This window comes from Streptomyces sp. NPDC127038 (genome assembly GCF_042725875.1).
In the GTDB taxonomy this organism is placed as follows: domain Bacteria; phylum Actinomycetota; class Actinomycetes; order Streptomycetales; family Streptomycetaceae; genus Streptomyces.
Genome location: NZ_JBHXDQ010000028.1, coordinates 55985 through 97393 on the forward strand (window position 1 = coordinate 55985; position 41409 = coordinate 97393).

General features: G+C 69.0%; 38 protein-coding genes and 3 pseudogenes (1 of these 41 running past the window's edge). 26 read left to right on the plus strand and 15 right to left on the minus strand.

Annotation, left to right across the window (positions count from 1 at the left end; genetic code table 11):
- Positions 1 to 632: the 3' portion of a glycosyltransferase gene (locus tag ACFWI4_RS20630; RefSeq protein WP_387198145.1), read on the plus strand. Its footprint begins 712 nt before the window's first position; only the last 632 of its 1344 coding nucleotides appear in the window; the start codon falls outside the window, past its left edge; the stop codon is at positions 630 to 632.
- A 20-nt stretch (positions 633 to 652) separates the two neighbouring features.
- Here the strand turns inward: ACFWI4_RS20630 and ACFWI4_RS20635 are convergent, their stop codons facing one another.
- Positions 653 to 1429 carry a YqjF family protein gene (locus ACFWI4_RS20635; protein ID WP_387198148.1) on the minus strand — a complete coding sequence of 259 codons (777 nt, stop codon included), beginning with the start codon at positions 1427 to 1429 and terminating at the stop codon, positions 653 to 655.
- A 22-nt stretch (positions 1430 to 1451) separates the two neighbouring features.
- Positions 1452 to 2153, minus strand: coding sequence for an SDR family NAD(P)-dependent oxidoreductase (locus ACFWI4_RS20640; RefSeq protein ID WP_387198151.1), 702 nt, complete (start codon positions 2151 to 2153; stop codon positions 1452 to 1454).
- Positions 2154 to 2491: 338 nt separating this feature from the next.
- Between ACFWI4_RS20640 and ACFWI4_RS20645 the strand changes: the two genes are divergently transcribed.
- The 3 genes from ACFWI4_RS20645 to ACFWI4_RS20655 all read left to right on the plus strand — a co-directional run bounded on the left by ACFWI4_RS20645 (position 2492) and on the right by ACFWI4_RS20655 (position 4172).
- Positions 2492 to 2725 (plus strand): hypothetical protein, encoded by a 234-nt coding sequence (locus ACFWI4_RS20645; protein WP_385407567.1) that lies wholly within the window; start codon positions 2492 to 2494, stop codon positions 2723 to 2725.
- A gap of 85 nt (positions 2726 to 2810) precedes the next feature.
- Positions 2811 to 3740: a hypothetical protein gene (locus ACFWI4_RS20650; protein ID WP_387198154.1), complete on the plus strand. Its 930-nt coding sequence runs from the start codon at positions 2811 to 2813 to the stop codon at positions 3738 to 3740.
- 138 nt (positions 3741 to 3878) lie between these two features.
- Positions 3879 to 4172 carry a hypothetical protein gene (locus ACFWI4_RS20655; RefSeq protein WP_387198157.1) on the plus strand — a complete coding sequence of 98 codons (294 nt, stop codon included), beginning with the start codon at positions 3879 to 3881 and terminating at the stop codon, positions 4170 to 4172.
- A gap of 121 nt (positions 4173 to 4293) precedes the next feature.
- On the opposite strand, the gene ACFWI4_RS20660 is transcribed toward ACFWI4_RS20655, so the two are convergent.
- Positions 4294 to 4779, minus strand: a complete 486-nt coding sequence (locus tag ACFWI4_RS20660) for a DUF427 domain-containing protein (protein ID WP_387198160.1) — start codon at positions 4777 to 4779, stop codon at positions 4294 to 4296.
- 227 nt (positions 4780 to 5006) lie between these two features.
- On the opposite strand from ACFWI4_RS20660, the gene ACFWI4_RS20665 reads away from it, so the two are divergent.
- From ACFWI4_RS20665 to ACFWI4_RS20680, 4 genes and pseudogenes are all read left to right on the plus strand, one after another.
- A complete protein-coding gene (locus tag ACFWI4_RS20665; RefSeq protein ID WP_387198163.1) occupies positions 5007 to 5849 on the plus strand; it encodes a restriction endonuclease in 843 nt (280 codons plus the stop codon).
- A gap of 241 nt (positions 5850 to 6090) precedes the next feature.
- Positions 6091 to 6312: pseudogene (locus ACFWI4_RS20670) on the plus strand (transposase); the annotation flags it as partial.
- Positions 6313 to 6337: 25 nt separating this feature from the next.
- Positions 6338 to 6559 (plus strand): hypothetical protein, encoded by a 222-nt coding sequence (locus tag ACFWI4_RS20675; protein WP_387198253.1) that lies wholly within the window; start codon positions 6338 to 6340, stop codon positions 6557 to 6559.
- Positions 6544 to 6786 carry a zinc ribbon domain-containing protein gene (locus tag ACFWI4_RS20680; protein ID WP_387198250.1) on the plus strand — a complete coding sequence of 81 codons (243 nt, stop codon included), beginning with the start codon at positions 6544 to 6546 and terminating at the stop codon, positions 6784 to 6786. The genes ACFWI4_RS20675 and ACFWI4_RS20680 overlap by 16 nt, the downstream gene beginning before the upstream one ends.
- Before the next feature lie 167 nt (positions 6787 to 6953).
- Here ACFWI4_RS20680 and ACFWI4_RS20685 read toward each other — a convergent pair whose 3' ends face one another.
- Positions 6954 to 7583, minus strand: coding sequence for a DUF3887 domain-containing protein (locus ACFWI4_RS20685; protein WP_385407580.1), 630 nt, complete (start codon positions 7581 to 7583; stop codon positions 6954 to 6956).
- Between the two features lie 257 nt (positions 7584 to 7840).
- On the opposite strand from ACFWI4_RS20685, the gene ACFWI4_RS20690 reads away from it, so the two are divergent.
- The 9 genes from ACFWI4_RS20690 to ACFWI4_RS20730 all read left to right on the plus strand — a co-directional run bounded on the left by ACFWI4_RS20690 (position 7841) and on the right by ACFWI4_RS20730 (position 15650).
- Complete coding sequence (locus ACFWI4_RS20690) at positions 7841 to 8050, plus strand: hypothetical protein (RefSeq protein WP_387198166.1); 210 nt, start codon at positions 7841 to 7843, stop codon at positions 8048 to 8050.
- A gap of 294 nt (positions 8051 to 8344) precedes the next feature.
- Positions 8345 to 9148, plus strand: coding sequence for an alpha/beta fold hydrolase (locus ACFWI4_RS20695; RefSeq protein ID WP_387198169.1), 804 nt, complete (start codon positions 8345 to 8347; stop codon positions 9146 to 9148).
- Entirely contained in the window at positions 9145 to 10419 is a 1275-nt protein-coding gene (locus ACFWI4_RS20700) for a PP2C family protein-serine/threonine phosphatase (protein ID WP_387198172.1), read from the plus strand. Before ACFWI4_RS20695 ends, ACFWI4_RS20700 begins: the two co-directional genes overlap by 4 nt.
- Before the next feature lies 1 nt (position 10420).
- Entirely contained in the window at positions 10421 to 10774 is a 354-nt protein-coding gene (locus tag ACFWI4_RS20705) for an STAS domain-containing protein (RefSeq protein WP_385407587.1), read from the plus strand.
- A 621-nt stretch (positions 10775 to 11395) separates the two neighbouring features.
- Entirely contained in the window at positions 11396 to 13018 is a 1623-nt protein-coding gene (locus ACFWI4_RS20710; RefSeq protein WP_387198175.1) for a PP2C family protein-serine/threonine phosphatase, read from the plus strand.
- The gene (locus ACFWI4_RS20715; RefSeq protein ID WP_387198178.1) at positions 13015 to 14100 is read left to right on the plus strand and encodes a B12-binding domain-containing protein; all 1086 of its coding nucleotides are present in this window, start codon (positions 13015 to 13017) and stop codon (positions 14098 to 14100) included. Before ACFWI4_RS20710 ends, ACFWI4_RS20715 begins: the two co-directional genes overlap by 4 nt.
- Positions 14097 to 14570, plus strand: coding sequence for an STAS domain-containing protein (locus ACFWI4_RS20720; RefSeq protein WP_387198181.1), 474 nt, complete (start codon positions 14097 to 14099; stop codon positions 14568 to 14570). Before ACFWI4_RS20715 ends, ACFWI4_RS20720 begins: the two co-directional genes overlap by 4 nt.
- 60 nt (positions 14571 to 14630) lie before the next feature.
- Complete coding sequence (locus ACFWI4_RS20725) at positions 14631 to 15155, plus strand: MarR family winged helix-turn-helix transcriptional regulator (RefSeq protein ID WP_387198184.1); 525 nt, start codon at positions 14631 to 14633, stop codon at positions 15153 to 15155.
- A 246-nt stretch (positions 15156 to 15401) separates the two neighbouring features.
- Complete coding sequence (locus tag ACFWI4_RS20730) at positions 15402 to 15650, plus strand: winged helix-turn-helix domain-containing protein (RefSeq protein ID WP_387198187.1); 249 nt, start codon at positions 15402 to 15404, stop codon at positions 15648 to 15650.
- 310 nt (positions 15651 to 15960) lie between these two features.
- On the opposite strand, the pseudogene ACFWI4_RS20735 reads toward ACFWI4_RS20730, so the two are convergent.
- Positions 15961 to 16245 (minus strand): annotated as a pseudogene (locus ACFWI4_RS20735) (DUF2637 domain-containing protein); the annotation flags it as partial.
- A 159-nt stretch (positions 16246 to 16404) separates the two neighbouring features.
- Positions 16405 to 17472 (minus strand): Tat pathway signal sequence domain protein, encoded by a 1068-nt coding sequence (locus tag ACFWI4_RS20740; protein ID WP_387198190.1) that lies wholly within the window; start codon positions 17470 to 17472, stop codon positions 16405 to 16407.
- 447 nt (positions 17473 to 17919) lie between these two features.
- On the opposite strand from ACFWI4_RS20740, the gene ACFWI4_RS20745 reads away from it, so the two are divergent.
- Together ACFWI4_RS20745 and ACFWI4_RS20750 are read left to right on the plus strand one after the other, a co-directional pair.
- Positions 17920 to 24819 (plus strand): RHS repeat-associated core domain-containing protein, encoded by a 6900-nt coding sequence (locus tag ACFWI4_RS20745; RefSeq protein ID WP_387198193.1) that lies wholly within the window; start codon positions 17920 to 17922, stop codon positions 24817 to 24819.
- A complete protein-coding gene (locus tag ACFWI4_RS20750; RefSeq protein WP_387198196.1) occupies positions 24804 to 25754 on the plus strand; it encodes a hypothetical protein in 951 nt (316 codons plus the stop codon). The genes ACFWI4_RS20745 and ACFWI4_RS20750 overlap by 16 nt, the downstream gene beginning before the upstream one ends.
- A 708-nt stretch (positions 25755 to 26462) precedes the next feature.
- On the opposite strand, the gene ACFWI4_RS20755 is transcribed toward ACFWI4_RS20750, so the two are convergent.
- Both ACFWI4_RS20755 and ACFWI4_RS20760 read right to left on the minus strand, forming a co-directional pair.
- Entirely contained in the window at positions 26463 to 27059 is a 597-nt protein-coding gene (locus ACFWI4_RS20755) for an NADPH-dependent F420 reductase (RefSeq protein WP_387198199.1), read from the minus strand.
- A 76-nt stretch (positions 27060 to 27135) separates the two neighbouring features.
- Complete coding sequence (locus ACFWI4_RS20760) at positions 27136 to 27969, minus strand: inositol monophosphatase family protein (protein ID WP_387198203.1); 834 nt, start codon at positions 27967 to 27969, stop codon at positions 27136 to 27138.
- 135 nt (positions 27970 to 28104) lie between these two features.
- Here ACFWI4_RS20760 and ACFWI4_RS20765 point away from each other — a divergent pair, with 135 nt between their 5' ends.
- Positions 28105 to 29028 carry a LysR family transcriptional regulator gene (locus tag ACFWI4_RS20765; protein ID WP_387198206.1) on the plus strand — a complete coding sequence of 308 codons (924 nt, stop codon included), beginning with the start codon at positions 28105 to 28107 and terminating at the stop codon, positions 29026 to 29028.
- Positions 29029 to 29191: 163 nt separating this feature from the next.
- Here ACFWI4_RS20765 and ACFWI4_RS20770 read toward each other — a convergent pair whose 3' ends face one another.
- Positions 29192 to 29872 carry an alpha/beta fold hydrolase gene (locus tag ACFWI4_RS20770; protein ID WP_387198209.1) on the minus strand — a complete coding sequence of 227 codons (681 nt, stop codon included), beginning with the start codon at positions 29870 to 29872 and terminating at the stop codon, positions 29192 to 29194.
- A 403-nt stretch (positions 29873 to 30275) separates the two neighbouring features.
- Positions 30276 to 30671 (minus strand): hypothetical protein, encoded by a 396-nt coding sequence (locus ACFWI4_RS20775; RefSeq protein ID WP_387198211.1) that lies wholly within the window; start codon positions 30669 to 30671, stop codon positions 30276 to 30278.
- 210 nt (positions 30672 to 30881) lie between these two features.
- Here ACFWI4_RS20775 and ACFWI4_RS20780 point away from each other — a divergent pair, with 210 nt between their 5' ends.
- On the plus strand, positions 30882 to 31259 hold the full coding sequence (locus ACFWI4_RS20780) for a VOC family protein (protein WP_387198215.1): 378 nt from the start codon (positions 30882 to 30884) through the stop codon (positions 31257 to 31259).
- 36 nt (positions 31260 to 31295) lie between these two features.
- On the opposite strand, the pseudogene ACFWI4_RS20785 reads toward ACFWI4_RS20780, so the two are convergent.
- Positions 31296 to 32226: pseudogene (locus ACFWI4_RS20785) on the minus strand (IS5 family transposase).
- 112 nt (positions 32227 to 32338) lie between these two features.
- The gene (locus ACFWI4_RS20790) at positions 32339 to 33391 is read right to left on the minus strand and encodes an Lrp/AsnC family transcriptional regulator (RefSeq protein WP_387198218.1); all 1053 of its coding nucleotides are present in this window, start codon (positions 33389 to 33391) and stop codon (positions 32339 to 32341) included.
- Positions 33392 to 33653: 262 nt separating this feature from the next.
- On the opposite strand from ACFWI4_RS20790, the gene ACFWI4_RS20795 reads away from it, so the two are divergent.
- Positions 33654 to 33953 carry a hypothetical protein gene (locus ACFWI4_RS20795; protein WP_387198221.1) on the plus strand — a complete coding sequence of 100 codons (300 nt, stop codon included), beginning with the start codon at positions 33654 to 33656 and terminating at the stop codon, positions 33951 to 33953.
- A gap of 142 nt (positions 33954 to 34095) precedes the next feature.
- Here the strand turns inward: ACFWI4_RS20795 and ACFWI4_RS20800 are convergent, their stop codons facing one another.
- Complete coding sequence (locus tag ACFWI4_RS20800) at positions 34096 to 35034, minus strand: alpha/beta hydrolase (protein ID WP_387198224.1); 939 nt, start codon at positions 35032 to 35034, stop codon at positions 34096 to 34098.
- Positions 35035 to 35887: 853 nt separating this feature from the next.
- Positions 35888 to 36235 (minus strand): VOC family protein, encoded by a 348-nt coding sequence (locus ACFWI4_RS20805; RefSeq protein WP_387198227.1) that lies wholly within the window; start codon positions 36233 to 36235, stop codon positions 35888 to 35890.
- Positions 36236 to 36783: 548 nt separating this feature from the next.
- Here ACFWI4_RS20805 and ACFWI4_RS20810 point away from each other — a divergent pair.
- The 3 genes from ACFWI4_RS20810 to ACFWI4_RS20820 all read left to right on the plus strand — a co-directional run bounded on the left by ACFWI4_RS20810 (position 36784) and on the right by ACFWI4_RS20820 (position 38897).
- Positions 36784 to 37068 (plus strand): hypothetical protein, encoded by a 285-nt coding sequence (locus tag ACFWI4_RS20810; protein ID WP_387198229.1) that lies wholly within the window; start codon positions 36784 to 36786, stop codon positions 37066 to 37068.
- Positions 37065 to 37463 carry a hypothetical protein gene (locus tag ACFWI4_RS20815; RefSeq protein ID WP_387198232.1) on the plus strand — a complete coding sequence of 133 codons (399 nt, stop codon included), beginning with the start codon at positions 37065 to 37067 and terminating at the stop codon, positions 37461 to 37463. The genes ACFWI4_RS20810 and ACFWI4_RS20815 overlap by 4 nt, the downstream gene beginning before the upstream one ends.
- A 435-nt stretch (positions 37464 to 37898) precedes the next feature.
- The gene (locus ACFWI4_RS20820) at positions 37899 to 38897 is read left to right on the plus strand and encodes a YdcF family protein (protein ID WP_387198235.1); all 999 of its coding nucleotides are present in this window, start codon (positions 37899 to 37901) and stop codon (positions 38895 to 38897) included.
- Positions 38898 to 39283: 386 nt separating this feature from the next.
- Here the strand turns inward: ACFWI4_RS20820 and ACFWI4_RS20825 are convergent, their stop codons facing one another.
- On the minus strand, positions 39284 to 40468 hold the full coding sequence (locus ACFWI4_RS20825; RefSeq protein WP_387198238.1) for an Ig-like domain repeat protein: 1185 nt from the start codon (positions 40466 to 40468) through the stop codon (positions 39284 to 39286).
- A gap of 624 nt (positions 40469 to 41092) precedes the next feature.
- Here ACFWI4_RS20825 and ACFWI4_RS20830 point away from each other — a divergent pair.
- Positions 41093 to 41409, plus strand: a 317-nt coding sequence (locus ACFWI4_RS20830; RefSeq protein WP_387198241.1) for a carbonic anhydrase, incomplete at its 3' end; no start/stop codon positions are given.

The window sequence follows — 41409 nt, forward strand, 5'->3', positions numbered from 1 at the left end:
CCCGTCCGGCGCCGGGCCCGGTGTCCCTCTTCGCCGGTCACACCGTGACGCCTTCCCCGCGCCTGGACGAGGCATGGCGCGAGCGCCTCGAGTCGCTCCGGGGGGAGGGCCGGCGGATTGTCCTCGTGGCTCTCGGCACCTTCCTGTCCGCTCGGGACGACGTGCTGCGCACCGTCGTGCACGGCGTGCTGGACCACATGCACGACGCCGCTGTCGTCGTCGCGGCGGGCGGGCGGTCCCACCGACTCGCGGACCTGGCCGGAGAGCGGGCCGTGGTGATGCCGTCGGTGCCCCAGCAGGCGTTGCTCGAACACGTCGACCTGATGGTCCACCACGGCGGCAACAACTCCTTCACGGAGTGCGTCCGCGCGGGCGTCCCGGCCCTGGTGCTGCCCTTCTCCAGCGATCAGTTCTCCGTCGCGCGCGACGCGGAGCGCTCGGGCGCGGGTGTGGTCGCCGACCCGAACGCCGCAGGGCCGGCCGAGATCGGCGCCGCCCTGGAGGCGTTGTCGGTCACGGCTGGCCCACGGACCGCCGAGCTGGCCGGTCAGGTCCGTGAGCACGGGCCCCTTTGGGGAGCCGCGGGCCTGCTCGCGGCCATGCGGGAGCGGGCACCGGCACGGCACGCGTGACGGCCTCAGGCGCAGACGCGTCAGGTGCCGGGCAGCGACACCGGTGTTCCGAACCGCACCGGCACACCAGGCGCGTACAACACGCTGGCCGGTGCCTCCGTGGGCCGGGGCAGGCCTGCGGCGGCGATGAGGGAGTCGTCCCAGTCGAGCAGGGAGCAGTGGCGGAAGGACCACTCGGGGTGGGTGTTGGGGAGGTAGTAGGAGCGTCCGAAGGCATGTCCGTGCAGTCCCCAGCGGTTCGTGAGGAACTCCTCGACGGGGTCCGGCGTCACGGGGGTGCCGGTCACCTCCAGCCACACGCGGGCCCCGGCGTTCGGTGTTCCGCGGCGGCTGGTCCGGTACAGCAGGCGGTTGTCGAACCAGTGGCTGTGGATGCGGGACCACCGGTACGGGAGCCGGAAGGACGCGTCGGCGGCCAGGACGGGCACCAGGCGGTCGCATTCCAGCGAGCGGAACACCACTCCGCGGCGCCCCAGCGCGTCCCGGCTGTAGAGACGGACGTTGACCTCGTCGAAGGACCCGAGATACGGGATCGCCGGGGTATCGCCGAAGGCGAGATCGCGCATACGGAAGAAGACCAGGCCGACGTACGTGTGGCCGTTGTGGAGGTCGGGGACGGTTCCAGGGGGCAGAAGCCCGGCCACCTGGAACGGGTCCACAGGCCAGTGCAGGAACACCAGGTCGCGCCAGTTCTGCCGGAAGAGGGTCCGCCGCACTTCCCGCGGCGCGCGAGGCGTCACCGGCTCCACGGGGTGCATGGGCCGGTGGTACCGGCGGGGGGATCCGCTGTCGGGCACGGTTGCTCCTCGGCCGCCCGTCCTACCGCTCGACGTCGAGCGGGGCGTCACGGCCAGGCTTCACCAGCCGGGCGCCGGCCGAGAGCGCGGCGACGATCGCGTCCACCGCCTCGGGGACGGGCAGCCCCGGCGGAAGCACGGGAGGCGTTCCGAGAACGGCTCGGCCGGCGAATCCCGTCTCCACGTGGGGCAGACGGATCTCCAGTACCGCGACCCCGGACGTCCGCTGCTCGCGCCGGACCCCCTGGAGCCACGCGGCCAGGGCCGCCTTCGACGCGCAGTAGTCGGCCATGCCCGCCGAGGGCGAGTCGGCGACAACGCCCGTGATCGCCGCGATCACGCCGCCCGGCTCGATGACGGGAAGGGCAGCTCGCAAAAACGCCAGGGGAGCCAGCGTGTTGACGGTGAACAGGTGCTCGGCCACGGCGTCGTTCACCGACTCGGCCGGTCCGAAGGCGGCGACGCCGACGCAGACGACGACCGCGTCCAGCCCGCCGAGTTCCCCGGCGGCCCAGGTCACCGTGCGTGCGCACTGCTCGAGGTCGTACGCGTCGAAAGCGCGGGCGGGGGCGTCGCCGCAGGCCCGGGACACGCGGGCGAGGCCTTCGCGGTCGCGGCCCGCAACGGCCACGGCGGCTCCCTGCTCGTGCAGCCGCAGAGCCAGGGCGGCGCCGAGGACTCCCGTTGCGCCGGGAACCAGGATCCCCGCACGGCTGATGACCATGACCACACCTCCCGTACCCCGGGGGCCCCGGGGCATCGGACGACTCGCCTTCCTCTTCGGCAGGTGATCGATCCCTGGATGCGGCAGCGGACCGGCCGGGCACCACAGCCGCCGGCCCGCCCCCGTCATCTCCCGTCTCGCGGAGACCAGTTCACGGCAAGCGCGCAAAACCGCGCAGCGGCGTGCCTGCTCCTTCGCGATGATGCCGGGCTTCGCCGCGAAGGAAGAGTGCGTGCGGTCAGCCTCTGCATTCCCCTGCATCCGCGGACGCCATGACACCGGAAACGTGGTGAAAGCACCCCAAAACGCTTCACTGGTCCATGACGAGAGGGAAAGCAATGATCGTGAAGAAGCTGCACGATGCGGGCGTCCAGAGCGAACACGCCTACGCCGCGGCCTTCGGCTCCATCGGCCTTTCACTCGTCTCCTGGCTGGCGTCCAACAAGCAGGAGAACCTGGAGCGGGCCGACCGCTGGGGCATCTTCGTGGGGGAGTGGGCGCCCACCTTCTTCGCCCTCGGGCTGGCACTGGCCAACTACGAGCAGAGCGAATTCGCGGGAGCCGACCGCTGAACGCCAGGCCGCATCGGGCACGCCCCCCGGTTCGGCCTGCACCCGCGATCTGCCCAAGCACGCCTCCCCGACCGAGAAGACGCTGATGCACGACATGGTGACCATGGAGACGAGCCCGGTGACGGAGCTCGGCAGTGGGATCGAGGACGTTCCGGCCGGGCGACACGTGGGGCCGGGCGGGCCGCCGACCTGGCGCGAGCTGGGACTGCAGTCGATGTCGGCGACGCTGGTCGAATCGCTGAGCCGACGGGGAAGCCGCTTCTTCGAAGCACGGTGCCAGTGGCCCCGATGGCACGCACTGAACGAGCGTGCCCTCGCGGTGACGCATCATCCCCTGCTCATGGCCGAGTCCGCCCGTCAGCTCGCCGCCGCCCTGGAGTCGCGGTATCTCAACGGAGCGGATGACAACAGACTCCAGCCTGTCTCGGTGAGCCTGGGAGTGGACCCGAGAACACAACCGGTCGAGCGCGGTGCCGCGTCGGACGTCCTGGTACACGTCACGGTCAGCGATCTCGTCGTACGAGTGGGTGCTGTCGCCGCGTACCGTCTGACGGCCGAGTTCTTCCACGCCGGCACGCGCTTCGGCGCCTGCGGCATGACGCTGGCCCACCCTTCACGCCCTCCACTGGAGGTGGCCTCCACGCCGTCTCCGGGCCTGCTGCGTCCCGCACCGGCCGCCGTGGGAGCGTCCGCCGAACCGGACGTGCTTCTCGCCCGCGGAGCACAAGGGCGACTCGTGATCGCCCCCTGCGACCCCGGGCACCCGGTGCTCCTCCCGGGCCGCCCCGCCCTGCTGCCGGCGCTCGCCGTCATGGAAGCCGGACGGCAGGCGACGCTGCTCTACCGAGGGGCCCTGCCGTCCGCCGTGGCCGGCATCGCCGTACGACTCGACGCACCGGTGCCAAGCCGCGGGGCGGTCGTGGAGGTCGCGGCCGAGGGCGGCGCCTCGCGCTTCCTCGTCAAGGCCGGGGAACGGACTGCCGCCATGGGCACGGTCACCTTGTCGCGACCTTGAACGCAGCAACGCCGATCCGCACGGTCGCGGGCATGCAGGACCCCGCCGGTGTTCGGCCCGCGGCGCTCCGACGGACCTTCGTCGGAGCTGCCCGTCCGGGCTGCGGCCATGCTGCGGCCATCCGGGTGTGCTGAAGCCGTGTCAGACGACCGGCCGACAGCCGATTGGCGATGCTGGGCGGAAATCAACACGCTGTCCAGCGACGAGGAGTACGGCATGCCGATGGACTCGGTGGCCAGATTTCTGGCGGCTCTGAACCCGCAGGACCGGCAGACGGTCGATGCCGAACCCCCCGAGGAGCAGGAGCGCCTTGCTGCTGCCTGGGAAAGCGAACTGGAGGCAGACGCCGAACTGGACACGCTCGACGAGTTGTCGCCGGTTGCGGCGGAAGCAGAGGCGGCCCGTCGTGTTCTGGACCGCAGAGACGGTTGACCGCAGAGACGGTTGACCCCATGTCGCACCCGTGCCACCGCGGTCACAGCCGGGTGGCCGATCGCGGACATGGCCGGCTGTGCGGCGTGCGGCCCGGTGGGGCGGCCGGCGTCGACTCTCCCTACCACCCCTGGGTATGGGGCGCGCCCTTGAAGGGGCCTTGTACGTCCGAGGTGATCCAGCCGCCATAGAAGTCCCCGTCCTGGGCCCGCGCCTCTTCGCCGTCGACGAGGCAGCGGTCGACGCGGCTGACGTAGAAGGCGAAACAGTCCCTGAGGGCCGTGTACGCGGGTTCGGGGTCGCTGTAGCTCCAGGCGGCACGACCGCGCACTTCGTGGCCGACGATCAGGTCCCAGTAGCGGGCGGTGCCCTTCCACTCACACCAGGAGCGGCCGTTGGCCGGGAACAGCAGATCGGACCTGACATCTTCCGGCGGGATGTAGAACGCCGGGGGATGGCTGGTCTCGAGCACCCGCAAGGCCCGCCGGGTCTCGGCGATCACATGGCCACCGCATTCGACCCTGACGAGGCGGTCGTCCCGTAGTACAGCGGGGGGCCGCGGATAATCCCATACGGACTCGGTCACGCGATCGATGGATTCGGGCATGCCGCCTCCTCGCCCTGAGTGCACACGCCTCGGTCGGTGCGTTCGTCACTTCTTCTCCCCGTCACGCGATCCCGGATGAGATGTCCTGGAATCGATCCCGAAAGGCAGAGAGCCCGCGCCCGCCGTCGAGCCGGAAGCGGCATGCACGACGGAACCCGATAGAACGGCCGCTGCCTGGGAAGACGCGAATTGATCTTCGTTGACGTCCCAGGGGAGGAAACATCACCATGGCCGTTCCCGCACGCGCCCGGCGTACCGCGCGCCGCTCCCGCCGGTTCGAACTCCGGGCGACGGCCCTCTACTTCGCCCTCCTCGCGGTCATCCTCGCTCTGGTGGGCGCGGCCGCCCGCACCGCGGCCGCGGCCGCGGTGCACCGTCCTGCCTGGGCCGTGGCGCTCGCCCTTGTGGGCGTCGGCGCCTTCATGGCCGGCCGCCGCGGCAAGCGCCGCATATCGGCGGCGAGGATCGCACGCCGCGCGGCCCTGGCCCTGGACGACGCCACGCAGACGGCGGTCGAAGCGCTCGACGCGGCGTCACCGGCTCCCGCCGTCAGCCTGGTCCCCGCAGGGGCCGGGGCCTACGGCGGCTGCCTCGGGACGGATCCCACCATCCCGCTTCCCGAGACCGTGCCCGAGGCGCCCGTGGCCATGGTGGAGATCGCCTACGAGGCCCTGGACCCGGACGAGTTCGAAGAGGCGGTGGCCGAACTGTGCCGGCGCGACGGCTGTCTCGACGTGGAGGTCGTGGGCGGGGCCGGGGACCTGGGCGCCGACGTCGTGGCGAGGACGCCCGACGGGCGCTCGGTCGTCATCCAGTGCAAGCGGTACTGCGACGGCAACCGGGTCGGCTCGCAGGACCTGCAGCGCTTCGGCGGCACCTGCTTCACCGTTCACGGCGCCAATGTCGCCGTCGTGGTCACCACCAGCGACTTCACCGCCCCCGCGCTCGACTACGCGGAGCAGTGCGGCATCGTGTGCGTCGACGGTCCGCAGCTCCACCGCTGGCAGGAGGATGCGGGACCGAGGCCGTGGGAGGCGCAGCCGTCGGCGGCCGGAGACGGGTTCGCGTAGGTGGTTCGACCCCAAGCCTGCCGAGTGCGAAGGAACTGCCCCTGCGGCCCACGGCGTTCTGCGAGCGGGACACCCGCACAGCAGCCACGGGATTTCGCTCATGATGTCTCGATTGGCTGTGGCTCGTCGGTCTGGCATGGGGATGGCTGAGTGACTGGTGCCGGATGGGTTGTGGGAGATCTTCCTGGCCGTGGCGCCGGAGCTGCCGGTGCGCGCGCAGGGCGGGGGCGGCTGCGTTGCGATGACCGTGCGGTGCTCGCGGCGATCGTCTGCCCAGACCGACAGCGTGGTCGGCATCGACCTCGGCATCGCCTCGTTCCTCACCACCTCGCACGGCGAGCACATCGCCAACCCGCGCCACGCCCGCAAGGCCGCCGCCGAGCTGGAGACCGCACAGCGGGCACTGTCCCGGTACCCGCGCCGCAAGGCGAAGGACCGCACCAAAAAACCATCAGCGGGCCGTAGAGCGCGTCGCCGCTGTGCACGGCATGGTGCGCCGCCAGCGGCTCGACCACGCGCACAAGACCGCTCTGGACCTCGTACGCCGACACGGTTTCATCGCGCACGAAGACCTCAAGATCCGCAACATGGCCAGGGCGCCCGCGCCGAGGCCCGACCCCGACCAGGCAGGCGCGTTCCTGCCCAACGGTGGCGCCGCCAAGGCCGGACTCAACAGGTCGATCAACGACGCCGGATGGGGGTGTTCCTGACGATCCTGCACGACAAGGCTGAAAGCGCCGGACGGGAAGTGATCGCCGTGGACCCCCGCAACACCTCACGCGAGTGCCCCGAATGCGGGCACACCGCCAAGGCGAACCGGCCCACACAGGAAAAGTTCCACTGCGTCGCCTGCGCCCACACCGCGCACGCCGACACAGTAGGAGCCATCAACGTTCTCCGGGCCGGGCTGGTCCGCCGCGACGCCAACCCGGCTTAGCGAGAAGCCCCCTCGATCACGAGGGGGAGGAGTCACGGGTAGTAGCGGAGGATGGAGAGATGCCCTGGTGGTCGCAGCGGATCGTGCCGTCGTCGTAGGCGGGCGTGGCCATGCTCATCCGCCTTTCCGGACGGTCCACCGGTTGCCCCGGGAGGCGGCGGGGTGGCTCACGGGGTTTCGGGCGCGAGGATGAACAGGCCCGCGACCTTTTCGTCCGTGTCGAATGCGACGCGGGCCTTCATGTCGCCGGCCTCATAGCGCAGCGGGACGTCGACGACCGTGTGGTCGCCGATGCGGCGAACGAACGGCTCGCCCTCGCCGAAGCCCTCGAACGCGCCGACCAGACCGGCAACCGTGGCCAGCCCGTCGAGGCGGACCTCGTCGGTGAACGCTGCCAGCACCTCGGCATTGAACGACCGGCGGGCCTCGTCCATACGGCCGTCGAGGACGGCGGCCGCGATCTCGGTGGCCCGGGCAGCGGCGTCGGTCATCCGCACGGTCTTGTCCATGGGTTCTCCCGTTCTCGGGTCGATGGGTTTGCCGAACCGCTGGAACGCGGCCTGGCGGGTGACTCCGAGCAGGTCCCCGATCTCCTGCCAGGTGTGGCCGGCATCCCGGCACTGCTGTACGCACAGCTTGAGCACCTGCTCCGCCAGGCCGTCGACGTCCTCGGCGAGTCGGACGAGGTCGAGATAGGCCGGCTGGGCCACGGGGCTGCCGGCCGATCCCGCCAGGGCGGCGGCCTGCGCGGCGAGGCGAGCAGCCAGGCCCGCGAGAGACATCGGCGAATCAGTCACGTGTCAAGAATGCCTTTACATGGCCCACTCGTCAAGGAATCCTTTACATCGCCCGGAGCGGCCTCCGCTCGGCGACACCGTGCAGCCGCATCGTCATCGCCGTCGCACTCCACACCGTTCGGCGTACCGCGTGCCGCTCCCGCCGGTTCGAACTCCGGGCGACGGCCCTCTACTTCGCCCTCCTCGCGGTCATCCTCGCTCTGGCGGCCGCGCCCACCTGGGTCGTGGCGCTCGCCCTTGTGGGCGTCGGTGCCGTCATGGCTGGCCGCCGTGGGAAGCGCCGCATATCGGCGGCGAGGATCGCGCGCCGCGCGGCTCTGGCCCTGGACGACGCCACGCAGACGGCGGTCGAAGCGCTCGACTACGCGGAGCAGTGCGGCATCGTGTGCGTCGATGGTCCGCAGCTCCACCGCTGGCAGGAGGATGCGGGACGGAGGCCGTGGGAGGCGCAGCCGTCGGCGGCTTGAGGCAGGTCGCGCCGGCGGCTCGGTCTCAGAGCCTGCCGGTCCGAGGGGCTGATGGCCAACGCCGCGATCAGTGCCGCCCTGCCGGCGGGCGCACCCTGCTGTTCCGGCGGAGCCGGGCCGCTTCCCGCCCGTGACGACCCGCTCCGGGTGCCGCTCGCGTCCCTCGCAGCGTATGGGCGTCAGGGGGCTGGGGTCCGAGCGTTGCTGCCGTGGCCGGTACAGCCGCAGTACCAGGAGTGCGGCCAGGGGGCAGGCCCGTGCTTCAGGTGGTGAGGGTGGTGCGAGACTTGCGGCATGGACACCCGTGGCAGGAACAACGTCACCGTCACCGGCCGTACGGACGGGCCGGTGCTCCTGCTGGCGCACGGGTTCGGCTGTGACCAGAACATGTGGCGCCTGGTGGTCCCCGCGCTGGCCGCGGACTTTCGGGTGGTGATGTTCGACTACGTGGGCTCCGGCCGTTCTGATCCTTCGGCCTGGAGCGAGCAGCGCTACAGCTCGCTGGAGGGCTATGCCCTTGATGTGCTGGAGATCTGCGAGGAACTGGACCTGCGGAATGTGATCTTCGTAGGGCATTCGGTCAGTGCCATGGTCGGGGTGCTCGCGGCGGCCAGGGCGCCCCAGCGGTTCTCCCGCCTGGTGATGGTGGCTCCCTCGCCCCGCTACATCGACGAGGACGGGTACCGGGGCGGTTTCAGCGCGGACGACATCAATGAGCTGCTGGATTCGCTGGAGTCGAACTATCTGGGCTGGTCCGCCGCGATGGCCCCGGTGATCATGGGTAACGCGGACCGGCCGGAGCTCGGCCAGGAACTGACCGCGTCGTTCTGCGCGACCGACCCGGACATGGCCCGGGTCTTCGCCCGAACGACGTTCCTGTCCGACAGCCGCGCCGATCTCAAGACGGTCGCGGTGCCGACGCTGGTGCTGGAGTGCAGGCAGGACATGATCGCCCCGCGCGAGGTCGGCTCATACGTCAATAAGGCCATCCCCGGCAGCCGGCTGGTCACGCTGGATGCGACGGGGCACTGCCCGCAGCTGAGCGCACCGCGGGCCACCGTTCAAGCGATCACCGACTTCATCGGCGCTGCCGAATGATGTGCCGCACCGGCCATGACCCGGGCGAGGAGCCGGACGTGGGTGCCGCGGACGCGGCGTTCATCTCGATGCTGGAGGACAGTGCCGAGGAGCTGTACGAGCAGGCACCGTGCGGCTACCTGTCGACACTGATGGACGGAACCATCGCGAAGGTCAACACCACGTTGCTGGACTGGCTTGGCCTGTCCCGGGCTCAGGTGGTGGGCCGGATGAGGTTCGCCGATCTGCTCACAGTGGGCGGGAAGCTCTACCACGAGACGCATTTCGCCCCGTTGTTGCAGATGAAGGGCGAGGTCAGCGGCATCGCCCTGGACCTCAAAGCTGCCGGAAAACAGCGGATGCCGGTGTTGGTCACATCGAAGGTGAAGACCAGCGACGACGGCGAGCCGCTGCTGATCCGCACGACCGTCTTCGACGCCCGCGACCGCCGCGCCTACGAGACTGAGCTGCTGCGCGGCCGCCAGGCGGCGGAGGAAGCACGTCGGCAGGCGGAGGCCGACCGGGCACGGCTCCAGGAAGCCCTCGCCGTCCTTCAGCAGAACCTGCTGCCCGCCGAGCTGCCCAAGGTCCCGGGCCTGGAGGCCGCCTCCTACTACCACACCGCCTCCCCGGACCTGCTCGGCGGAGACTTCTACGACCTGTTCCCCCTCGACGCGGACCGATGGGCGTTCTTCCTCGGCGACGTCTGCGGCAAAGGCCCCCAGGCCGCTGCGGTCACCTCACTGACCCGCTACACGCTGCGGGCCGCCGCCCTGCACGACCCGGACCCCGTCACCGTGCTGAGCACCCTGAATACCGTGCTGCACGAGCGGTACACCAGCGGCGACACCCGCTACTGCACCGCCATATTCGGCGTCCTCAACCCTGCCGACGACCACGTCAGCGTGCACTTGGCCTCCGGAGGTCACCCCTCCGCACTGATCCAGCACGCGGATGGCACCGCGGACTATCTGCCGACCCCCGGCGGCATGCTCGTCGGCGTCCTGCCCGGCGCACAGTTCGAAACCGCGCGCACCCGGCTCTTTCCCGGCGACACCCTGCTGCTCTACACCGACGGCCTGACCGAGGCCCGTACCGGGCCCGATCGCGAGCTGTACGGCGAGGACGCCCTGCGCGCCTTCATCGCCGCCCAGCCCGCTGCGGGACCGCAGGTCCTGATCACTGCACTGACAGGGCTCCTCACCGGGTTCGGTGACGGCCTCGACGACGACACGGCGCTGCTTGCCCTCGGCGTGCCCGCCCCGCTTCCCACCCCGCGAGTGAAGACCTGAGATGAGCCCGCTGACGATCACCTCCCGAGACACCGCCACCGGTCCCGTACTGGAGATCACCGGCGACCTCGACTACGAGACCGCCCCGGATCTCCGCAAGTCCCTCGACAATCTCACCCTGACCGGCGGGCAACTGCTGGTCCTGGATCTGGCCGGCCTGGAATTCTGCGACTCCAGCGGCATCACCACTCTGCTGGCCGCCCGCAACCTGGCCGCCGAACTAGGCGGAGACATGGCTCTGGCCGCGGTCCCCGCCAACACCGCCCGCATCCTGTCCATCATCGGTCTGGACCGGGTCTTCACCATCCACCCGGACGCCGCAACGGCCACCACCCCCCGCTCTGCGGGGGGGTGATCCGGCCCCGGGGCTCGCTGACGATCAACTGGAGGATCTCCGCCGCGGTGCTCGCCACCGGAATGCACGTAGCCGTCTCTCAGCTCTGTCGGAAAGGCCGTCGCGGTAGGGCGGGCCTGGGCGATGCGGGAGCCGTCACCCCTCCGTGTACCCCGCACCCGGTGGAGCTGACCTCTTCGGGAAGTGCGAGCCCGCTTCGCCTTCCTGGTGGGCCCGGCTCAAGGCTCGTACGCCGAGGGCCGGGGAGTGGAGGAGAACTGGCCGGCCGCCCGTCTTTGTGAACCTTTTCATCCTCTCCCCAGAGTCTTCACCCACGCTGTCGGGGACCCGGGCGGGTGAAGCGCTGCTCTGGCGCATCGGAAGCCGCGCGGGGCTCTGGCCTGCGTCTTTCGTCAGGTGAGGTGGTTGTCTCTGCCGGGAGCGGGAGCGATATTGCCGCAGGTGCCGGAGCCGCGGGCGAGTGAGGTGCCCGTTCGGAGGCGCTCAAGAACGAGGGTGAGTTGCCAGTGATGGTCCTCGTGGAGGATGGTTGCCGCAGGGCAACTTTCTTCGACCAGATGAGGTGAGGGGTTCGCGTAGCGGGCCTTCGTATTGGTGACTTCCACCCAGCAGGAACAAGCCGTGAGCACAGATGCTCCGGCTTATGTGCCATGGACGTCCGTGCCCTACCCGGTCCTTATCGCGGATCCCGCCGGTGCGGTACTCCACGTCAACGCCCAGGCCAGCGGACTCTTCCCCGGGATCCGCTCCGGTGCTGCCCTGGCCGGGAGCGTGCCGACCTGGCTCGCGGACGCACACGCACGCCAGGTCGCAGACGGCCCGAGCGACAACGTCCTGGTGTCGGGTCCGGTGGGGGAGAGGACCTTTGAGGCTCATCCCACCGTGCAGGACGACGGGGACGTCGCGTGGTGGTTCGTGGACGATACCGATCACCGGCTGGCCCGTGAAGCGCTGCGGATGGAGCGCGAGCGGACCGCTTTCCTCGCCGAAGCCTCCAACACCTTGCTCTCGTCACTGAATCTGGAGCGGTGCATGGACGTGACCGCCCGACTGGCCGCCGAGCATCTCGCGGACGCCGCGCTGGTCATCGCGCCCCGCAGCGCCCACCGACTGCCGGTCGTGGTCTGCCTGCGCGGCGGCGGGGCGCAGCGCTTCCAGTGGAACGTCGACCCCGAGGAAGTCCCTGGCCTGGGGGAGGCTCTCCAGGGCTTCCCCCCGGTGCCGTCGCGATGGGTCGACCCCGCCTCGGCCCCGGCCTGGCTCGTCCCCGACGGATTCGGCACAGTCGGTTCGATAGTCGTCACGCCGCTGCCCGGGCACGGCGTGCCCGCCGGAGCCCTGATCCTGCTGCGACGCAGCGGGGAGACCGCGTTCAGTGAGGCGGAGGAGGTCTTCGCCCGTCTGTTCGCCGCCCGCGCCGGCGCCGCGATGTCCGCGGCACGCCTCTACGCCGAGCAGTCCTCCCTCTCCCGGACCCTGATGCAGGACCTGCTCCCGCCGGTCCTGCACCAGATCTCGGGAGTGGACTTCGCGGGCGGCTACCGGCCATCGAAGGACCACGAGCGCATCGGTGGCGACTTCTACGACGTCCATCCCGCCGCCACCGACGGCGAGGCGTCCTTCGCGGTCCTGGGCGATGTCTGCGGCAAGGGCCTCGAAGCCGCCGTCCTGACCGGAAAGATCCGCAACACGCTTCAGGCTCTGCTGCCCATGGCCGATGACCACCAGCGCGTGATCGACCTGCTCAACGGCGCGCTCATCAACTCCCGCCACACCCGATTCGCCACCCTCGTCATGGCCTCCGCTGTACGCAAGGCTGGCTCCGTGCGCCTTCAGGTGACCAGCGCCGGACATCCACCGGCCCTGATCGTGCGAAGCGACGGCACCGTGGAGGAAGGCAGCTCCCGCGGCACTCTCGTCGGGGTCTTCCCCACGGCCCGCGCGACGACCGCTCAGGAGACGCTGGCTCCCGGTGAGTTCTGCGTGCTGTTCACCGACGGCATCACCGAGGCCAAGGGCGGCCCCTTCGGCGACGAGATGTTCGGCGAGGACCGGCTGAAGGACGCGCTGGCCCGGTGCGCGGGGATGCCCGCGGAGGCGATCGTGGAACACGTGCAGATGCTCGCATCCCAGTGGGTGGGATCCGCGACGCACGACGACATGGCCGTCATGGTCATCGCCGCTCCGCGTTCCCACCACCTCAGCGCGGTGGACGGCCATACTCGGGGCAGGTTCACCGCATGACCCCTACCGTCACCGTCTCCCTGGAGCACCGGATCGACCAGCTGTGGGAGGCGGTCTCGCTCGGCGACGAGCAGGCCGCCACTCGTGCGGTCTTCGGCGCGCTGGAAGACGGTACGCCGGCGGAAAACGTGCTCCAGGACGTGATCGCGCCCGTTCAGCGCAAGGTCGGCGAAGAGTGGGCCGCCAACCGCCTCACCGTCGCAAGGGAACACGCTGCCACCGCGATCAGCGACAGGGTCGTCGCCGCACTCTCCTCTCACCACGCCGCCCACGCCGCAGGCGGCCGGGGCAGGGTGATCGTGGCCTGTGTGGACGGGGAATGGCACGGCCTGCCCGCCCGCCTCCTGGCCGAAGTCCTCAAATTGCGCGGCTGGACGGCCGACTACCTCGGTGCTCAGGTCCCCACCGACCACCTGATCACGCACATCCACCAGACCGGGCCCGAAATGGTGGCGCTCTCCGGCTCGATCGCCACCCGCCTGCCGACCGCACACGCCACGATCACCGCGGTCCAGGCCACCGGCACCCCCGTCCTGGTCGGCGGGGCCGCCTTCGGTCAGCACGGCCAGTACGCGCGCCTCCTCGGCGCCGACGCCTGGGCCCCGGACGCGAGGACCGCTGCGGACCGGCTCGACCAGGGACCGCTGCCCTGCCCCGCACCGGCGCACCAGCCCATCGACGACCTGCCGCACCTGGCCGACCAGGAATACACCATGGTCGCCCGCACCCACACCCGCCTGGTGCGCGAGGTCATGGGCGCACTGGAAGAACGCTTCCCCGCCATGCGCGACTACACCACCCGGCAACGCCAGCACACGGCCGAGGACATTGCGCACATCGTGGACTTCCTGGCCGCCGCCCTCTACACCGGCGACCCGCAACTCTTCACCGACTTCCTCACCTGGACGGCCGGAATCCTCAACGCCCGCAGCGTCCCCGCCCGTTCCCTCACTATGGCCCTGGACATCCTGAGCGAGCAGCTCAAGGACTTCCCCCGGGCCGCTCTCATGCTCACCCAGGCCACCGACTGCCTCACCGGGACAAGGTCCGTGATCGCCTCCGACTCCAGGAACACCGCATGACACCTCCCTTTGGACTCGACCCCACCCATTTCCGCCTGACCGCCGCACCCGGCCCGGACGAGGACGTCCTGATCATGAAGGTGCACGGGTTCCTCGACTACGGATACGCCGACTGCTTCCTGGCTGCCGCGACCGAGCACCTCGAAGGCACGCCAGGCCTGCGCGCCCTGCACCTGGACTGCAGCGACCTGGACGGCCTCGACTCCATGGGCCTGGCCATGCTGCTGATGCTCCACCGCCGCACCACCGCCGCGCACGTCACCCTCTACCTGGACGCCCGGCCCCCGTCCCTCGACCGGATGCTGGACATCACCGGCACCCTGGACCACCTCGCCCCCCAGCACGCTGCCACGACGAGCGGTCACGCCGAGCCCCACCGCATGGCATATCGTCATACGTCAGAAGACGACACACCCCTCGACCGCGCCGGCCAAGGGCACCGGTCCTCCGGATCGGACTCCAGCGGCTGACGTCCCAACCCTGCGTGTGCCAGCGGCATCAGGGACCAGGCACCTCGGATGGGAACCCGCATGACCGAGCGCACCCGCCCCACCCTCGATCCCCTTCGTACCGCGGCCCGCCAGGCCGGCAGCATTGCCGAACTCCTCGACGTCATGTGGGAACAGGACCGCGACGCCCCACCCCCCTACATCCCCGTCTCCCAGCTCCGCGTGATGTACATCGTCGACCGCGAGAACGGGCTGCGCATGCGGGCCCTCAACCGGCTCCTGGGCGCTGCGCCGCCCTCGGTCAGCCGCCTGGTCGACCGCCTCCAGGCCCTCGGCTTCGTCGAACGCCGGCCCTGCCCGGACAGCCGCCGCGAAATCACGCTCTCCCTGACCGAGACAGGCCGCAAGCACCTGGCCCGAATCCGTGAACGGCGCGACCAACTCCTCGTCCAAGCCCTCGCCGGTATGCCGAGCCAGCAGCGCACCGCACTGACCGAAGCCCTCGCCGGATTGCAGCAGGCCCTGGTCGACCAGCCCATGCTCCGCCTTGCTCCAGAAGACGCCCCACCCGTCTCCCTGGCGCGAGACACAGCCCGATCCGCCTGACATTCGTACACGCCATTACAGCAGACCAGTTGTGGCCAAACGCTGGCAGGCCGAGCCGTATCGCCCCACGTTCGCGGCGAGTTCGGCCGACGTGGAACACCCAGCGGTGCTCTCCAGACATACGCTGTGCTGTCTCACCTCGTGTCGCGGCTGGGGGAGCGAAGTGGCGTACGAACGGCGGCTGTTCCAGGGCAGTGATGGCGAGCGCCCGCAGCCGACCGGCCCGGTGGGACGACCTGGAGGCGCGTGAACGCGCGCTCCGGCTGCGCAAGCGGCAGGCCCGCGGGCGCAGCCGGCGTCGAGTACACCCTGGCCGGGATGGACCTGCTGCTGCACCGCATCGGCTGGAGCCTGCAGGTGCCCTCCCGCAAGGCCACCAAGCGGGACGGGGCGAAGATCGCCGCTTTGAGGGACGAGCAGTGGCCCGTCATAAAGAGGCGACAGCGGACCTGTGCGCCTGGCTCTGCTTCGAGGAGGAAGCCGGCCAGGGGCTGAGGCCGCCCAAAGGCCGAACCTGGGGCCGACCAGGCCACACCTCCGTTGCGAGTCATCGCCGCGTGCACCCAAGGCGTCTCGATGGCGGCCCTGATCTGCACTAGGCCGGGCCGCCGGTCCCGGCTGAATCTACCGCGTCCACCTCGACCGCGGTCCTGCGAAGGGGCGGCTCAAGGGCTTCACCGAGACGGACTACGCCCGCCTGCTGGATGCCGCACACCAACAGCTCGGCGGCCCCGTCGTCCTGGTCCGGGACAACTCGAACACGTACGTCAGCCGTTGCGGGAACGGTGCTTTCGAGACGTAGTCCGCCCAGGTCTGGCGCCGCGTCCTCGACCGTGACCATGAACAGCACCGGGATGACCGCGTGTATCGCCAAGCCCAGCGGGTCCGGCCAGGCCGCCGCGCGGTTGAAGGCGACCGTCGCTGCGGTCAGCAGCCAAGCTCTCTGGCGCGGCATCGAGAACGGGATGCGGATCCAAGTCAGCAGCAGGTCCATGGCGAGCACTACGCCGATACCCGCGTCGATGCCGATCGGGACGACGTAACCGAAGTTCTTGAAGACTTGGGACGCCGTCAGTGCCTTCGGCTCCGCCCGTGGCGGAACTGTATCGGCAGGCCACGCGACACGACTCGCTCCCTCTCTGGGCTGCGGCATTCTAACGCGTGGGTGTGGTGACCGATGCGCCGTGGGAGAGGGGTCTTCCTCTCGGGTTCGTCGCAGGAGTAAGAAGGCGGGGCCCGCGGTGACCTGTCAGACGAGGAGGTCCTTGTAGTAGAAGCTGGCCTTCTTGTCGGTCTGGGTCAGGGACTCCTCTGAGCCGAAGCCGAGGTGAAGGCGGCAGACCGTGGGTGCGGCGGTGTCGGGGATCTGGATGGCGAGGCCTTCGGGCTCGCGGTAGAAGAGGCTCTGGCCCGCGTTGCTCAGACGTCGTTCGAAGACGATGCCGGTGTTCCAGTCGATCGAGGTGACGTAGGTGTTGCTGGTGCTGGTCTGGTTGCCGCTGCTGTCGTACGTGTAGGCGGTGCCGTCGATGGTGTACAGGTACTGGCCCATGGACGCGTAGCCCTGGAACGTCGGCCCGGTGAGAACGGCGGGCTGGGCGATGGTGGCCAGCGGGGTGAAGGTGCCGGCCTTGAACGTCGCCAGGTCGTAGAGACTGAACTTCCAGGTGGTGCCGTTGATGCGGTAGCGGTGCGCGATGCGGCTGGTGACGGGGTCGATCGTGACCGTGTTGTGGTCCGAACCGGCCACCGGGGTGTAGCGGGTGACCTGGGACGAATCCGGCTGGAGGACGGCGCCGTTGGCGAACTTGAAACGGGCGATCTTGGTGCCGTACCCGTTGTTCTCGCTGTCGGGCACCGAGTCGCTCTCGGTCCACAGATAGGCGCCGTTGCCGGAGGGCTCCACGCCGATGGACACGCCGTGCCCGAAGCCCTTGAGGTACATACGGCCGATGACGTAGCCCTGCCAGTCCAGGCGGGTGACGCACAGGTCACCGTTCTTGGCCCGGTCGGTCCCTGAAACGCCCGCGGCCTCTCCGGGGAGCACGCGCCCTCCCTGGACCAGCTGGACCGTGTACAGGTGCTTGTTGGTGTTGTCGAACGCGAAGGACTGCAGGACCCGGGTCTCGTTGAGCAGGATCTCGCGGAACCATTCGTCGGAGCCGTCGGTGAGGTCGAAGCGCTTGGAAGTGGTCACGGCCGCGGAAGCGGTACCGGCCTGGGTGAGTACGACCGAACCCACGAGAGCTGTCGCCGTGATTCCCCCGGCCCGCTTGAGCAACTGCCGTCGGCTCAGGCCGGTTGTCTCGCGCTTCATGTCTCTTCACGGACCTTTCATCGCGCCTGGCACGGGGAGTTGATAGGCGGGCAAGCTGTGTGTGGGGCAGGATTGAACCACTTAACCCACCGTCAGGCCAACTCGTTTGCCCTGCTCACAGGCCTGATCCCGACCGCGCAAGGAAACGTGACGCTTGTCACTCATGTAAAGAAGGCGTGAGGAACTGGTTTTTGTCGATCAGTCCGATTTGAAGGGCTGTCAGATAGCGAACTCCGCCCCTTAACGTGCTTCTTTGGCCTGGCTTTCGCCGGCTGTCGCTCGGACGACAGCTCGACGCCATGGCCCGTTTTCTTTGCACATGTGCCGGGACATGATCCCGGCCGTCATTGGGTGGGGATGGACTTCGTGCGACTCGCGCACAGACAAGGGAAGAGCGCCCCCTGGGCGTTGGCCATGGCGCTGGCGGCGTCACTGTTGGCTGCGCCCGTGGCCCAGGCTGCCGGCGCCGCCACGGCTGCCGGTGCGGGGCGCAAGCCGCCGGTGAACGTGCCGGTGCAGGCAGCGGGCGATGTGCCGCGTGATGACGGTGCGGAGCCCACACAGACCAAACCCGTGCGGCCGGTGTGGCCCAAGGCGGCAACCGCCCGTCTCACCCTGTCCCGCCTGAAGCCGGGCGTGAAGCTGCCGGTGACGCCGACCGGCAGCACGGGCCCGGCCGCGGCCACCGTCCGTGTCGGTCGCGCCCCCGCCAGCGCCCTCGTCCAGCAGCGCTCCTCCCTCCTGACCTCGGCCCCCGAGGCCGTCGACGTCAAGGTGCTGGACCGCACACAGCTCAAGCGGGCAGGCGCCGCCGGCCTGGCCGTCCAGGTCACCCGGCACGACGGACGCGGCACACCCGGTCCGGTCGACGTCACCATCGACTACTCCAAGTTCAAGTACGCCTACGGCGGCAACTACGCCTCCCGTCTGCGGCTGGTCGCTATGCCCGCCTGCGCCCTGACGACGCCGGCGGCGAAGGGCTGCTCGTCCGCCAAGCCCCGGTCCGTCCCGATCGCCAACAACGTGGCCGCGGGCACGATCACCGCGACGGTGCAGGCGGACGGCGACCCGAAGGCCGGAGTCTCGGCCGTCCAGCCCAACCAGCAGGGGCTGACCTCGTTCCAGTCGGCCATGACGGCCACGGCGAGTTCCGCGACGGTCTACGCCGTGACCTCCACCTCGTCGTCGGACGCCGGCGACTACCGTGCTTCTTCCCTCAAGCCGTCGGGGTCGTGGAACGTCGCTCAGGGCTCCGGCGCCTTCACCTACAACCTGCCCATGCAGGCGCCCAGCCCGCCGGCGGGCAATGCGCCGTCGCTGGCGCTGTCGTACAACTCGCAGTCCGTGGACGCGATGACCTCCGCCCAGAACACCCAGGCCAACTCGGCCGGACTCGGCTGGGACTTGAGCGGCATCGGGTTCATCGAGCGCAAGTACCGCAGTTGTCAGAGTGACGGTACGGGGACGGGCTGGGTCGGTGACCTGTGCTGGGCATCGCCGAACTACAGCAAGGAACACGACGGCGCCGTCTATGTCATCAATTTCAACGGTGTGACGTCGAACCTGGTGCAGGACAACGACGGCACGGGTTGGTATCACGTGCAGGACGATCCGGGCTGGCGGGTGCAGCACCTGACCGGCGGCCACGGAGCGGACGACGAGTACTGGGTGGTCTCCACCCAGGACGGAGCGCGCTACTACTTCGGCTGGGGCCGTTCCGAGCGTACGGATCCGGATGCGAACTGGGACAAGTACACGCACTCGGTGCTGACCGTCCCGGTGTTCGGCAACGACCCGGGCGAGCCCGGCTACGACAACGGCGTCGGTGTCAGCACCCAGGCCTACCGCTGGGGCCTGGACCGCGTGGTCGATGCCAATGAGGTGGAGAGCTCCTACTTCTACGAGAAGGAGCAGAACCACTACCGCTCGGTCCTGCTCGGCGACCAGGCCCGCGTCTACGACTCCGCCGCCTACCCGGTGCGGATCGAGTACGGCTGGGCCTCCCAGATCCCCGGCGCACAGCTGCCCGCCAAGGTCGACCTGAACTATGTCGGGCGTTGCGTGGAGCGGATGTCCGAAATGGATCCGCTGAAGAACGAAAAGACCATGAAGGACTGCCCGGGGATCTCTGACCACCCGGACTCCTACCCGGACGTGCCAACCGACCTGATGTGTGACGGCACGGCCGCTGACAACGGCTGCAAGACGATCACCGGCGAGACGTACTCGCCGACGTTCTTCGAGACGCAGATGCTGTGGGACGTCAAGACCTTCGTCCGGGACAACGACGGCTCGGCGTGGGACCCGGCGATGCAGTACCAGATGAAGTACGGGCTGCCCAACCCTGCGGGCGTGGTCGACAACACGCTGTGGCTGGACTACGTCCAGCGCCGCGGTTACGGCGACGGTGATGACATCACGCTGCCCACCATCAACTTCAACGGTGAGTACCGGGACAACCAGCTCGGCGGAGGTGTCCTGAATTTCCGTCGGGTCACCCAGATCCACGGTGACCTCGGCGCCTTCACCAACGTCACCTACCGCGACTACGCGTCCCAGGACGCCTGCGACATCAACAACCCGCCCAGCGAGTCCGACAACACCCAGGCCTGCTTCAAGCAGAAGTGGGTGCCCGAAGGCTCCACCACGGAGAAGACGGGCTGGTTCAAGAAGTACGTGGTGAGCCAGGTCAGCGTCGACCCCGGCCCCGGCGCGGGCGCGAACAATGACGGCGACCCGGTGATGACCACCACCTACGACTACGTGGGCAAGCCGGCCTGGGCGTTCCCCAACGACCCGCTCACCAAGGACGCCGACGAGTCCTGGACCGAATGGCGCGGCTACCAGCAGGTCGAGGTCCACACCGGAACCAAGTCGAACGCGGCCTCCACGTACTACTGGCTGTACCGCGGCATGGATGGCGACCGCACCGACAAGAACGACCCTTCGAAGACCCGCTCCGTGACCGTCGACGACGGTGACAGCACCACCGCGGCCGTCACCGACTCCGCATGGCTCAACGGCAGGGTCCTCGAATCCAGCGACCGTGACGGCGCGGGCCAGTCACACAAGCGGGTCTGGCACGAGTACTGGGTCTACGACACCGCCCAGTACGCGGGGTTGCCCGACGCCCGCTTCGTGCGCGACTCCAAGACGACCACGCAGGAGCTGACCTCCAGCGGCTGGCGCGAACACACCGTCAAGGCCGAGTACGACGAAACCGAGCCGGCCAGCACCAAGTACGGCCTGCCGATGCGCACCAACGACTGGGGCCTGTCCGACACCGACGACAACCGGTGCACCACCTACGGCCGGGCGTACAACACGGACTACTTCCCCGACTCGCAGGTACAGCGCTGGATGGTGCTGCCCGACGAGACGAGGCACTACGCGGCCGACTGCGCGGCTCGCGCCGCGACGAACCAGGACTCCTACAGCTTCACCCTCTACGACAACGCCACGTCGGTCGACACCAACAAGCCCACCGACGGCCACGCGACCACGATACGAGCCTTCACCGACGCCGACCACGCACGCACGATCAGCGCGAAGTTCGACCAGGCCGGCCGCACGATCTCCGCGACCGACGGCAACGGCAACACCACCACCACGGTCTACCAGCCGACCACGTCATGGCCGATCAACGGCGTCAAGGTCACCTCACCCGACCCGGATGCCAATGGACCGGCCACGCCTCAGTCCACCACCACCTGGTACTCACGTCTGTGGGGATCGGCCTACCGGGTCCAGGACGCCAACAACCAGACGACGCGCATCGTGCTGGACGCCGTGGGCCGCACGTCCGAGGTCTTCAAGCCGTCACAGATCGCGGCGTACCCCGACGGCACTCCCTCGCTCAAGTACCACTACATCATCACTGCCGCCGCCAACAGCGACGGCGTCCCCGACCTCGTCTCCACCGTCCCTCCGACGGTCACCACGGAGACGTTGCAGTCAGCGGGAACGGTTCTGACGGGATACGAGTATCTGGACGGCCTCGGCCGGAGCCGCGAGAGCCAGGTCCCTGCGGCCACCGGTACAGGCCGGGCCGTGGTCTCCACCCGATACGACACATCCGGCAACGTCACCGGCTCCAGCTCCAGCTTCTACAACTCGGAAAAAGCCGGCACCGGCATGGTCCTGCCGACCGTGGACAGCCTCCCCTCCTACAGTGACCTGGCCATCGACTACGCGGGCCGCACCACCGAGTCCCGGATCCTGGCGAAGGGCGAGCCACAGGCCCAAGAGCAGACGATCACCAACTACCACGGCGACTACACCACCACCATGCCCGCGGTCGGTGAGCGCACGAACACCTACACCGACGTCTTCGGGCAGGTCAGCAAGGTCGTCGAGTTCGGACCGTCGACCTACACGACGTCCTACGAGTACACCCGGAGCGGACAGCTCTCGAAGCTGACGGACGCGAAGGGCAACATCAGCACCTACACGTACAACTGGCTCGGCGAGCGTACCGGCGGCAGGGACCCCGACGCCGACCCGAGCCAACCGAACGGCAGTGGCGCCACCACCTACGACGACAACGGCAACATCGCCTCCACCAAGGACGCCAACGGCAGCGTCCTGACCTACACCTACGACCACCTCAACCGGCCGCTGACCGTCCAGAGCGGGTCGACCGTGCTGGCCGGCCACACGTACGACACCGCACAGGGCGGCATCGGGCAGCCGGCCACATCGACCTCGTATGTGGGCAGCTACGCGTACACCAGCTCGGTCAACAAGTACGACGCTGACGGCAACCCCACCGAGTCCCAGGTCTCCGTTCCCGCCGACGGCAGCGGGCTCGAAGGGACGTACAAAACATCGGCCACCTTCAACGCGATCGGCGGCCAGACCAGCCTCACCTACCCGGCCGCCGGCGGCCTGCCGCAGGAGACGGTGACCACCGCCTACGACTCCTTCGGCAACCCGGAGAGCCTTACGAGCGACCTGAACAACACCGTGTACGTCGACTCCACCGGATTCGATGAGCTCGGACGCCTGATCAACCGCACCTACGGCACCACGGCCACAACCGGCACCACCGCCCGCCGTTCCTACGCCTACGACGACACCAACGGCACCGGCTGGCTGAAGAACATCACCACCACCACCAGCACCAGCACGAACCCCGTCCAGAACGACGACTACCTCCGGGACAACGCCGGCCAGACGACCGACCTGGCCGACCGCGTCACGGGGCAGCGCGAGTGCTTCACCTACGACGAGCTCAACCGGATCTCGCGCGCCTGGACGTCCGCGTCATCGGCCGGATGCGTCGGACCCTTCGCACCCGACCTCGCGAACGGCAAGGACGCCTACCAGCTGGACTACTCCTACGACGGCATCGGCAACCTGCAGAAGGTCATCAACACCACGGCCTCAGGCAGCAGCATCCGCGACTACGTCTACCCCGGCTACTCCGCGGACCAGTCGACCTACACCCCCGGCGCCGCCCAGCCGCACGCCGTCACCAAGGTGCTGACCCCCGCAGGAACCGACAGCTACAACTACGACACGGCCGGAAGGATGATGAACCGCACCGTGGCCGGTGCGACCACCAACTTCACCTGGAACGCCCTCGACCAGATCGTCGGGACCACCGGTGCGACGACCACCAGCTACGTCTACGACGCCGCAGGCACGCTCCTCATTCGCAAGGGGACCAAGGAGAACGTCCTTTACCTCGGCGGCGAGGAGATACACAAGAACAAGAGCGGCTCGGACGGCCCCAAGGCAACCCGCTACTACGGGGACACCGCGATGCGGGTCGCCACCGGATCCAACGCCAGCACGCTCACCTGGCTGACATCCAACGACCAGGCTTCCACCCAGCTCACCATCGACGCAGCCACGGGCACCGCTGCCCGGCGCCGCTACCTGCCCTTCGGCGAGCAGCGCGCCACGGACCTTCCTGCGAGCACGGACCGAGGCTTCCTCGGCAAGTCCGAGGACGACGACACCGGACTGTCCGTTCTCGGCGCCCGCATGTACGACCCGAAACTCGGCAGATTCCTCAGCCCCGACCCCGTCAGCACGCCCTACGCCCCGCAGAACCTCAACGCCTACTCGTACGCCTCGAACAATCCCATCGCCTCCAGCGACCCCTCCGGGCTGTGCCAGCGAGACATCTGCGGCGACGGCTACCCGGTCGCCGGCGACGGAGCGCATGCCGGCTACACGGGCCAGCATCCCGGAGAGCTGCCCTGCACGAGCTGCAACAGCGGCAACGGAGGCGGCAACCCGAACAACGTGGTCGCGGATCCCACCGACATATTCGTGGGCATTTCCGTCCCCCTGAACTGGAAGGGCCGAGACGAGTTCATTCGCCAGTTCTACGACCGTCTGAATGGTGCCACTGGCGGCGGGAGGGTGTACGACTACCTCACCGACGGCTCGGAGGCGGGAAAGCAGCAGCTGGGGTACTGGGCCCTGGACGTCTGCTACGCGATGAGGTCCTGCACCGGAAAAATGATGCAGGACTACCGCGACATGCAGATGGGATTCGGCGAGAGAATCGAAGCCTTGGGCAACGACGGCAGCACTGCCGGACGATTGTCCGAAGCGGGTATGGGGGGTTCCGTCGGCAAGGGGGCGGCAGGCGAAGCGCTTTCCAGCGGATGCAGCTTCACTCCGGATACACAGGTCCTCCTGAAGGATGGGAAGACCAAGGAAATCGACGATGTCGATCCCGGAGACCAGGTCGAGGCGGCGGATCCGAAAACAGGGAAGCACAAGGGCCCGAGAGAAGTCACTGCCACCCACATCAACCACGACGCGGACCTCATCGATCTCACGGTCCGCGACAAGAACGGTAACCTCAGCACCCTCCACACGACATCACGCCACCCGTTCTGGGACGACAGCGAGCACGCCTGGATTCCTGCGGGAGACCTGACTGTCGACCACCGGCTCAAGACGCCGACCAACGGACATCTGACGATCGCCCAGGTCGAAGTGGTGCCGGGCGCGGCAGACATGTACAACCTGACCGTCGATGGCCTGCATACGTACTATGTGCTGGCGGGCGAGACGCCGGTACTCGTTCACAACAGGCGCTGCGAAGGGCCGATTCTAACCAGGGCTCAGTCCGACCAGGTTCTTGATCGCCTTGGTTACACGCAGAGAAAGGAAAAGTCGGCAGGTCGAGGGGCGGCGAAGATTTGGGAAAATAGGAAGGCTCCGGCGTCCGAGAGGTTTGTGACTCAAGATATGACTGGACACGGGGGTGGCCTTTTCAAGGCTGGTCCCACTATTGAGTCGCTCCAGACCCCCAAGAGTACGCTCCGGAGCGGTTCCTACGACCTAGACAAAAACGGTGGACTGGAGTGGATTCGTCCATGACCCTTTGTTTCCTCGTCTCCAAATATGACGAGTCCAGGCGTAGTGGTCGAATTGCCGACTGGAGTTCCTTTGAAGATGTCGGCAAGTCTTTCAATGGCGAAGTGCTGACCTCTGCCGAGTATCGACGAGTGGAGGATTTGTACGTCTCAGCCGTGGAGTCCCTGGCCGACGCGATGCAGGTGGATGGATTCAAGTTGAGAAACCTAGTTCTCAACGAGCCTCCGCCGCCTTGGCTTGGTGCCGCTTACGAAGGTCGCGCTGTTGAGCGGCACACTGCCCTCGGACTGCTTAGGCGGATGCTCAGGCATGGTTTGATTTCTTGCACTTTGGAAAGCGGAGATGTCCTTCGAGTGTCGGTCGAGACTGACTTCTACATCTCGGTAGAGATCCAACCGGATGCGGTGCACTGTATGGAGAGGGTGAAACGTCTAGGGCTGCATTCGGTTTCTGTGGCTTGCGACGAAGAAGTGTGCGACGCAACAACGATGGTCTCCCGTCAAGTAGACGGAGAATTTTGGGAGGAGGTGGCGCATAGAATGCGAGGCGCAACTGCAATCCTCGAGCGTTGGGCGGAAGGGCGCTATGGCTACCGCTGGCATCCAATTTTTGATGGGGATTTCTCGGCGATTGCCAAGTCTGTTCGACCGAACTCCACGGTTACGGCATATCTTGACATGAATCTTCAGTGGGTGTCTCGGCGAAATCTCGTGCCTGCAATTACTTCGGCTGCAATGACCGAAGCGTTGCCGGTTGTGATTTTCTCGCGGCCGACTGGTGGAGTCGCGCCTGAAATTCTGGTGTTTAAGGAAGGAGACGATCTGCCAACCGAGGCAGAGGTGCCTCCCGGCGATGATTTCGGATTCTTCCTTTGGCCCGATGATTCGACCTCTATTCAGGCGGTAGTACGGGGTGATGAATGTAAATTCCTCCAGTAATCCAACTCGCCCACGTGCTGTGTGCTAGCGGGCGAGGTGCCGGTGCTCGCTTATAACGTCAACTGTGACGTTGTTGGCCAAGGGGTTTGCGGACAACCGAGAGAATCGGCGAAACTCTTGAAGGGTCGTCCGGGACGAGACAGTCCCGTTGGTTGTTCTGTGAGACATCGAAATACCTTCGGCGCCACCGCTGGAACGAAGTTCGCACGGCTGGGGTGACCGATTAGTCGGCGCCGACAGCGATCTCCTTTGAGATGAGTCGACCGGCCTGAAGAGCCCCACCGATTTGTGTTTCTTCGGTGGGGCTCTTCAATGGTTGACGGCGGGTGCTCCACCGCTCCGTGGTGACCGCTTCGGGAACGGGGTCAGGCGGCCGTCGGTTCCCGGGGTGGCTTCATGGCAGGTGAAGGGCTGCTGCGGCCGCACCAGCGTCAGGGTCACTCGGGGGACGGCTGGTGTCCGCGGGGCGAGGAAGCCTGCCACGGTGCTCGGGGGTCCCCGCGAGCCGACGCACTCACTTGCCACTGAAGTACGCCGCCATGTCCGACGCGCAGTCTCCGCCGGCCCCCTCCTTGCCGCCACCCTGTCCCTGCTTCCGCCCCCGAAGCCGGGCGGCCAGGCTCACCACGCCCCGCCCTGCGACGCCCGCGCCGGGTCTGCCGAACGAGCCGTGTGAAGGGAGCGGCCGGTGGCGGCGTCCTCCTCCGCTCAGCGGGCGATCGAGACGGCGAAGGGCGCGAAGCCGCCGGACCGGATCACATGAGGCACGAACAGGACCGCGGCCTCGGTGGCCCGCGCGGTCTCGATCCCGCCGAGGTCCGTGATCCATTCCCGCTGCCAGCCGAGATCCTCCAGAAGCCCACGAACGACCCGCTTGGCCTCCGGGTCCTCACCCGAGAGGAACGCGGTGGGGGACTGGGCGAGTACGGCAGGCGCCGTCATCACCGTGTAGAGCATGGTGTTGAGCGTCTTGACGACGCGCGTGGCGGGGAGCGCCTCCTGGAGCTGTTCCCCGAGGCTGGAGCCGGGGTGGAGCAGCCCGGCGGGCAGTCCGTCCTCTCCGTCGACGGTGGCGTTGGAGACGTCCACGAGGATCTTGCCCTCCAACTCCCCCCGTAGAGCGAGGAGTCGTTCCAGGGAGCCGGCGCCCGGCGTGGCGTTGACGACGATCTGTGCTGTCCGGGCGGCGTCGGCGGCAGCGCCCGGCGAGCGGTCCGCCACGCGCACCTCGTGCCCGGCCCGGGCAAGGGCTGCGGACAGGCTGCCGCCGACGCGGCCGTTTCCGAGTACGGCGATCATGGCCATGCTGATCTGGTCCTTCCGGTGCTGTCGTTCTTGAGGGTGCTGTTGTTCTTGGAGGTGCGGCTGCTCTTGGAGGCGGTCAGCGCGAGAGCGTGGCGACCGCGGCGGCGTGCACACCGGGTGCGGCGGCCAGCAGGCTCTCGCTCTGCGGCGTCCAGGGCCGGCCCTCGGCGTCGGAGACACGTCCGCCGGCCTCGGTGACGAGCAGTGCGCCGGGCAGCAGGTCCGCCCGGGCCCCGGCGAACTGCCAGAAGGCGTCGATCCGGCCGGCGGCCACGTTCAGCAGATGCAGGGTCGCGGGCACGGACGTCCGCACCACGAGCGCGTCCAGCAGCATCGCGGTGATCGAGGAGCCGATACGGCGCACGATCGCTACGTCCTCGTCCGGCCGGGCCTGGCTCGTGGCCACGAGGCTCAGTCCGAGGTCCGTGGTCTCCGAGACGCGCAGCGGCCGTCCGTCGAGGTGGGCGCCGCCGCCCGCGAGCGCGGTGTAGGTCTCGCCGGTCAGCGGCAGATGGACCGCGGTGAGCACCGGCCGGTTGTCGCGCACGAGCGTGGCGGTCACCGCCCAATCCGGCAGCCCGTGCAGGTGGTTGACGTTGCCTTCAGCCGGATCCACGACCCACCACTCGCCGGCCGGCAGTGCCCCGCCGTCGAGCTCTTCCTCCACCCAGCCGGCCTCCGGGCGCAGCAGCGTGAGGCGTGGGCGCAGGACTTCGAGGGCCGCGTCGTCGTTGGCGGCGAGCGCGCCCATCAGCTCCTCGCGCGTCCGGTGGCGGACCACACCGCCGAACCGCTCCCGCAGCACCGAGCCCGCCGCACCCACGGCGATCGCGGTCTGCGCGAGGAGTTCGGCGTCGGACACGGAACCGGTGGCCGCGGCGCTTGCGGTGCTCTGGATCGATGCGGACATGGCGGTACTCCCAATTCTCAGCAGGGGATGAGGCCGAGGGCGCGAATGGCGTTGATCTCTGCGTCCCACACCTCGAAGGTATGAGCAGTGGGCATTAACCTCAAGTGCATGTAAAGCACGGCTAGAGTGACTCCCATGCAACTGGATTTGAACCTGCTCGCCGCACTCGACGCGCTCCTGGAGGAAGGCAGCGTGACCGGCGCGGCCGACCGCCTGCACGTGACCGCCCCGGCGATGAGCCGAAGCCTCGGCCGGATCCGGAGAACGACGGGCGATCAGATCCTGGTGCGCACCGGGCGAACCATGACCCCGACGCCGTACGCGATCGCCGTCCGGGAACAGGTCCACGACCTGCTCCAGCAGGTCCAGAGCGTGCTGGCCCCGAGCCGCGAACTCGATCTCGCGACCCTGGAACGCACCTTCACCCTCCGCTGGCACGACTCCCTCGTCGCCCTCGGCGGCCCCGCGCTCCTCGCGGACGTACGCAGGCAGGCACCAGGCGTACGGTTGCGCTTCATCGCGGAATCGAGCATCGACACCCCCGAACTGCGGCGCGGCGAAGTCGACCTCGAGGCGAACGCGAACCGCCCCACCCAACCCGAGATCCACGCCGAGCAGGTGGCCGAGACCCGCCAGGTCGTCGTCATGCGGCAAGGACACCCGCTCGCCCGTACCGAAACCGTCACCGCCGCGCGCTACGCCGAGGCCGAGCACATCACCATCTCGCGGCGCGGAAGGTTCGACAACGCGCTCGACGAGGCCCTGGCCCGGCTCGGCCTCACCCGACGGGTGGTGGCGACCGCGCCCACCGAACGAGCCGGGTTCGAGTTCGTGCGCGCGTCCGACCTCCTGGTCACGGCCCCCGAATCCACCACACTGTCAGCCGCCGCGGATCTCGGTCTGACCCTGCTACCCCTGCCGTTCGAACTGCCCCCGGCCCCGGTGTACCTGTCGTGGCACCAGCGCTACGACACCGACCCCGCACACGTCTGGCTACGCGACCTGGCACGGACCGCCCTGGCCGGCCCGAGCAGCGGCCGGAACCGGACGACGCACTGACCGCACGGCACCAGGAGCTGTTGCTGTTGCTGGTTGACGCGGGTCGGGATGGCTACACCCACTTCACCACCCACCCCGGCCGTTCACCGCAGCGCCCCCACCCTCCGCCCGGGGCCCCGAAACCGCGGCCGTAAGCGAAGGGCGGGGGCGCTGTGCTGTCGCCTCAGAGGGACTTCGCGGCCTCACGGATGACGTCGAGGACGAACTCGGGCTGCGACAGCATGGGTACGTGGCTGCTGTCGACGGGACGGGCGTGCGCGCCCATGCGGTCGACGGCGGCCCGCTGCAGCTCCGGGTTCACGGTCTCGTCTTGGTTGCCGATGACGTACCAGCTGGGCTTCGTGCGCCAGGCGGTGCCGGGCATCTGCTGCTCGAAGATGTCGGCGATCGGCACGGCCCCCGTCGCCAGTACGAGCTTCTGCTCGGCCTCGGGCAGGTCGCCGCAGAAGTGGCTGATGCCCGACTCCTTGAGGTACACGCGGTTGTCGGCAACCTCGATGTGCCCGAACACCGGCGTCTTGTCGAACTTGTCCTGCTGTTGCTGCGAGGTCTCGGTCTCGTCCGGGGCGAGGGCGCAGAGGTAGACCAGAGCTCCGACGCGGTCGTGCGTGCCGGCCTTGGTGATGAGAGTGCCGCCGTACGAGTGGCCCACCAGCACGACAGGGCCGGGCACGTGGTTGATGCCGCGGGTGACGCACGCGACGTCGCCCTCGAGCGAGTCCAGGCCGTGCTGCGACGCCCAGACGGTGTGGCCTTCGGCCTGGAGCGTGGGAATGAGCTTGCTGAAGCACGAGCCGTCGGCCCACAGGCCGTGCGCGAAAACGATGCTGGGTTTGTCCGCCATGATTTTCTCCTTCCGGAGCAACCGGTAACCGGAAAATGCGGTGCACTGACTGATTACTGTGATGACCTCACGTTCTTCCGAGCCTGAATCACTCGGTCTTCGGCGGCAGAACCTGTTGTCGTCGATCGAAATGCGCAAGGTCCAAGAACCATCATTACCTCGCTGCCGGGACCGATCTCTCACCTGTTTGCGTGATGGCGCGGAAACGTCGAGGGCCGCACGCGAGTTGCGGAATCGAACGGTTCGGCTGAGCGGGGAGGCGATGCCTTCGGTACTACGCCGCACCGGGACCCTGTCTCGGCGGGTTCGGGTGCACCGCAGCCGTCGGCAGAGCCGATGACGGACGCTTCCGCCGCCTCACCGTGCACGTTCCCCGGCCTGCGCGCAGCGTCTGTTCGAGCTGTCAGTTGGCGGGTCTGTTCGCGTGAACCAGCCACCGCCAGCGCCGGCGCTCGGTGACAAGGGTGCCGATGGCGAGCAGGGTGACGGGGAGCGCCGCCCAGACGGGCCAGGCCAGCCACGAGGAGATCACTGCTGCGGCGAGTTGGAGCAGTACGAGCAGGATCGTGGCCCAGCCCGGCACCGCGATGATCACGTTGGCCTTGTCCCCTCGGGTGGAGAAGAGCGTGGGAAGTCCTATCAAGACCACGACGGACGCGGCGGCGAGCAGCCATGAGTAGCCGGCCAGGGCCCAGGGGGTGGCCACCCAGGCGATGAACTCCGTCGCGAAGCGCAGGGCGGACGCGGCGCGGTCATCCGGTCGTCCCGAGATCGTTTCTCCACCAGCAACGTCGGCCACCTGCGGACGATCTCACGGCACCCGCCCGGCCGTCAGGGGGTTGAGGAACATTCATAAGTGCACAGCCCGAGGAAGCCCCCGCTTCGCCACCCGCGCCGACCACGTACCGATGGCTGGGTGCCGGCCTTCGAGCGGAACTGGGCTAGGGTCTGTCGCTGCGATCTTGAATATCGAGGGTCGGGGCTGTCGGCCGGCGCCTAGGATCAGCCCGTGATCGCTGACGTGCAGTGTGTCGTGCTGGACTGTTCCGAGCCGACGGAACTCGCCGAGTTCTACCAGGCGTTGCTCGGTGGAGCTGTCAATCAGGAGGATCGGCGATGGGCCCTGGGTGACGGTTGGGCGACCTTGCACACGCCGTCCGGACTCGTCCTGGCCTTCCAGCGGGTAGCTGACTACATGCCGCCGCAGTGGCCCGACCCGACCCGGCCTCAGCAGTTCCATCTTGACTTCGGTGTCGCGGACCTGGACCGGGCCCAGAAGCAGGTGCTGGCCTCGGGGGCGAGGGTGCTGGACGAGGGTTCCGACGAACGGAGCTGGCGCGTCTATGCCGATCCGGCAGGGCATCCGTTCTGCCTTGTGCGGCACTGAGGGCAGGGAACCAGCTGCGGTCGCGCCAGGGCGCGATCATGAGCGGCGCCAGACGAGGAGGGCGGCGGCGGTCACGGTGCCGAGGTAGATATACCCGCGCTTGTCATACCGGGTGGCCACGGCTCTGAACTGTTTGAGCTTTCCGATGGCTCGTTCCACCGTGTTGCGATCTTTGTACCTTGCTTTGTCAAAGCCCGGAGGCCGCCCGCCGCGGGAACCGCGGCGCAGGCGGGTGGCCTTGTGGTCCTTCTTCTCCGGGATCACGTGCCGGATACCGCGCTTGCGGAGGTAGGCGCGGATCTTCGGTTGCTGCATGCCTTGTCGGCGCCCACGCTGTCCGGGGTGCGGCGGGGGCGGCCGAGCCCCGCGCGGGGAACGCGGATTTTATCCATGACCGGCTCGAACTGGGTGCAGTCCGCCCGTTGCCCGGGTGTGATGAGCAGGGACAAGGGGCGGCAGCGGCCCTCCACAGCGACGTGAACCTTGGTGGTCAGTCCGCCGCGGGAGCGGCCGAGGGCCTCCCTTGGCGCATCGCCTCCTCCAACAGGAGCCGCAGGTTCACGTACGCGCGCAGGTGAACTGATCTTCGAGGCGCGCCCTTTGAAGAACCGGGTGGCACAGGCGGCGGGTTCGTGGGTGCTTCGGCGGCGTGCTGGTGGACGCGTACGACGGTGGAGTCGGCGTTGATGTTCCAGTCGATATCGCCCTCGGCGTCCGCTTGGACGTGCTGGAGGAGTGTGTCCCAGGTGCCGTCGGCTGACCACAGCATGTGCCGCTTGTGGACGGTTTTCCACGGGCCGAAGCGCTCGGGATGTTCCCGCCACTGCACCCAGGTGCCGAGCCGGTGAATGATTCCGTTGATCACCTGCCGGTGGTCCCGCCACCGGCCGCACCGGTTGTTGCTCACCGGGAGCAGCGGCTCCAGCACTGCCCACTCGGCGTCAGTCAGATCCCCCCTGCTGGGCATGATCAGAACAAGGCGCTACCTGATCGAAGAGACACGGCCTAGTGCCGCATCAGACAGCGTTCGCCCCGTGCGTCGCACCGATGGGGCGGGTGGAGTTGCTTCCGGCCCGTTGTCAGTTGTGGCTCTTCGATGAGGCGTTCACCCGGCCCTGGCCGCCCGGTACCGGCTGGACCGGCGCGGGGGTGCGTTTGGCGACGCGGCTGACGATGGCCGTCTCGACGTGGGTGATGCCCAGGCCGGCCAGGTCGCGGGAGAGGAAGCCGTAGAGGGCTGTCAAGTCCGGGAAGTACGCGGCCGCGTGCAGGTTCGAGGGTCCCGACGTCGCGAACGCGCCGTGCACCGAGGGGTGGTCGGCCAGCGCCTGCCCGGCGGCGGCCAGATGGTCGGGGGCCACGTGCAGCAGGAGCTTGGCCTCGATCGGCAGCCCGAGACGGCGCGGATCGACCAAGACCTGGGTGATCAGGCGGCCCTGGGCGGCCAGTTGGGAGAGGCGGCGGCGCACCGTGCTCTCCGGGTGACCGGTGTGGGCGGCCAGGGCCGCCGCCGTCAGGCGCGCGTCGGGTGTGAGGGCGTCGATGAGGGACTGTTCCAGGGCATCGGTGTCGACGCCGTAGGGGCCCGGGGAACCGGAAGCGGTCGCCTCGGGAGCCGGCTCGGCCGGGGTCAGCGCCGCGCGTTCGGGCGCGGTCAGCACCTGGTGACGCCACTCGGAGGTGAGGCGGAAGACGTGCAGGATCGTGGCGCTCTCCAGGGACGTCACCGCCTGGGTGGAGGGCAGTTGGCGGAAGACCAGCGGGTCGCGTGAACCCGGCTCGGTGCGGGCGACCGCGAAGATCTCGTCACCCGAGGTGGTGACGTCGATGAACGGGATGTCCTCGCGCGCCGCGAGCGCGGCCACGATCGTGTCGAGTTTTCCCCGCAGGACCCGGATGCGTAGGAACAGGGCTCCGGCCGAGCCGCCGTTGCGCGGTCGCGCGACCGGCGAGATCACCACGCGCACGGTGCCGTCGGCGCCGAGCGCGTGCAGCCGCCGGCGCACGGTGGCAGGGCTGAACCCCAGCACGGAGGCCGCCCGCTCCGCGGTGAGACGGCCCTCGCACTGCAACGCGGCCACCAGCCGCTGATCCGTGAGGCTCAGTACAGAATCCGCCGATACACGCGCCATGAACGCAACCTTCGCTCATAACGGCAGGACGCGACACCCGCCCCGGGGACCGCACCCCAAAAATGGAGAGCACCCACCAAGTCGCCGCGACGTAGCGTCACAAATACATCGAGGGAACGGAAGTTCCGGTGACGCCGGACGTCCGCGGAGCCGAGCCGCGGGTCACCCACGGGACGTGTACGGACCTCGTGTTCGACCGCAGCCCGAGCGCCTGGAGGCTTGATCGGCATGGACGAGGATTCGCACCCACACAGGAGTCACGATGAAGATCTCTCGGCTGGCCACAGCAACCGTTGAGGCCGGCGTCGCCGCCGCCATCGCTGTCGTGCCGGCAGCCGCCGCGGTCAACCAGTACCAGGCCCGCATCACGGCGGTCACCCCGGCCAACTTCCACAATGACGGTGTGCCGGCGGTTACCCCGGCGAACTTCCACAGCGACGGTGTGCCGAGGGTCAGCCCGGCGAACTTCCACGCCGACGGTGTGCCGAGGGTCGGCCCGGCGAACTTCCACACCGACGGCACTACGGCCGTCGCCCCGGCCAACTGGACATCGAGCGTCTGAGGCCGCCGCAGAAGACGCTCCGCAGAGCCTTCCTGGCCACCGTCTTGCTCCCCTCGGCAAGGAGGTGTCAGTCCGGCTCCAGACGCGCCGTCGTCGGTGACGAACATCCCCGCGAGCCGACCCCGCCCTCCGTCACCACCGACTACGACACGGACCCGAACGCTTCACGGTCCCGGTCGCGGGGCTCCAGATGCCTGTTCAGGAAAGAGATCTCCGCCGCGACGGCCTGCTCGTGCGACTCGAGGAACGGAGCGTAATGACTGCCCGTCAGGTGAACCACTTCGGACCGAGGAGCGTTCAGGGCGGCCCGGATGGCGGGGCCGGGAAGCACACTCTGGTCCTGGTCGCAGACGACGACCAGCAGGGGGCACCGGATACGGGAGGCCTGGCGGCCCGGCCGGTACGTGCCGATCTGCAGGGCGATCCGTGCGGCGACTGTCTGGTCCCAGTTCGCGTGGCGGCGGTCGGGATCGAGGGCCCGGTCGCCGTCCATGGCGTCGGGCGTGGTGAGCGAGGCGACCGCGCCGCGTGGTCCTGCGGCCGGGACCAACAGCGGCGGCCGGCCGACGAGGCCCCCGAGCACGTCCGCGACGCCCCGGCCGAACAGACGCAGAGCCGCCAGGGGCGTCATGGACCGCAGCGCGTGGGGAGCGACTGCGGGGCCGTCGACCAGCGGGGTCTGCGCGATCGCGCAGACCAGTCGCGGCTGGTCCGCCGCAACACGGAAGATATGGCCGCCTGCGAGCGAGAAGCCCCAGACCGAGACCATGTCCGGGTCGACGTCCGGCAGACCGCTTGCGTACTGGATCGCGGCGTGCCAGTCGGCGACCTGCTCGTCGAAGCGGACGATCTGCCGCGGTGCGCCTCCGCTCTCCCCGAAGCGCCGGTGGTCGAAGGCCAGGACCGCGAAACCGGCGTCGTTGAAGCGCGCGGCGAACAGGTCCGAGGCCGGCTCTTTGGTCACCGAGGTTCCGCCGGCCATGATCACGCAGCCGCCGTTCGACCCCGGATAGTGCCAGGCGGCACACGAGGTGTCACCGCTGGCGAAGCGTACTTTCTCCCGTTGCTTGAAAGCGGGCACTTGAACCTCCGTGGTGAATCGTCGTTCCAGGAGTGCTCTGAAAGCGGCAGGTCTGCGGCGTCGTCGCATCACAGGCCCTTCCCGCGCTGCCGGTGACGGCCTTGCAGAGGCCCGCGGTCAGCCGATCAGGACGGGCGCGGTGGATGCTCTCCATTCTTGGGGTGCGATCCCCGGGACGGGTGTCGCGCCTCGACGGAATGAGCGAAGGTTGCCTTCAGGGCGCGTGTATCGGCGGATTCCGTACTGAGCCTTATGGCCCAGCGGCTGGTAGTCGCGCTGCAGCGCGAGGGCCGTCTCACCGCGGAGCGGGCGGCTCACGTACTCACGTCCTGGGGCTCGGCCCCGCCACCGTGCGCCGCCGGCTGCACGCGCTCGGCGCCGACGGCACCGTGCGTGCGGCGATCTCGCCGGTCGCGCGACCGCGCAACGGCGGCTCGGCCGGGGCCCTGTTCCTGCGCATCCGGGTCCTGCGGCAAAGCAGCCGAGCCCGGCCTGCCGCTCCCCGGTGTCCCGGTCTCGGCCTTGATCTGTAGGCCCGCAACCGGCGACGCTGCCGAAGACCCTGAGGCTGCCGTCGGTGCCTGGTGGTCCGGGAGCCGGCTGGCCCAGGCACGTACGGCGCCGGAGACGGCCGCGGCAGCGATGTGGGGGAGGGCCGGCAGGAGTTGGTGGCGGCGGGTGCGGCGGGTGGGGGGCGAGGTGTTCGGCATGAGGACTCCGTGACCTTGGCCGGCCGCGTGGTGGGCATGCACCGGCTCGGCCCGTCCCGCGCATCACCTCGTCAGCGCCGTGCCGTCGGCCCCGCTCACGGCCTGCGGCGGGCCGGAAGCCGGCTCGCGGTGGGGAAGGGCCGTCAGCGGTGGCCCAGCACGTTGACCACCCGTCCGCTGGGGTCACGTACGAAGAACCGCCGCACTCCCCACTCCTCGTCCTGCAAGGGGTAGACGATCTCCGCGTCGCTCGCCCGCATGGCCGCATAGGCCGCGTCCACGTCGTCCACCTCGACACTCATATCGGGGGCAACGGGAGCGGTCTTGTCGCTGGTCATGACGCTGATCTGTGCAGCGGGGCTGGACGGGGACGCGAGCGTCATGATCCAACCGTGGTTCATGACCTCCTCGAAGCCCAGCAGGCCGTAGAACTCCCGGCTCTCCTGCGCGGCCTCCGACTGGATGTTGGGCACCACACGGCGAACGGCCATCGACCACTCCAAACGAGGACCAAAGTGTCTCTGTCTCCCCAGGAGTACTACGGCACATCCACCACCGCACGCACTTTCGGCGCACGCCGCCCTGGAAGCCGCCGCCGAGACCCGCGCCGCGGCGTGCTCCTGCCCGGCCTGAACGCGACACGGAAGGCCGACGCCGAGCGCGGTCACCCGCCAGTCTCGTTTGCTCGGGCCGTGTCACAAGGAGGTCCAGGCCCCACTTGATCGGCCCGACAAGGCGCTCATGCCCCCGAGGCGTAACGAACTTCGTCCGCGAGAGCGAGGGCAGTACGCGGACAACACGCAGAAGGGGAGCACCGTGCCCAAGATGACCAGCGGCCCGGCCCGGCCGTGGCACCCTGGGCTCACCGTCACCTTCAGAGAAGACAGCGCGTCCCGATGTGGCACTGGACGATCCGCGCTGGGGCAAGTGGCAGGGCGGCCGGGCTCACGAGTTCGACACCGCCTCATTCCGGTTCGAAGCAGAGATGCGGCAGAGGACTACCCTTCGGCTATCTCCATGGATTGGCTATAGTGGGTCTATGGCTACCACGACGATCCAGGTGTCCCGCGAGGTGAGAGATCATCTGGCCGAACTTGCCAAGGAGCGGGGGCTGAGCCTGGGTCAACTGGTCGAGGCCTTGGCGGCTGAGCAGCCCACTGCTGCGCAGCGCGCTGAGCGTCTGGCGGCCGACAGGGATGTCGTACGGCGGCTCGTGGGTATTGAGCTGACCGACGAAGACTTTGAGCAGGCCCCGGACGTTCTGGGCAACATCTACAAGATTGCTGCAGAGAAGGCTCGTTCGGACCGGGACACGGTTGCGTGATCATTCTTGATACGAGTGCCGTCCGGGCTTTGGCGGACGGGCACAAAGCATTGAACCTGCTCGCCGGCAACATGGCCCACAGCCCCCATGAGCAGCTCCGCATCCCTGCCCTGTGCCTCATGCAGGCCGAAGCCGACGAAGAGCATCTGCACCGGCGTGTGCTGGCCTTCTCTTCCGTTCTCGTCGATCCCCTCGACACGCTGGCCGCCACCACCGTGGGAACCATGATCCGTGACGGCTACGGCGGCCCCGACACATGCCACGCGCTGTACTGCGCCCTGCCGCGAGCAGAGTTCACCGGCATGTCGATCCTGCTCACCGAGCACGAGAACCGCTACCCCCCGGGCGTCGTCACCGTCGACATCAATTCACCCGGAATGCTCGGCTTCCACTGAGGCCGAGAATCTGCAACTCCCCGGCCGACCTGCACGACCTCACGAGCTGGCGAGGGAGAGGGAAGACGTCCTCGACCTGGTCGAACTGCTCCTGGAGCGTGGGCTCGCGAAAGAGACTGGCCAGCTCTCTGGCTTGGGAGGCGAGGTTGCCGCGCCGGGCGAGGTAGTCGGCCATGGCGGCACAGACACGATCCAGCAGCGCACTGTCCACCGCCTGGTCCAGGGTGCGGCTCAGTGCGGCGCTGAGGCACATCTGACCCAGGCGACGGCTGATCGCGTCGGCGCCCGCCTGCGTATGGGGTCGTCCGGACGGGTCTGCGAGGATGTCCGGCGGCCGTCCGCACCGGGCCCCTCAGGGCTGTGCGCGGCCGGGAATGCGCAGACGGCGACAGGTGGACGGGGCCCGGCGGGCGGGAGAGCGAAGTGGTGGGGGACGTGCCGCAGTACCCGGAGTACGTTGCCGCGGCGGTGTTCGCCGTGGGCGGCGTCGTCCATGCCGTGCTCGCGCCGCACCGGTTCTCCACCGCTGTCCTGTTCTGCCTCGCGGTGACGTCGGCCGGGCTCGGGGTGGCCGCCCGCGGTGCGCAGACTCACTCCACCCTCGTGACCGTGCTCGCCGTCGCCGCCCTGCTTCTGATGCTCGCGCTGGGCCTGCTCCTGCTGGTCGACGCCATCGTCCTGGTCCGGCGCTACGGACCGCGGGCGTCCCTGCTGACCACCGGCGCCACCGGCTGCGCCCTGCTGGCGGTGCTCGGCCTCGACGCGGTCGTCCAAACGGCCGGGGGCGCGATGGCGGATGCCTTCATGGTGGCGGTGAACGCGGCCGCCGGATACCTCAGCCTGCTCTTCCTCACCTTCACCCTCTACGTGTTCGTCCGGGGCCGCAGCACCCCGCCGCCGGGGACCACCCATGTCGTCGTCCTGGGCGCCGGACTCAACGGCGACCGGCCCGGTCCGCTGCTGCGCCGAAGACTGGAGCGGGCCCTGGCGGTCGACGCCGCCGGCGCACCGGACGCGGGCGGTGTGGTGTTCGTCGTCTCGGGCGGCCAGGGCGGCGACGAGGTGCGCTCCGAGGCGGACGCCATGGCCGACTACCTGCGCGCACGCGGGGTGGCCGCCGACCGGATCGTGCGGGAGGACCGCTCCGTGAACACCGGGCAGAACCTCCGCTTCAGCGCGGCCCTCATGGACCGCACCGCTTCCGGGCACCGTGCCACTGTGGTCACCAGCGGCTTCCACGTCTACCGCACGGCCCTGCTCGCCCGTCGCGCCGGCGTCCTTGCCCACGTCGTGGGCGCGCCGACCTCTCCCGCGTACTGGCTCTCCGCGACCCTGCGTGAGTTCGCCGCCGTCCTGTGGCTGGACCGGCTGCCCCTGATCGGGCTCAGCCTGCTGCTGGCGGTGCCCGTGGCGACAGCGGTCTTCCAGCGCTGAGGCACCCGTCGCGCGTGCCGCCCCGGGCAGCAGGGCCGGCCTGACTTCGCCGGCAATCCGCGCCCGCGCCGAAGGCGGCTCAGTGTCGGCACATCCTGAGCCGCGGTCGGGCCGGGTCGCGCCCAGGCCCGGAACCGGAAGGCTCATCTGCAGCGATCACGCAGGAGCCGCCCAAGCCCCTCAAGGGCCAGGTCGACTTCCTGCTGCGCCGGTTCGGCAGCGCGAAGGCCGTCGCGGCGGAGCTCGGAGTCACCCCCGACCCGGTGAACCGTTACCGGTGCGGCGCTCGCAAGTGCCAGCCCAGGGACGTCGTATCAAGGATCGGGGGCGCGATACCACGGCGCATCGCCCCGCCACGCGGCGGGGCCGACGCTCGTGCGGTGTTCTCAGCCGGTCACCGTCACGGTGGTGGTTTCGGGGTTGGCGCTGTTGCTCTGGTAGACGGTGTCGCCGCTGTAGATGGCGGTGATGGTGTGGGTGCCGGTGGTGCGGAAGGCGGCGACGGTCCCGGCCGCCGCGCAGTTGCCGAGGGACAGGAACAGGCGTCCGGTGCCGAGGGTCTTGCCGGTGGTGGTGTCGGTGAAGGTGACGGTGCCGGTCGGCCTGGTCGTGGCGCCCGTACTCGCGGGGCAGACGACATCGCTGAGCACGACCGGAACGCCGACCCGGGTGCGGGAGGGCATCGCGGTCAGGGATGTCCTCACGGGCTTGCCCGGGGTGGTGTAGCTGATGGTGATGCCCGGCGCGGCGCTGGTGAGGGTGGGGCCGGTGCCGCCGACGGGGACCAGGGACGAGCCGCCGCCTCCGCCGCCCCCGCCGCCGCTCGGGCTGATGAAGGGGTTGATGTTGCCGCCTCCGCCACCACCGTAGTAGCCGCCGCCACCTGCGCCACCGGTCAGGGAGGCGCCCGGGCCGCCGCCGGTGCCGCCGGCACCGAGCACGCCGTTCCCGCCCCCGAACACCCCGCCACCGCCGGTGCCGCCGGTCCCGCCCTGGGTGGACGTTCCCGCCTGGCCGCCGGTGCCGCCGTTGCAGGTCGCGTCCGCACCCGGCTCGCCGGCATCCCCGCCCAGGCTTCCGGTGCACTGGCCGGCCCAGCCGGCTCCGCCGCCGCCCGCGGCCACGATGAGGCGGGAGTCGGTGGTGGCCAGGGGAGTGGTGCCGGGCAGGGTGCGGACGTCGGATGCTCCGCCACCGCCGCCGCCGAAGTGGGTACTGCCGCCGCCGTTGAAGCCGCCGGTGCACTGCGCGCTACCGGCGCACGAGGCGCCAGTGGCGGCGCCGCCGACTTCGACGTAGAGGATCTGCCCGCCGGACAGCCCGGTGAGGGTGCCGGACACCTGGGCGCCCCGGCCGCCGCTCACGCCGTTGTCCTCCACACCGCCGCCCCCGCCGATCGCCGTGACGTCGACCTGCGTGACGCCGCTGGGCACGGTGAACGTCTGCTCAGCGCCGGTGGAGGCGAAGGTGCAGGTGGTGGTGGGGCCGGACACCGTGCAGGTGCCCTGGGCGTGGGCGGTCCCGGACAGCGCCACCGGCGCGACGGCGGCGCAGAGCACGCCGGCCGCCACGGCCAGCACCCGGCTCCGAGGCCCGGCCGAACCGGGGCGACGCCCGCGCGCTGGGCATGGTCGGCCGGCGGCCTTTGACAGTGAGAACGTCACGATCAACTCCAGAAGACGGAAGAGGGTCTCTCGGCGAGGGATCGCCCTCCGTCACTGTTGATCATGGGGCCGGAGCTGCACCCTTGGACCCGTCTGACACACCGCCGGTTCATACCGACAGCCCCCTGCCCGGGCCTTCGGCAGCGCCCAGGTCCGAGAGCGCAATCACAGCCCGGCTCGGCCGGGGCCCTGTTCCTGCGCAGCGGGCGACGTCTTGCGCCGTGGGCGTCACGGTGTGTTCGCGGAGTGCGGACCACGCGCGGTAGAGGCGGAAGCCAGGCAGGTACCTGCGCAGCGTGCAGGGATTGACGGCATCTCGGGCCGTCAGACCCCGCAGCCAGACCTACGGCGAGAACGTCGACTACCTCAACCCACATTGCGGCCCTGACCGGCTGGAACATCCGATGTGGATGTTCGGAGGTCCACGCCCGGCGCCTGAGGTGACGCCTGAGCCGGTTGCCTCGTCCGACCCGGCGCCGCCTGGCGGGATCAGCGGCTGCGATGGCAGGTGCCGCCTCGTAGGCTGCGGCCATGACCCAGACGCCGACGCCCCGCGACGCCTTCGACCTGCTCATGGCCGGCAACCAGCGTTTCGTCTCGGGCGCGCCCGAGCATCCGAACCAGGACGCCACGCGCCGCACCGAGATCGCACCGTCCCAGCAGCCCTTCGCCGTGCTGTTCGGTTGCTCCGACTCCCGGCTGGCTGCCGAGATCATCTTCGACCGCGGCCTGGGCGACCTGTTCGTGGTCCGTACCGCCGGGCACGTCGCCGGTACCGAAGTCCTCGGGTCCGTAGAGTTCGGCGTGAGCGTCCTCAATGCGCCGCTGGTCGTTGTACTCGGCCATGA

What these genes read in the sequence shown, in the direction of transcription:
- ACFWI4_RS20650 (WP_387198154.1), top strand. Translation starts at nt 2,811, where the DNA reads ATGCACGACATGGTGACCATGGAGACGAGCCCGGTGACGGAGCTCGGC.
- ACFWI4_RS20680 (WP_387198250.1), top strand. Translation starts at nt 6,544, where the DNA reads ATGGGGGTGTTCCTGACGATCCTGCACGACAAGGCTGAAAGCGCCGGA.
- ACFWI4_RS20690 (WP_387198166.1), top strand. Translation starts at nt 7,841, where the DNA reads ATGGCTGGCCGCCGTGGGAAGCGCCGCATATCGGCGGCGAGGATCGCG.
- ACFWI4_RS20755 (WP_387198199.1), bottom strand. Translation starts at nt 27,059, where the DNA reads ATGGCCATGATCGCCGTACTCGGAAACGGCCGCGTCGGCGGCAGCCTG.
- ACFWI4_RS20700 (WP_387198172.1), top strand. Translation starts at nt 9,145, where the DNA reads ATGATGTGCCGCACCGGCCATGACCCGGGCGAGGAGCCGGACGTGGGT.
- ACFWI4_RS20795 (WP_387198221.1), top strand. Translation starts at nt 33,654, where the DNA reads ATGAAGATCTCTCGGCTGGCCACAGCAACCGTTGAGGCCGGCGTCGCC.
- ACFWI4_RS20715 (WP_387198178.1), top strand. Translation starts at nt 13,015, where the DNA reads ATGACCCCTACCGTCACCGTCTCCCTGGAGCACCGGATCGACCAGCTG.
- ACFWI4_RS20770 (WP_387198209.1), bottom strand. Translation starts at nt 29,872, where the DNA reads ATGGCGGACAAACCCAGCATCGTTTTCGCGCACGGCCTGTGGGCCGAC.
- ACFWI4_RS20790 (WP_387198218.1), bottom strand. Translation starts at nt 33,391, where the DNA reads ATGGCGCGTGTATCGGCGGATTCTGTACTGAGCCTCACGGATCAGCGG.
- ACFWI4_RS20720 (WP_387198181.1), top strand. Translation starts at nt 14,097, where the DNA reads ATGACACCTCCCTTTGGACTCGACCCCACCCATTTCCGCCTGACCGCC.
- ACFWI4_RS20675 (WP_387198253.1), top strand. Translation starts at nt 6,338, where the DNA reads ATGGTGCGCCGCCAGCGGCTCGACCACGCGCACAAGACCGCTCTGGAC.
- ACFWI4_RS20640 (WP_387198151.1), bottom strand. Translation starts at nt 2,153, where the DNA reads ATGGTCATCAGCCGTGCGGGGATCCTGGTTCCCGGCGCAACGGGAGTC.
- ACFWI4_RS20695 (WP_387198169.1), top strand. Translation starts at nt 8,345, where the DNA reads ATGGACACCCGTGGCAGGAACAACGTCACCGTCACCGGCCGTACGGAC.
- ACFWI4_RS20660 (WP_387198160.1), bottom strand. Translation starts at nt 4,779, where the DNA reads ATGCCCGAATCCATCGATCGCGTGACCGAGTCCGTATGGGATTATCCG.
- ACFWI4_RS20705 (WP_385407587.1), top strand. Translation starts at nt 10,421, where the DNA reads ATGAGCCCGCTGACGATCACCTCCCGAGACACCGCCACCGGTCCCGTA.
- ACFWI4_RS20645 (WP_385407567.1), top strand. Translation starts at nt 2,492, where the DNA reads ATGATCGTGAAGAAGCTGCACGATGCGGGCGTCCAGAGCGAACACGCC.
- ACFWI4_RS20740 (WP_387198190.1), bottom strand. Translation starts at nt 17,472, where the DNA reads ATGAAGCGCGAGACAACCGGCCTGAGCCGACGGCAGTTGCTCAAGCGG.
- ACFWI4_RS20765 (WP_387198206.1), top strand. Translation starts at nt 28,105, where the DNA reads ATGCAACTGGATTTGAACCTGCTCGCCGCACTCGACGCGCTCCTGGAG.
- ACFWI4_RS20760 (WP_387198203.1), bottom strand. Translation starts at nt 27,969, where the DNA reads ATGTCCGCATCGATCCAGAGCACCGCAAGCGCCGCGGCCACCGGTTCC.
- ACFWI4_RS20725 (WP_387198184.1), top strand. Translation starts at nt 14,631, where the DNA reads ATGACCGAGCGCACCCGCCCCACCCTCGATCCCCTTCGTACCGCGGCC.
- ACFWI4_RS20665 (WP_387198163.1), top strand. Translation starts at nt 5,007, where the DNA reads ATGGCCGTTCCCGCACGCGCCCGGCGTACCGCGCGCCGCTCCCGCCGG.
- ACFWI4_RS20810 (WP_387198229.1), top strand. Translation starts at nt 36,784, where the DNA reads ATGGCTACCACGACGATCCAGGTGTCCCGCGAGGTGAGAGATCATCTG.
- ACFWI4_RS20805 (WP_387198227.1), bottom strand. Translation starts at nt 36,235, where the DNA reads ATGGCCGTTCGCCGTGTGGTGCCCAACATCCAGTCGGAGGCCGCGCAG.